Below are 57,671 nucleotides of genomic sequence, written 5' to 3' on the forward strand. Positions count from 1 at the left end.
TACTTTTAGATAGTAAGTATTAGAATAATAATGACTTAATTTAAATAAATTGTTTGCCATAATTGAATTTGAAGAAGATATAACATTGTCTTCTATTTCTAATTTTCGAGTAATTAATTCAGCATCTCTATCTGAAGTAAAATAAAACATATGGTTTTTTTGATCGAAAAAATGATCAAATGTATAATCGGTTAATTGTTTGGCGGTAGTTAACCATTTTTCATTTAAAGTAGCTTCATATAAACTTATAAAAGCATCAATAACGGTTGCATAATCTTCTAAATATCCATTAATAGTACTTTTGCCATTTTTGTAATTGTGATTTAATCCACCATCTGAAGTAATTTGTTTAGAAACAATAAATTGAGCATTTTTTAATGCAATATCTAAATAATGAGAATTATTAAAAACCGAGTAAGCATCTATATAACCTTTAAGCATTAAAGCATTCCAGGAGGTTAAGGATTTATCATCTAATCTTGGTTGCGATCTTTTTTCTCTGACCACTAATAATTTTTTATTCCATTCAGATACTTTTTCTTCTAAGGTTTTTAAAGTGATATGATTTTTTTTAGCAAAAACTTCGTCCGATTCATTTCTAATTAAAACATAATTTTGATTTTCCCACAAACCATAATTATTAATATTGTAATAATTAGAAAATAACTCAAAATCATTTCCTAAAATTTCTTGTAATTCTTCTTTTTTCCATACATAATAAGCTCCTTCTTCTAAATTACCTTCTTTGTCTAAACTATCTGCATCTAATGAAGAATAAAAAGCTCCTTCTTTACTGGTCAGTTCATTGTCTATAAACTGAAGCGTTTTGTAAACAACATTCTTATAGGTTTTATTTTTAGTAGCTTGATAGGCTTTTGAATACAAACTAACCAATTGCCCATTATCATAAAGCATTTTTTCAAAGTGAGGAATATGCCATTTTTGATCGGTGGAATATCTTGAAAATCCACCTTCAATTTGGTCAAAAATTCCACCAAAAGCCATATTATCTAATGTTGTATTTACATAATCATTAATTTCAGGATCATTAGCTTGATTACCATATCTAAGCAAAAAACTAAGATTATTTGGCATTGGAAATTTTGGAGATCCTTTGGAGCCTCCTAACTTTGTATCTAAATTATTTTTCCAGTTGTCAACTGTTTTTTTTAATTTATCAATTGAAATGATAATGTCTTTATCATTAAACTGAACTAAACTTGAATTTTTAACTCCTTCAGTAAGTTTTTCTGCGTATTCTATTGCTTTTCCAGGATCTTCTTTATATAAATTCGCTAATTGAGTAAGTGCATTTATCCAATTTTTTTTAGGAAAATAAGTTCCTCCCCAAATAGGACGACCATCTGGCAAAGCAATACAATTTAAAGGCCAACCACCTCTTCCAGTCATTAATTGTACAGCATTCATGTAAACTTGATCAATATCGGGTCTTTCTTCTCGGTCTACTTTAATACTGATGAAGTTTGCGTTCATAACTTTAGCAACTTCTTTATTTTCAAAACTTTCATGTTCCATTACGTGACACCAATGACAAGATGAATATCCAATAGAAATAATTAATAATTTATTTTCCTTTTTTGCTAGTTCTAAAGTTTCATTATTCCAAGCCATCCAATTAACTGGATTGTGGGCATGTTGCAATAGGTAAGGACTGGTTTCAGTTATTAATTTGTTTGTGTATTTATTTTTAGACTCTTGCATTTTTATTTCGTTTTGTTTTTTACAACTTATTATGTTTATAAATAAAATGATTATTAGTAAATATTTCATAATAATTTGCAAAATATTTTAAAAGAAAAAAGCGCTTTATTAATAAAGCGCTTTTTTAACTTTTTACGTTGTTATTTAACTTCAAAGGTAATTTTAACGTTTACTCTAAATTCTTCCACGTTATTGTTATTAACAACAACACTTTGTGACTGTACAAATGCAGATTTAATATGCTTAACACTTTTTGAAGCATGTGCAATTGCATTTTTAGTGGCTTCTTCCCAATTTTTTGGAGAGCTAGCCATTATTTCGATAACTTTCATTACTGCCATAATCTTGATTTTTTTAAATTGTATACTTACAATATACAAAATAATTTACAGATTACTAGTAATTTACAAAGTGTCTATAGCTTAAATATGAATTAATTTAATGCTTTTTTAATTCTGTTAACGGCTTCGCGAAGCTGTGTTTCTGATGCGGCAAAAGAAATTCTAATACAATTTGGATCTCCAAATGCTTCACCTGATACGGTAGCTACATTTGCTTTTTCCAATAAAAACATAGAAAAATCAGAAGCAGAATTTATAAAAATGCCTTTAATTGTTTTTCCAAAAAAATAGGTAACATCAGGGAAAAGATAAAAAGCACCATCTGGAACAGTTAATTTAAATCCATCAATTTCTTTAAATAATTCAAGCAACATATCTCTTCGTTGCTTAAATTCGTCTACCATATATTGAATTTTGGAAACAGGAGCTTCAATGGCTGTAATAGTAGCTCTTTGAGCAATACAGTTTGCTCCAGACGTAATTTGTCCTTGCATTTTTGTACAAGCTTTTGCTATCCATTCAGGAGCTCCCATATAACCAATTCTCCATCCAGTCATTGCAAAAGCCTTTGCAACACCGTTAATAGTTATGGTTCTATCGTACATGCTTTCTATAGAAGCAAAACTAAAAATAGGAACATTGTAATTTATATGTTCATAAATTTCATCTGAAATTATATAAATTGATGGATGTTTTTCTAAAACTTTTGCCAAGGCTCTGTATTCAGCTTCAGAATATACGGCACCACTTGGATTGCTAGGTGAATTAAAGAAAATTAATTTAGTTTTTGGAGTAATAGCTTCCTCTAATTGTTTTGGTGTAATTTTAAAATCTGTTTCAACGGAAGAAGGAATAACTTTGTAGGTTGCTTCTGCTAAGGTTGAAATTGCACTATAACTAACCCAATAAGGGGCAGGAAGTAATACTTCATCTCCTGGATTTAATAATACCATAGCAACATTTGCAAGAGATTGTTTTGCGCCTGTTGATACTACGATTTGAGAAGGGTTATAATTTAAATTATTATCTCGTTTAAATTTTTTGCAAACAGCTTCTTTTAACTCCATATATCCATCTACAGGAGTATAAGAGTTATAATTTTGATTTATAGCTTCAATTGCAGCATCTTTTATAAAATCAGGAGTATTAAAATCAGGTTCTCCTAAACTTAAACTGATTATATCAATTCCCTGATTTTTTAACTCTCTTGCTTTGGCAGCCATAGCAAGAGTTGCAGATATTGGTAAATTATTAATTCTGTTGGATAATTGATTTTTCATATCAAAAATAATTATAAGTAAGCAGGTTTAGATCCTAAAGTTTTTAGTTGTTTAAAATGTTCAATAATTGCTTTTCTGGTAGTTTTGTACTCATTATAAGGCAAGTTAAACTCTAAAGCAGTTTCTTTTACAATTTTAGCGATTTTTTGATAATGGATGTGTGATATATTAGGAAATATATGGTGTTCAACTTGATGATTTAATCCACCAGTATACCAAGAAATAAATTTATTTTTTGGTGCAAAATTAGAAGTGGTATATAATTGATGAACAGCCCAAGTATGTTCTAAGTTTCCATCTTTATTTGGTTCAGGCATTTCGGTTTTAGGTACTACATGTGCTAACTGAAAAATTACACTTAAAATAATTCCTGCTGTATAATGCATTACAAAAAAACCAAGTAAAACTTTCCACCAAGCTATATCTAAAACAGCTAATGGAAGTACAATCCATAATAAATAATATACTATTTTAGAAATTATTAAAATAGTCCATTCTTTAGTAGGGTTTGGAAATTTCCCATAAGAAAGTTTACGTTTTAAATAATTGTGCATTTGTTTAAAATCGGTTGTAATAGCCCAGTTTATAGTTAATAAACCATAAAGAAAAAATGAATAATATTTTTGAAATTTATGAATCCATAACCATTTTGCTTGTTTTGAAAAACGAATAATTCTACCAGCATCAATATCTTCATCATGGCCATGTATATTTGTAAAAGTATGGTGTAAAACATTGTGTTGAACTTTCCAATTATAAACGTTACCAGCTAAAATATAAATGCTGCTACCCATAATTTTGTTTACCCATTTTTTACTAGAAAAAGATTCGTGATTACTATCATGCATTACGTTCATACCAACACCAGCCATTCCAATGCCAATTACAACAGTTAATAAAAGAAGTGCCCATTGAGGCATATGCACTGTTAAAATTAAAATTAATGGAATCAAGAAAACACTAAACATAATTATTGCTTTAGTATATAATTTCCAATTACCAGTTTTTTTTACATTATTTTCTTTAAAATAGCTATTTACACGTTTATTTAAAGTTCTAAAAAATTTAGCTTTATCAATTCTTGAGAAGCTGATGGTTTTAATAGACATAATAATTATTTTGATTCAATAGTTTATTTGTGTTTGTAAGGCAACGAAAATAAATCATTTTTATGAGTTACAGGTTTTTTTTGAAGAAAATAACATTTTTTTGGGAAGTGTTAATTACGTTATATAATTGTATTTTTGCGTTTATTCAAAGTAAAATATGGATATAATAAGAAAATATTTTCCCGATTTAACCGAAAGCCAATATGTTAAATTTGAGGCTTTAAAAGATGTTTATACCAATTGGAATGCGCAAATTAATGTGATTTCAAGAAAAGATATTGATGAACTATATGTAAAACATGTATTACATTCTTTAGGTATAGCAAAAGTTCAGTCCTTTAACTCTGGAGCAAAAATTTTAGATATTGGAACAGGAGGAGGGTTTCCAGGAATTCCTCTGGCTATTTTATTTCCTGAAGTTGAATTTTATTTGGTAGACTCAATAGGTAAAAAAATAAAAGTTGTAAATGAAGTTACAAATGCTTTACAATTAACAAATGTAAAAGCAGCTCATATGAGAGCCGAAAAAGTTAATGATAAGTTTGATTTTATTGTAAGTAGAGCTGTAACTAATATGGATGATTTTGTTAAATGGACCTATAAAAAAATAGCAAAAAAACAAAATCATTTTTTGAAAAACGGTATTTTATATTTAAAAGGCGGCGATTTAAAACAAGAACTTCAAAATTTTCCAAAAGCTACTATCTATAATCTTTCAGAATATTTTAAAGAAGACTTTTTTGAAACTAAAAAAGTGGTTCATATTCCGTTAAAATGTTACTAATGTGACATTTGTTATGTTTTGTTTATGAAATAGTTACTAGTTTTGTGCCGAAATTTTATTATAAATTAATGTAAATAGCAGATAGTTACAAAATATTTAACCTGTTTTTATCCCCCTCAAATTAAAAACAGGCTTTGTATCATATACTTAAATACAGAAAATAATAATAAATATTTTAACATTAGTAAAAAAAGCTCACCATTGGTGGGCTTTTTGTTTTATGACAATCGTCATTGCCAAATAAAACCTATTAAGATATTTTTGTCTTTTAAATAATAAACTATGACTGAAACTAAAGAATGTTTGGTTTGTAAAAAAAGCTCAAACGAAACACCAGTAACAAAATTTTATTACCAAGAAAGTGAATTTTATATTTGTCCGCAACATATACCAGTTTTAATTCATAACCCTCAAGAATTAATTGGCTTACTGCCAGATGCTGATAAATTGCAAAAAGGATAATTAAACATTAGTATAAAAATAAAAAAACTCGCCAATTGGCGAGTTTTTTTATTTGAATTTAGGGTTAACCTAAAAACGGATATCTATAATCTGTTGGAGGTACAAAAGTTTCTTTTATCGTTCTGTTATTAACCCAACGTAATAAGTTCCATACGGAACCTGCTTTATCATTAGTTCCAGATCCACGAGCTCCACCAAAAGGTTGTTGCCCAACAACTGCTCCTGTTGGTTTATCATTAATGTAAAAATTACCAGCAGCGTTTTCTAATTTGTTAGTTGCAAAGTCAATAGCGTATCTATCTCCACTAAAAATAGCACCTGTTAAAGCGTATTCACTAGTATTATCTATTACGTCTAAAATATTTTCCCATTCATTATCATCATAAATATAAATAGTGATAATAGGTCCAAACAATTCAGTATACATAGTTACATACTGAGGGTTTGTTGTAACAATTACTGTAGGTTCAATAAAATATCCTTTTGAGTCATCATAACCTCCACCAACAATAATTTCAGCATCGCTATCTTTTTTAGCTTGATCAATATAACCAGAAAGTTTTTTAAAAGCTCTATCATCAATTACAGCATTTATAAAATTACCTGTATCAGCTGGAGAACCCATTTTAAAAGAATTTACATCTTTAATTACGGATTCTTTTATGTCTTTCCATAAACTTTTTGGTAAGTATGCTCTTGAAGCTGCTGAACATTTTTGACCTTGAAATTCAAATGCTCCTCTTGAAATAGCAGTTGCTACTTCTTGAGCATTAGCAGTTGGATGTGCCCAAATGAAATCTTTTCCACCTGTTTCTCCAACTATTCTAGGATAAGATTTGTAAGTATCCATGTTATTTCCAATAGTTGCCCAGAAACTTTTAAATACAGGTGTTGAACCTGTAAAATGAACTCCAGCAAAATCTTTACTATCTAATAAAACATCTGTTATCATTCCAGAATTACCTGTAACCATATTTATAACACCATCAGGTAAACCTGCTGCTTTGAATAATTCCATAATTACTTGAGCAGAATAAACTTGAGATCTTGCAGGTTTCCAAATAACAACATTTCCCATTAATGCAGGTGCTCCAGGTAAATTTCCAGCAATAGAAGTAAAGTTAAATGGTGTAATAGCATATACAAAACCTTCTAAAGGTCTGTATTCCATTCTGTTCCAAATTCCTGCAGCAGATTCTGGTTGATTACTGTAAATTTCAGTCATAAATTGAACATTAAATCTAAAGAAATCAATTAATTCACAAGCAGAATCTATTTCTGCCTGAAATACGTTTTTTGATTGTGCAATCATAGTTGCAGCATTCATTTTGTCTCTAAAAGGACCAGCTAATAAATCAGCAGCTTTTAAAAATATAGCAGCTCTATCTTGCCAGCTTGTTTTAGCCCATTTCACTCTTGCTTCGGCAGCTTTTTCAATAGCTAATTCAAGGTGTTCACGTTCTGCAGTATGATATTTTCCTACACAGTGTTTGTGGTCATGTGGCGGATGAATATCTACTGTTTTTCCAGTTCTAAATTCTTTGCCTCCAATATAAAAAGGAATATCAATTTCTTCTTGATACATTTTGTTATAAGTAGCTAACAAAGTTTTTAACTCTGGGCTACCTGGAGCGTATGATTTAATAGGCTCGTTAACAGCTTTTGGTACTTGGTAAAATCCTGAAGCCATAATATTTATTTTTTAAAGGTTTTTTATTTTAAATTTGTTGCAAAGTTACGTAATTGAAACGACTTTTTTTACTTTATTAAACTTCAAATTTGTAATAATAAATCTATGTGTACGGTTACATTTTTACCTTTAAAAAACAATAATTTTATATTAACATCAAACCGTGATGAACAGAGAACTAGAGAAACAATTCTTCCTGAAATTTACACTGAAAATGAAATAGATTTGTTGTTTCCAAAAGATAAAATTGCTGGTGGAACTTGGATTGGTGTTAGCTCAAAAAAAAGATTGGTTTGTGTGTTAAATGGTGGATTTAAAAAACATATTAGAAAACCCAATTATGTTAAAAGTAGAGGTGTAATTGCGAAAGAAATTTTAAAAGAAATAGATTTAAAAAAGTATGTAGATAATTTGAATTTAGAAAATGTAGAACCTTTTACTATGATAATTGTAGAATGGAATAATGCCGAGTTACATTTATTTGAATTAATTTGGGATGAACAGCAAAAACATTATACAAAATTAGATAAAAAGCCAAAAATTTGGTCTTCTTCAACTTTGTACGATGAAAATAGTAAAAAAACTAGGCAAACATGGTTTAAAAAATGGTTGGTAAATAATGATTTTACTTCAAATAATATTTTAAAATTTCATCATTCTGAAATTGGAGATAAAACGCAATCTATTTTAATGAAACGTTCAACTATACAAACAGTTAGTATAACTTCAGTTAAAAAGGATAATGAGCAAATAGAAATGTTTTACGAAGATGTAATATCATTTAAAAAGAAAAAAATTCTATTTACTTAATCATAAAAGATAGCACAGATACAATTGCCAATCCTATTACAGCTAAGGTTAAATAAAATACATTTAAAATGGTAAATTTTATAAAGGTTTTCCATCTGCCTTGATGATAAAAATTACGCATTGCTTTGTATAAATATATGCTAAAAAGTAAAATAAAAATTGGCGTAAATAAATCGGTTTTAGCAAAATAATTTATTAGATAGAAAATAATATACAACAGAAAAAATACGGTTTGTGTATGAAATACAAACACTAAATGTTCCATATAAGTGTAATTTCTTCGGATAAAAATAAGTTTTAAAAACAAAGTGAATAAAGGTAAAAACACAAATAAAGCAATAGATATATATGAAGTTATTTTATTGAAAAAATAGCTGCTACCTTGTGTTTTTATTTGTTGAAAATTATAGTTAGAGTTAATAACTTGTTGGTAACAAAATGTATTCCAAAACGATTTTTCATAACCTAAACTATTTAAAGCAGTTTCAGCTTTTAATTTAGGGTGTTTATTATGATAATTATTAAAGGTTTGTATTTTGTAAATAAAGCTATTTTTTGATTTTGTGGTGTCAGATCCAAAATTCAAAAAAGATGTGTTTTTTGTGTCTGTTTTTTTAGTGTCTAAAACTTTTAAAGCATCTTCAAATTTTTTAACTGCTTTTGTTGAAGTAGAATCGTTAGGATTCTTTTTTTTAAGTTCAGATTTTACACTGGTTAAAACAGAATCTAATTGTTGTTTGTTAAAATCGGTTTTGTCTAAATTTATATTTGAATCAGAATTACTGGTAAATCCAAATATCAGAAAGAAAATAATGGAAACGTTTAAATATAATTGAAAAGGGTTTACAAAGCGAGCTCTTTTCCCTTCAATATATTGTTTTGAAACTTTTCCTGGTTTAGTTAATAACGGAATAAAGGTTTTCCAAAAACGCGAATCGTATGAAAATAATCCTGAAAATAAATTACTTAAAAAGTAAGAAAAATTTAATGGTTTTGTATTGTTTTTTTGGCCACAATAGGAACAAAAATTTTCATTGTTTAATAAAGGTTGACCACAATTTAAACATTCTAAACCTTTATCTTTTTTAGGATGATAATTTATTAGTTTTAATTTCACCTTTAATTACTAGTGTTAGGAACCATTAATTGAAATGTAGGAATTAATACTTTAAAAGATTTGGAGTTGTTTAAATTAACCATAGTATAATAACCTTCCATTGCTCCAATTGGAGAATTTAAAAAACAATTTGATTTATAAGTATGTTTTTGTAAGGGTTTTAAAATAGGTTTTTTACCAATCACACCATCGCCTTCAACTATTTCAATAGTATTTAATGAATCAAAAATTTTCCAATGTCTGTTAATTAGTTGGACTGTTTCATTACTTTGGTTTTCAATAGTAACTTGGTAGCTAAACGCATAATACAATCTATAATTTCGGTAACTAGTACCTTCAAAAATAGAAGTAACAGAAATTTTAATGCCATTTGTTACTTGTTGTACCATAATTAATTAAGTCTTTGACTTTTTTGTCAAATATACGAATTTAATTAGTTAATTTTTTAGAATTTCCATATCCAACACCAATTATTTGCGTATATCTACTACCAAATTTTTTATAATATACTAATACGGTATAATTATTTTCTGTTTGATAATGAGAACCTGAAATTTCATGGTTTGAAATGTTTTTGTTTTTATTTACGGTTACAAAATCATAATTGTAAAAACCTTGTTTCAATAAAATAGACGCTTCATATTGTCCTAATTTTTCATTGTAGAAAAGTCTGTTTGTATCGTTCAATTTCCAATTATTAAAACTTCCATTAACATAAACACTTTCATTTAATAGTTTTGGCATTTTTAAAGTAAAATGTACCCAACTATAATCAGCATCTGTATTTGGGTTTTCACCATCTAAAGTTCTAATTATAAAATTGCCATTTATATCTGGATACAAAGTGTAAGGTTCATTAGATCTAGGTTCATTAGGATATAAATAAGTGTGGTATAATTGTTTTCCTAACTCAGATTTTACTATATGCAAACTAGAATTTCTTATGGATTTATTATCAAAATATAAAAATTCATTGCCTGCCCAAAAACTGGTTTTCGCATTGTATTTATAAAGTAATTGAGTTCCTCTATAAAATTGAGGTTTTAAGTTGTTAATGGTAAATTGCCAGTTGTCGTTTTGTAAAATAATAGGTTTTATTTCTTCACTAGCATTATTAATAACAAGGTTTGGATGGTTTATAATAAACTCAACCGACTGTTTGGTTTCAATAGTAGCAACATCTCTGCTTTTATGTATAGAAACTCCTACTGTTACTTTAGGTTGATACACTAAGAATTTTCGTTGAAAAATAACTTCATCATCTTCATTTAAAACAGATATTAAATAATTTCCAGATATTTTAATTTGAGTATTCTCATTTGGAAAACTAACTTGATAATGCGTATAAGGTTGTAAAGTGTTAAAAGAATTTTGATAATCTCGTATTCTATCTTCGTTAAACCCATCAATATATTCCGAAGAATTTAAATTGGATATATCCCAATTAAATGTACAATGTTCAATTTTGTAATAATATTCTGTTTCATCTGCATTTGAATCATCAAAACTAAGTTCAAATTTATCTCCTAATTTAATTATTGGGGCATAATTATTTGTGTTGTTTGACCTCAAAATTACAGTTTTTATGTAATTAGGCTCAAGTGTCTGATTTTGGGAATAACCAAAAAAAGCGATTAAAAAAGTAACAAAAAAGCAAATAGTTTTTAAAATTTTCGACATAATTTAAGGATGTTACAAAATCTGTTCCAAAGATAAAAGGCAATATAATAAATAGAACTTATTATTACATTATTTTTAGTAATCATTATTACATAATAATTTGTTAAAATGAGCTAAAACTATAGTTTTAATTCTTATTTTTGCACAGTTTTTAACGACTATTAATAAAATCTAACATATGTCACAGGACATTCAAATTAAAAAAGGGCTAGATATAAAACTAAAAGGAGCCGCAGAAAAGGTGACCGAAAAAGCAAAATCTAGTAATGTTTACACATTAATCCCAGAAGATTTCCACAATATTATTCCTAAATTATCAGTAAAGGTTGGTGCAAAGTTAAAAGCAGGTGATACCGTGTTTTTTAGCAAAGCCAATGAAGCTGTTAAATTTCCATCACCAGTAAGTGGTGAATTAGTGGATATTATTCGCGGAGAAAAACGAAAGATATTAGCAATTAAAATCCAAGCAGACAACCAACAAGAATTTGTTGATTTTGGAAGCAAAGACCCAAAAGCTATGAAAGCAGATGAGGTTAAGGATTATTTATTAAATGCAGGTTGTTGGCCTTTTGTTAAACAAAGACCATATGATGTTATTGCAAACCCAAAAATGGAGCCAAAAGCAATTTTTATTTCAGCCTATGCAAGTGCACCTTTAGCTGCCGATTATGATTATGTATTAGCAGGTAAAGAAAAAGAATTACAAGTAGCTGTAACCGCTTTAAGTAAACTTACTCCGGGCGAAGTACATGTTAGTGTTGGTAAAAATAGTAATTCGCCATTTTCAGGTTTAGATAATATTTCACTTCATAAAGTGTCAGGACCACATCCAATTGGGAATGTTAGTACGCAAATTGCAAAAATTGATCCTATAAATAAAGGAGAAGTTGTTTGGACAATTAAACCTCAAGATTTAGTAATTATAGGAGAATTACTATTAACAGGTAAGTTTAATGCAGAACGCATTATTGCTTTGTCAGGATCATCAGTTAAAGAACCAAAATATTATACTACTAAAATAGGAGCAGATATTTCATCTATAGTAGAAGGAAAATTAAATGAAGTAGAAAGTAGAATAATTAGTGGTAATGTACTTACAGGAAGTAACGAAGGTAAAAAAGGTATTTTACGTTATTATGATAATGAAATTACAGTAATTCCTGAAGGAAATGATTATGAATTTTTTGGATGGACAAAATTTGTTTTTAATAAAGTGTCTCTTACAAGAGCTTTAACTTTTTCATGGTTGTTTCCAAACAAAAAGTATAATTTAAACACAAATACAAACGGAGAGCATAGAGCATTCGTACTTACTGGTAATTATGAAGAGGTTTTTCCTTTAGATATTTATCCAATGCAAATACTAAAATCATGTATGTATAGTGATTTAGAAGAAATGGAAAATTTAGGAATGTATGAAGTTGCACCTGAAGATTTTGCATTAACAGAATTTGTTTGTGTATCTAAACAGCCACATCAAGAAATTATTAGAAAAGGTTTAGACTTAATGTTAAAAGAAATAGGATAAAATTATGGGATTAAAAGAAAAATTACATAATATAAAAGAAAAAGGAAAGGGTAAAAAGTGGTTGTCTGCTTTTTCCGCTTTTCATACATTCTTATATACGCCAAATGAAACTACACATTCTGGAGGGCATATAAAAGGTGCGGATGATTTAAAACGTACCATGACATCGGTAATAATACCACTTATTCCGATTTTAATTTTTGCAATGTTCAATATAGGTTATCAACAGCACATTGCCATTCATGGTTATCAAGAAAATATGTCATTTTTTAGTGGCGAATTTTGGAATTTTGATAACTTTTTACTTGGAGCTTTTAAGTTAGTACCACTTTTATTGGTTTCTTATATTGTCGGTTTAGGAATTGAAGTGATTTTTGCAACCATAAACAACCACGAAGTAGAAGAAGGTTATTTTGTAACAGGTATGCTTGTTCCTTTAATTGTACCAGTTGATACTCCTTTATGGATGCTTGCAATAGCCGTAATATTTGGAGTTATTATTGGTAAAGAAATTTTTGGAGGTACAGGAATGAATATCTTAAATCCTGCACTTACCATTAGAGCATTCTTATTCTTTTCTTATCCAACTTGGATGAGTGGAGATAAAGTTTGGGTAACTGGAGCTGTTGAAAGATCAAAAGAAATTATGGCTGGCGCCAATTTAGATGCTTTTTCTGGAGAAACGCTTTTAGGAAGTTTGGCTCAAGGTAAGCATTTAGCTTATTCCGTTGCCGATATGTTTTATGGGTTTATTCCAGGTTCAATAGGCGAAACATCTACTTTATTAATCTTATTGGGAGGTTTGTATTTAATTTATACAAAAATTGGAAGTTGGAGAATTATGCTATCAGCCGTTATAGGAGCTTTAGCTATGGGACTTATTTTCAATGGAGTTGTAAATGCAGGTTGGATTGTTGAAGGAAGCAAATTTTATACCTTAATGAATACGCCATATTGGGAACACTTAATTATTGGTGGTTTTGCTTTTGGAGTAGTGTTTATGGCTACCGATCCTGTTACAGCATCTCAAACAAACAAAGGAAAATGGATTTACGGATTTTTAATAGGTTTTCTATCAATAATGATTAGAGTATTTAATCCTGCTTATCCTGAAGGTGTAATGTTAGCAATATTGTTAATGAATGTATTTTCACCAACCATTGACCATTATGTTATAGCAGGTAATATTAAAAAAAGACTTAAACGATTAAAACCAAAAACAGTTTACAATGTCAAGGAATACAGAAAGTAATACATATACCGTGCTTTTTGCAGCAGCAATGGTGCTTGTTGTGGGCTCATTATTAGCTTTTGTTGCAGAATCTTTAAAAGGTAAAATTGCTGAAAATAAACGTATAGAAAAGCAACAAAATATATTATACGCAATGGGAGTTAACGATAACGAAGAAGGTTCCGTTAATTTCATCCCAAAGAACGAAGTAGATAAAGATTTTTCTAAATATATTGTTAAACAATATGTAATTGATGGCACAACAGCTAAAGAAAATGATAAGGCGTATTTAATAGATATTAAAAAAGAAGCAGAAAAAGCTAAAAACCCATCTTATACCAGAAGATTACCTTTGTTTGTAGGAGAAAAAAATAATAAGTTTTATTACATAGTTCCAGTTAGAGGAAAAGGATTATGGGATGCAATTTGGGGTTATGTAGCTTTAGATAAAGATTTAGTTATACAAGGTGTTTATTTTGACCATGCTGGAGAAACACCTGGTTTAGGGGCTAATATTAAAGAGCGCTTTTTTATGGATGAATTTACAGGAGAGCATATATTAAAAGATGGCGTTTTTGAAGGCGTAACTGTCTTTAAAGGAAATGCCGATCCAAAAAGTTTAGACAAAACAGATTGCCAAGTTGATGCTATCGCAGGAGCCACTATTACAGGTAATGGTGTAACTGCAATGCTTAAAAAAGACTTAGATATGTATATGCCTTATTTAAAAACATTAAAGCAATAAATTATGGGATTTTTAACAAAAAAAGATTTAAAATTAATAACAGACCCATTAGCAGATAATAACCCAATTACAGTTCAAGTTTTAGGTATTTGTTCTGCCTTAGCTATTACAGCTCAATTAAAAGCAGCTATTGTTATGGCGTTTTCTGTAATGTTTGTTTTGGCTATGGGTAACGTGGTGATTTCTTTAATGAGAAATATTATTCCACCAAAAATTAGAATTATTGCACAATTAGTAATTGCAGCAGCATTAGTAATTATTGTGGATCAGGTTTTAAAAGCATATTCTTATCAACTTTCAAAACAATTATCTGTATTTGTAGGATTAATTATTACTAACTGTATTATTATGGGAAGGTTTGAGGCTTTTGCCTTAGCAAATACACCTTGGAAATCCTTTTTAGACGGTATTGGAAATGCAGCTGGATACGGAATAATTTTAGTTATAGTTGCTTTTTTTAGAGAATTATTAGGATCAGGATCTTTGTTTGGTATTAAAGTATTAGGAGATTCCATTAAAAAAACAGGAATTTATGCATATGGATACGAAAACAATGGATTTATGTTGCTAGCTCCAATGGCCTTAATAACCTTAGGAATTATTATTTGGATACAACGATCTAAAAATACATCATTAATTGAAGAAAACTAAACACTATGGAACACTTAGAATTATTTTTTAAATCGATATTTATAGATAACATGGTGTTTGCTACATTCTTAGGAATGTGTTCATACCTTGCGGTATCTAAAAAAGTTACCACTGCAGTAGGTTTAGGAGCTGCTGTTATTTTTGTAATGGCAATTACAGTACCATTAAACTGGCTGTTAGATCATTATATTTTACAAGAAGGTGCACTAGCCTGGTTAGGTCCTGAATATGCTGAATATGATTTAAGCTTTTTATCTTTTATTATGTTTATAGCAACCATTGCAACTATGGTTCAATTAGTAGAAATTATTGTGGAGAAATTTTCTCCATCTTTATATAATTCCTTAGGAATATTTTTACCACTTATTGCCGTTAACTGTGCTATTTTAGGAGGTTCGTTATTTATGCAATCTCGTGAAATTCCAAGTTTAGGATTAGCATTTAATTATGGAGTAAGTTCTGGAATAGGTTGGTTTTTAGCAATTTTGGCTATAGCAGCTATTAGGGAAAAAATTCGTTATTCAAATGTGCCACCAGCTTTAAGAGGATTAGGAATTACTTTTATTATTACAGGTTTAATGGCAATTGGATTTATGAGTTTTGGCGGAATGTTAACAGGAGGAAACGAAAAGAAAGCTAAAAAAGTAGAAACTGTAAAAGTTGAAAAAAACAAAAAAGCTAATGATTTAGCTAATAACACAACAGAAATTAAAAAATAACAATGATATTATTAGCAGTAAATACCTTAGGTACAGTTGTTGTAACAGTAGTAGCTTTTTTAATTTTAACACTTTTATTGGTGGCATTACTATTAGTTGTTAAACAAAAACTAGCGCCATCAGGACCAGTAAAAATTAAAATAAATAACGAAAAAGAAATAGAAGTTCCTTCAGGAGGTTCTTTGTTAACTACACTAGGAAATAGTAAAATATTTTTACCATCTGCTTGTGGAGGTGGAGGAACATGCTTACAATGTAAATGTATTGTAAACTCTGGAGGAGGCGAAGCCTTACCGACAGAAACCCCAAACTTTACAAGAAAAGAATTACAAGATGGATATCGTTTAGGCTGTCAAGTTAAGGTTCGTCAGGATATGGATATTAAAATTCCTGAAGAAGTATTCGGAATTAAAAAATGGGAAGCAACGGTTGTTAGTAACTATAACTTAGCATCTTTTATCAAAGAATTTGTAGTTGAAATCCCTGAAGATATGGATTACAAAGCAGGAGGATATATTCAAATAGAAATACCTCCTTGTGAAGTAGATTTTAAAGATATTGATATTACAGCACATCCAGAGGAACATGATACTCCAGATAAATTTAAAATGGAGTGGGATAAATTTGATTTATGGCCTTTAAAAATGGTTAATACAGAATCCGTTGAACGCGCTTATTCTATGGCTTCATATCCAGCTGAAGGAAGAAGAGTTATGTTAAATGTTCGTATCGCTACACCTCCTTTTGATAGAACAACTAATGGTTGGATGAAAGTTAATCCTGGTATTGCTTCTTCTTATATCTTTTCAAGAAAAGCAGGGGATAAAGTTACTATTTCAGGACCTTATGGAGAATTTTTTATTAATGATTCAGATGCTGAAATGTTATATGTTGGGGGTGGTGCAGGTATGGCTCCAATGCGTTCTCATTTATACCACTTGTTCAAAACATTAAAAACAAATAGAAAAGTTAGTTATTGGTATGGAGGTAGATCTAAACGAGAATTATTTTATATTGATCATTTTAAACACTTAGAAAAAGAATTTCCTAATTTTAAATTCTATTTAGTTTTATCAGAACCATTACCTGAAGATAATTGGGTTAATAAAAAAGATATAACTGATCCTGAGGGAGATGGTTTTACTGGATTTGTACATCAAGCAGTAATTGATGAGTATTTATCAAAACATGAAACGCCAGAAGATATTGAACTTTATTTTTGTGGACCTCCTTTAATGAACAAAGCAGTTCAAAAAATGGGTCAAGATTTTGGTATGCCAGATGAAAATATTCGATTTGATGACTTTGGAGGATAATCCAAAATAAAATAAAATATAAATCCGGTACTTTTGTATCGGATTTTTTTTGATTTACATTTTAAAATGAAACGAAAACTAACACAACAAGAACTGCATAATTTAGCAATGAATATTGTAGGAAAAGATTTAGAAAAGCGAGGTTTTGAATTTATAGCAATTAATAGTCAGTTAAAAAAGCATCCGCAATTTGTTTGTATTGATGATAAAAATCAACGATATTTTGTAATTGTTAGGTTTAATACTATTGATAATTTTCCAGTAGATTATGATGTTATTTGGATGGAAACTTTTAAAAATCACGCTAAAAAGAATAATGCTAAAGTATTATTTGCAGGTTTGGGTTTAGGAAGTATTGATAATGAAACTAAATACCCAAATTTAGATGAGGATTATCTTTTAAAATATGAGGGATTGCAAGATTTAGCAATTGAATTAAATTAAAAAACCACGCTAAGCAAGCGTGGTTTTTTAAAAGAATATTAGTAAACTAACTAGTCTTCTACTTTATTTTCTAATATTTTAAAGAACTGATCTAATTTAGGCATTAATACAATTCTTGTTCTTCTATTTCTAGCTCTACCTTCAACGGTGTCATTACTATCAATAGGTTTATATTCACTTCTACCAGCTGCAATTAATCTACTTGGATCAATTTTAAAATCATCTTGTAGAACTCTAACAACTGCTGTTGAACGTTTAACACTTAAGTCCCAGTTATCTTTTATGTTTGCAGTGCTAATAGGTTTGTTATCGGTATAACCTTCTACCATTACTTCAACATTTGGCTGAGCTCCAACAACTTCAGCAACTTTTCCTAACACACTTTTAGCTTTAGCTGAAATGGTTGCGCTTCCACTTTTAAATAATAATTTATCAGCAATAGAAATATAAACTACAGTTTTTTCAACATTTACTTGAATGTCTTCATCATTAAATCCATCTTTAAGTACACTTTTTAATTTAAAACCTAAGGCCAAATTAATAGAGTCTTTACGGTTCATAGCTTGTTGGATAACATGTATGTATTCATCTTTTTTACCCATTTGCGAAAGAGTTTCTTTAATGTTATCAGAAGCTGATTTTGATAAAACAGTTAAATTATCTACATATTCTAATGTTTTCTCTTTATCTTTTTTCAAGTCTTCTACTTGTTGATTTAAAGTTTTAAGTTTCCCTTCCGATTCAATTCTACATTTCATTAAATCTGCTTTAGTATCAACTAACTCTTTACTTTTATTGTTAAAATTGTCTTCAAGCTCGCTGTACTTTTTTTGTGATACACAAGAACTTAAGGCTATGGAAATAGTAAGTCCTACTAAAAATAATTTTTTCATAATTTAAAATGGTTTTAAGTAATAACAAATTTATAAAAAAGAAACGTAGGATTTAAACTTTAATTATGATTAATCTTGATTTTAAGAAAAATTTAAATTATATCTTTGAAAATCAAAAAAAATAAGAAAATTAATTTTAGTTAAAATGAAAAAAATAATACTGTTTTTAAGTGCTGTAGCATTGTTTTCGTGCAATCAAAAAAAAGAAAATTTAGTTATTTTAAGAGGAGATGCAATAGGTACTACGTTTACAATTAGATATTTAAATCCTGAAAATAAAAATTTAGATATTAAAATTGAAGCTATTATTAAAGAAGTAAACAAATCTATTTCAACCTATATTCCAACATCAGATATATCTAAAATTAATAAAGGAGATACTACAGTTGTTATTGATTCAATTTTTAAAGAAGTCTTTCTAAAATCCGATAAAATTTATAAAGAAACTAAAGGAGAATTTGATCCAACAGTTGGAATTTTAGTTAATGCTTGGGGATTTGGTCCTGGAAAGCGAATAAAAAATATAGATTCAACTAAAGTAAAAGAATTATTAAAGTATGTTGGATTTAATAAAGTTACTTTAAAAGATAATAAAATTATAAAAGAATACCCACAAACGTATTTTGATTTTAATGCTATTGCAAAAGGTTATTTGGTAGATTTGGTTGGTAGGATGTTTGAAAAAAATGGTATTCCAAATTATATGGTTGAAATTGGAGGAGAAATTAGAGCTAGAGGAATAAACCAACTAGGAACACCTTGGAGAATAGCTATAGAAAACCCAAATTCTGATGGAACCAGATCTATTAATACTAAAATTAAACTATTAAATGAATCTATTGCAACTTCTGGAAATTATAGAAAATATAGAATTGCAAAAGATGGCAAAAAATATGTTCATACCATAAATCCGATATCTGGTTTTGCTACTCCAAGTAACTTGTTGAGTGCTTCCGTTATTTCGAAATCGGATTGCGCTGATGTGGATGGATATGCAACTGCATTTATGGCAATGGGGTTTGAAAAAGCAAAGGCATTTTTAAAAAATCATCCAGAATTAAAAGCTTTTTTAATTTATTCAGATGAAAATAACAAAATGAAAACGTATAGATCAGCTAATTTTACGGAGTAAATTATTTGTAGCAAACTGGTAAAATTTCATTTTTTACCAAGCAATATTTTTTAACTAGGTCATCATTTATTTCTGCGGAATAGTTTATTTCATCTACTTTAAATCCTGCAGAACGTAATTTGTTGAAGTAATCTTTTCCATAAATTCTAACATGGTCATATTGTCCAAAATGTTTGGCTCTTTCTTTTGGTGAAGTTATGGTAAAATCTTCGTAAGTTTTTTCCCTAGTTAAATCTTGTGGTATTTGAAAAATTCCGAATCCATTAGGTTTTAAAACTCTATATAATTCACTCATTGCTTTTTTATCGTCTTCAATATGTTCTAAAACATGATTGCAAAAAATAACATCAAATTCGTTATTTTTAAAAGGTAAATTACAAATGTCAGCTTTTACATCTGCTATAGGAGAATATAAATCGGCAGTTATATAATCTAAATTTTTTAATTTTTTAAAACGTTTTAAAAAGCATTGTTCAGGAGCAATGTGCAACATTTTTTTTTGTGAAGTAAATAAATCAGTTTTATCTTTTAAATATAACCATAATAATCGGTGACGTTCTAAAGAAAGTGTACTAGGCGATAAAACATTATTACGTTGTTTTCCATAACCATATGGTAAAAACGTTCTAAAACTTTTATTATCAATAGGATCGGTAAATTTATTTCCTTTTAAAATAAACGCAATTAAAGGGCGAACCCAATAACTAACTTTTATTAAGATAGGTCGAGGAATACTATTTAGAAAAAATTTAAATAACTTTTTCAAAATCAATTAATTATCAAATTTGTAGTCTTCTCTAACTGGACAAAAAGTATCGGTAACTTTGCAATTAGTTAATGCTTTACCACTATGTGTTACATTTGGAGGAATAACTGCTATTTCTCCAGCCTTTAAAATTTTAGTTTCTGTTCCAATAGTTAATTCTAAATTTCCTTCAATAACTTGTGTGGTTTGTTCATGAATATGCGCGTGTTCGGGTAAAATAGAATCTTTATTAATTTCCCAAAAAGCTATGGTAAATTTTTGGGCATGTACAAATTTTCCATGAAAGCCTTTTATCAATTCTGCTGTTTTTAATTCTGAAATATTTAGGAATTTAGGCATAGTTTATAGTATTAATTTTTTTGCTCTAAACTCATCTTCTTCATCACTTTCAATACCTAAAGCGTCATAAATATATTTAAAAGTAGATAATAACTCGGGCTTTCCATTTACTAAAGCAACATCGTGCTCAAAATGAGCACTAGGTTTTCCATCTTTGGTTAAAATAGTCCAACCATCACTTAACTGATTAATTCTATGTGTTCCTAAATTAACCATTGGCTCAATTGCCACTACCATACCTTCAATAAATTTTTTACCTCTTCCTCTTCTTCCATAATTTGGCATTTCTGGATCTTCGTGCATAACCCTTCCTAATCCATGACCAACTAATTCACGTACAATTCCATAACCATGCTTTTCACAATAATTTTGAATGGCAAAGCCAACATCGCCAACTCTGTTTCCAGCTTTAAACTCGCGTATGCCAACATATAAGCTTTCTTTGGTTACTTGTAATAATTTTTTAGTTTCTTCTGCAACTTCACCAACTTCAAAGGTATATGCATGATCGCCATAAAAACCATTTTTTAATGCACCACAATCAATTGAAATTATATCGCCATTTTCTAATGGTTTATCGTTTGGAATTCCATGTACAATTTGAGCGTTAGGGCTCATACATAATGTATTTGGAAAATCATATAAACCTAAAAATCCAGGTATAGCTCCGTTATCTCTAATAAATTCTTCTGCAAGTTTGTCTAAATATAAAGTAGTAACCCCTGGTTTTACTTCTTTAGCTAGTATTCCTAGAGTTTTAGAAACAATAAGAGCACTTTCACGCATTAATTCAATTTCTTCTAAAGATTTAATTTTAATCATTGTAGTAAATAATTTAAGTGCAAAGATAATTCAAATAATAGTTTTTTATTCTATTCATTATAACTTCATTTTGAATTATTTTTAATAAAATGAGGTAAAAGTGATTTTTAACAGTTTTTCTAAGAGGATTCATCCTTAAATTTGCATAATTACTAATAAATAAACAAAATAATGTATAAAGCAGTAACAGCTGAAGAAGCAGTTAAAATTATAAAATCAAATGATAGGGTTTATATTCAAGCTGCAGCATCAGCACCACAGTCTTTAATAAATGCACTAACAGAAAGGCACGAAGAACTTAGAAATGTTGAAATTTGTCACTTGCATGTTGAAGGAAAAACACCTTATGCAGATCCAAAATATAGTAAAAGCTTTCATGTAAATTCTTTATTTATTGGTCCAAATGTTCGACATACTTTAAGAGCAGGAAATGGTTCATACACGCCAGTTTTTTTAAGTGAAGTACCAATGTTATTTAAACGAGGAATTTTACCTGTAGATGTAGCTTTAATTCAGGTTTCTACACCAGATAAGCACGGATATTGCTCTTTAGGGGTTTCCATAGAAGCTGTTTTATCTGTTATTGAAAATGCTAAGCACGTTATTGCTTTAATAAATAAACAAATGCCACGAGTACTTGGGGAAGGAATTATCCATATTTCTGAATTAGATACTTTTGTGGAAGAAGATACACCAATTCACCAGTTTATTTTACCTGAACCTAATAAAATTGAAAGCAGAATAGGAGATCATATCGCAAACTTAATTGAAGATAGGAGTACGCTGCAAATGGGTATTGGTAATATTCCTAATGCCGTTTTATCAAGGTTAGGAAACCATAAAGATTTAGGTTTGCACACAGAAATGTTTTCTGATGGCGTTATTGATTTAATATTAGATGATGTTATAAATTGTAATTATAAAGGAATTGGAAAAGGAAGAGCTTTGACTACTTTTTTAATGGGATCAAAAAGATTGTACGATTATGTAGATGATAACCCTTTTATTGAAATGCGCTCATGCGATTATGTTAATGATGTTGCTAATATTAGGCAAAATCCAAAAATGATAGCAATTAATTCCGCTATTCAAGTGGATATGACTGGACAAGTTTGTGCGGATTCAATAGGCACAAGATTATATTCAGGAGTTGGTGGACAAATGGATTTTATTAGAGGTGCATCTTTAAGTGAAGGAGGTAAAGCTATTATTGCAATGCCTTCAACCACTAAAAATGGAATAAGCAGAATTGTTCCATTTTTAAATCGTGGGGCAGGAGTTGTTACAACTAGAGCTCATGTACAATATATTGTTACAGAATATGGTGTAGCTAATTTATATGGAAAAACCATAAAACAACGAGCTAATGAATTAGTGAAAATTGCACATCCTGATCATAGAGAGCAAATTGATAAAGAATTTTTTGAAGAAATGTGCTAATTAATAATAAATATAAGTAAAAAAAGCTTTTAGAATTTTCTAAAAGCTTTTTTTATGTTTGTGATTAGAGCTTTAATCTTCATCTTTATATGGATGCTCGTAATGTTTTCCACTTAATATTTTTAGCATATCTTTCTCAATAGTTTCTTGAGGATATTCAACAAAACGACCTATTTCTTTTCCTTTTTTATAAAAAATAAAGGTTGGCACATGGTGAATATTATATCCTTTTTGTAAATTATCAGGTGTTTTTTTATCTCTGTCTACAGCAACTAATTTTAAATGTTTATAATTAAAATTTGCTGCATCTAAAATTTTGTAAAGGGCAGGAGTTTGTTCTTTACTATCTCCGCACCAAGTTCCCATAAATGCTTTAATAGTAACATTTTTTAGTAATGGTTTTATTTTAGCAACCAATTTATCATCTACTTTATAATTTTTATAATTTGGACTAAACCAGTAATTATAAGATTCTTTTAAAAAGTCAGATTTATGTGCATAACCAATTAAATTTCCTTCGGAATCTTTGGTTGGTGCAGGCTCTTTTTTTTGAGCATTACAACTCATGGTTGTTAATATAAGAATACCTAAAATTAGTTTTTTCATGAAATACGAATTAAATTTCAATAAAAATACAAAATTAAACTAAAGAATGTTGGGTCATTATTTTAGGTTGTGCTATTCCCATTAATTTTAAAATTGTTGGAGCAACATCTCCTAAAATACCATCTTTAATTTGTTTGATATTTTTATCTACTAAAATTAGTGGAACTGGATTAGTTGTATGTGCTGTATTTGGTGTTCCGTCAGGGTTTATCATGGTTTCACAATTTCCGTGATCGGCTATAATTATAGTAGTATAATCGTTATTTAAAGCGGTAGTTACTACATCTTTTACACATTCATCAACTGCTTCGCAGGCTTTTATAGCTGCTGACATTACTCCTGTATGGCCAACCATATCTCCATTTGCAAAATTTAAACAAACAAAATCTACTTCTTTTTGATTTAATTCAGGAATAATAGCATCACGGATTTCGTAAGCACTCATTTCAGGTTGTAAATCGTAAGTGGCAACTTTTGGAGAATTTAGTAAAATTCTTTTTTCGCCTTTAAATTCTTTTTCTCTTCCCCCAGAAAAGAAAAATGTAACGTGTGGATATTTTTCGGTTTCTGCAATTCTAATTTGTTTTTTTCCTTCTTTTTCTAAGACTTCACCTAAAGTGTCTTCTAGATTTTCTGTATTATAAATAACATGAATATTTTTGAAGTTTTCGTCGTAATTAGTCATAGTAACATAATACAATGGAATGGTTTTCATGTTAAAATCTGGATAATCTTTTTGAGTAAGTACTTCTGTTAATTCGCGTCCTCTATCAGTTCTATAATTAAAGAAAATAACTACATCATCTTTTTGAATTTTTCCAATTGGCTGATGATTTTCATCAGTCATAATAATAGGTTTTATAAATTCATCGGTAACATCATTAGTATAACTTTCCTTAATACTTTCATTAGCATTTTTCGATGTTATTCCAGTTCCATTTACTAAAGCATCATAAGCTATTTTAACTCGCTCCCATCGTTTATCTCTATCCATAGCATAATATCTTCCAGTAATTGTAGCCAATTTACCAGTTGATTTTTCCATATGATTTTGAATATCATTTATAAAATGTTCTCCAGATTTTGGATCGCAATCTCTTCCATCGGTAAAGGCATGTAAAAATACGTTAGAAACTTTATTTTCTGCCGCAACATTAAGCAATGCTTTTAAATGATTTATGTGAGAATGGATTCCTCCATCAGAAACTAACCCTAAAAAGTGAACGTTTTTATTGTTTTCTTTTGCATAAGTTAATGCGTTTAACAATTCTTTTTCTGTTCCTAATGTATTTTCTTTAACCGCTTTATTTAGTTTTACTAAGTTTTGATATACAATTCTGCCAGCTCCTAAATTCATATGTCCAACTTCACTATTCCCCATTTGACCTTCTGGTAAGCCAACATGTAAGCCATCGGTGCGTAAACTAGCATTTGGAAATTTAGAATACAAACTATCTATAAATGATGTTTTAGCATTAAAAACAGCAGAAACTTCTGGATTTTGTGTAATTCCCCATCCATCTAAAATCATTAAAATTACTTTCTTATTCATCAGAATTAATTATTTAATTTTCCATACAAATATACAAAGTAATTAAGCGAAGGTGTTTATAATTAATTGTTAAATGCTTTAAAAATTACTAAAACGGTTGCGTAAAATGCATTAATATTTATCGATTTAATTTATTAAAGCACTTACTAATTTGGTTGAATATTTAAAATTTATTAAGTTTTTTTAAAGTTTGTATGTAAAAAAGACGTTTAAAAAATTGTAAATTCACGCAAAATTTTACGCAAATGACTAACGAATTAATTTTTAATAGTGTTACTAAAAATTTGCCAAAACACTTACATAAATATATTGTTAAACAACCTTACGAAAGCTATACTTACCAAAATCAGGCTGTTTGGAGATATGTGATGCGAATGAATATTGATTTTTTAAGTAAAGTTGCACATAAATCTTATTTAAAGGGATTAAAAAAAACAGGTATTTCAGTAGAATCTATTCCTAAAATGGAAGGAATGAATAGAATTTTAAAAGATATTGGATGGGCTGCTGTTGCTGTTGATGGATTTATACCACCAAATGCTTTTATGGAGTTTCAAGCTTATAAAGTTCTAGTAATAGCTTCTGATATTAGAACTTTAGAGCATATTGAGTATACACCAGCACCTGATATTATTCATGAAGCTGCTGGTCATGCGCCTATAATTGCCAATCCTGAATATGCAGAATACTTAAGACGATTTGGAGAAATTGGAAGTAAAGCAATTTCTTCGGCTAAAGATTTTGAAATTTATGAAGCAGTACGTAAGCTTTCTATTTTAAAAGAAGATCCTAATTCCACAGAAAATGAAATTAAAGCGGCGCAGCAAAAAGTAGAAGATTTACAAAATAATATAGGTGAACTTTCTGAAATGGCTCAAATTAGAAATTTACATTGGTGGACGGTTGAATATGGTTTAATAGGAGATATTCAATCTCCAAAAATTTATGGAGCAGGGTTATTATCCTCTATTGGAGAAAGTAAATGGTGTTTAACGGATAAAGTAAAAAAAATACCATATAATATTAGTGCAGCTAATCAAAATTTCGATATAACAAAAGCACAACCACAATTGTTTGTAACTCCAAATTTTGCACATTTAAGCTATGTTTTAGAAGAATTTGCTAATAAAATGGCACTAAGAACTGGAGGTTTAAACGGAGTTCAAAAGTTAATTCAATCTAAAAATTTAGGTACTATTGAGTTAAGTACAGGAATACAAATTTCAGGCGTTTTTACTAATGTAATAGCAGAGGAAAACCAAAAGCCAGTTTATTTTCAAACTACAGGACCAACAGCTTTAGCAGCTAGAAACAAGGAGCTTATAGGCCATGGAACAAATTATCATGCCGAAGGATTTGGAAGCCCAATTGGAAAATTAAAAGGCATGAATTTGGCTATTGAAAATATGTATCCAAAAGATTTGGAAGCGTACGGAATTTATGAAGGTAAAAAAACAACCTTACTTTTTGAAGGAGATATTCAAATTTCAGGAGAAGTAATTACAGGAATCCGAGATTTACAAGGAAAAATTGTACTCATTTCTTTTAAAAATTGCACGGTAACTCATGGTGAAACTATTTTGTTTAAACCTGAATGGGGAACTTATGATATGGCAGTTGGTAAAGAAATTATTTCGGCATACGCAGGTCCAGCATGTGTAAATTCATTTGAGGATGTAGGAAAAATATCTAATGAAAAAACACATAAAATTAAGTATACTAAAAAGGAAAAAGAACTTCACCAACTGTATGGTAAAGTGCGTGAATTAAGAGAAAGCAAAAAGGTTAACATTCAATTATTAACTGAAATATTTCATAAAATAAAAGCTGAGTTTACTAATGATTGGTTATTAGTTTTAGAAATTTACGAACTGATATATAACACAAATGAAATTTTAAAAGCAGAGGTTTTCAGTTATTTAAATCAATTAAAAAAAGAATCTAAATACTCTAATTTAATAACTAACGGAATTCAGTTACTAAAAAAATAAAGTGATTTTTGTTACAATTGAATACAAGTATTGAATTATATTTGCGCCTTAATTAAAAAAATTAAAAAATGAGTTTTTTCGGATTATTTGGAGGGGGAAATAACAATGAAGCTATAGAAAAATACCTTAAAGAAGGAGCTGTGGTTATTGATGTTAGAACACCTTTAGAGTATAGTGAAGGGCATGTTAAAGGATCTAAAAATATTGTTTTAAACAATATCCCTGCAGCAGTAGAGGAGATTAAAGCCTTAAATAAAAAGGTAATTGCCGTATGTAGAAGTGGTGCAAGAAGTGGACAAGCTACCTCTTTTTTAGAAAGACAAGGTATTGATGTAATTAATGGAGGTCCTTGGCAAAATGTTGCTAAGTTTGTTAATTAAAAACAACTAAAAAAATAATAAAAAGAGAAGTTTTACTTCTCTTTTTTTATACAAAAAATTTAAATATTTTATACTTTTTAACTTCTATTAAAGCTTTCCATTTATAAAAACATCTCTGACTTTTTAAAATTAACAAAAATTTAACTAATGTTTGGTTCTGAAGTAAACGAACTAAATTATTTTTGTACAAATTTTAGAGAAAATGATAACAGAGGAAGAATTAATTAAAGAGAAACTAGCTTTAGTTGAAGAATTAGGCGTTCATTTTGAGTGTTCTGATAATTTAACACCATTAGCTTCTAGAATAGTAGTTTACTTAATATTAACAGGTATTAAAGGAGCTACTTTTGAAGAACTTGTTGAAAAATTAGAAGCAAGTAAAAGTTCTATTTCTACAAATTTACAACTGCTTCAGTCAAATGGTAGAATTACATATTATACAAAGAGTGGAGATAGAAAGCGTTATTTTAAAATAACACCAGATCATATTATTTCAAGATTAGATGAGAAAATTGATTTATGGAAAAAAGAGATGAAAAACCATCAAAAAATACTTGCTTACAACCAAAAAGTATTACAATCAAAACATGCAAATGAAGGAAATCATCTAAACGTTCAATTTAGTGAACAATACATAGAGTTTATTAATAAAATGATTATAAACTTAACACAATTAAAGCAAAATATATTAACCATAACAAATCAAAATCAATAATGAAATCTCATAAATTTATTATAAAATATACAATCACAGCCTTATTGGTAGTTGTTTTTATTAGCTGTAAAAACAATCAGTCATCACCAAAAAAAGAAATGGCACCAGTTACATTTAATGTAAAAAAAGTAATAAAGCAAGATGCGGTTATTTATAAAGAATATGCAGCAAACTTTGAAGGGCAAAAAAATGTAGAAATTAGACCAAAAGTAAGTGGTTTAATTCAAAAAATTTATGTTGATGAAGGGCAAGTTGTAAAAAAAGGCGAGTTACTTTTTAAGTTAGAAACACAAACATTAAACCAAGATGCTTTGGCAGCAAAAGCAAAAATTAATGTAGCCCAAGTAGAAGTTAATCGTTTAATACCATTGGTAAAAAGAAATATAATAAGTGTAGTTCAATTAGAAACTGCAAAAGCTAATTTAGCGCAGGCTAAAAGTAATTATAATAGCATTTTAGCTAACATAAATTACGCTAACATAACAAGTCCAGTAAATGGAGTAATTGGTAGTATTCCTTATAGAGAAGGGAGTCTTGTTAGTTCAACTAGCACTAATCCTTTAACAACTGTATCAGATATTAAAAATATAAGAGCGTATTTCTCATTGAACGAAAAAGAAGTACTAGAGTTTAGTAAATCCATAAAAGGGAAAACAATAGACGAAAAAATTAAAAACTTACCTGAAGTTTCACTTCTTTTGGTTGATAACACAGTATATCCATATAAAGGTAAAATAGAAGCCATTAACGGTTTAATAAATAAAAGAACAGGAAGTACAGAATTTAGAGCTGCTTTTCCAAATCCAGAACGAATTTTAAGAAGTGGAGGTAGTGGAACTGTTAAGTTTCCATTTGTTGAAAGTAATGTAATATTAGTTCCTCAAGTTGCCATTTTTGAAATGCAAGGGAAAAAAATAGTATATGTTTTGGGGAAAGATAACAAAGTAGATACTAGAGTAGTTGAAATAAATGGAACTCAGGGATTAAATTATATAGTAACTAATAATTTAAAAGAAGGAGAAACAATTGTAGTGGATAACGTTTTAAAACTCACCGAAGGTCAAAAAATCACACCTAATTATATCGATAATAATTCAAAAAACTAAAATCATATTAAACTAACCAACAAATAATTTTTTAATTATGATAAAAAAATTTATTGAGAGACCAGTTCTCTCAACAGTAATTTCAATTTTAATAACTATTTTAGGTGTTTTAGGATTACTTTCCTTACCTGTTGAGCAATATCCAGAAATTGCTCCGCCTACAGTTCAAGTTAGCGCATCTTACACAGGAGCTAATGCAGAAACCGTTTTAAATAGTGTTATTATTCCTTTAGAAGAAGAAATAAATGGAGTGGAAGGAATGACTTATATGTCATCAACAGCTAGTAATAATGGTTCTGCAACAATTAGTGTGTATTTTGAGCAAGGGATAAATCCAGATATTGCAGCTGTAAATGTTCAAAATCGTGTTTCGAGAGCTACAAGTAAGCTGCCTTCAGTTGTGGTACAAACAGGAGTTTCTACCATTAAAAGGCAAACAAGTGCTTTAATGTTTTTCTCATTGTATTCAAACAATAAAGATTACGATGAAACTTTTGTTCAAAATTATGCCAAAATAAACTTAGTACCTAAGTTACAAAGAGTAAAAGGAGTTGGTCAGGTAAATGTTTTTGGAGCAAAAGATTATTCCATGCGTATATGGATTAATCCTGAAAAAATGGCAATGTATAATATTATACCTTCAGATATTCAGGCTGCATTAAGAGAACAAAATATTGAAGTTGCTCCAGGTAAATTTGGCGAAAATGCTAATGGGATTTATGAATATACAATTAAATACAAAGGGCGTTTGTCAAAAGTTTCAGAGTATGAAAATATCATTATAAAATCAACGGGTAAAGGATCTTTTTTAAGATTAAAAGATGTTGCAACAGTAGAACTTGGTGCTTTTAATTATGGTGCAAAAAACATGGGGATGGGAAAACCAGGTGTTGCTGTGGGGATTTTTCAAACTTCAGGATCAAATGCACGAGATATAATTACTGAAATAGAAAAAATTATGGAACAGTCAAAAGTTGACTTTCCAAAAGGAATAGATTATATAATTCCATATAACGCAAAATCATTTTTAGATGCATCAATAGCTAAAGTAATTTCAACTATTATAGAAGCATTTATTTTAGTGTTTATTGTTGTATTTATTTTTCTTCAAGATTTACGATCAACATTAATTCCACTTATAGCAGTACCTGTAGCTATTATCGGTACATTTTTCTTTATGCAATTGTTTGGGTATTCCATTAATATGTTAACCCTTTTTGCTATAATTTTGGCGATTGGTATTGTGGTTGATGATGCAATTGTAGTTGTTGAAGCTGTACATGCAAAGCTAGATCAAGGAGCAAAATCTTCAATGGAAGCTACAGTTTCAGCCATGAGTGAGATTACTGGGGCTATTATTTCTATTACATTGGTAATGTCGGCAGTATTTATACCTGTAACATTTATTAAAGGTTCTTCGGGAATATTTTACCAACAGTTTGCAATTACTTTAGCGATAGCTATTGTTATTTCAGCAGTAAATGCTTTAACTCTAAGTCCAGCTTTATGTGCATTATTTTTAAAACCTCAAAATGATTCTAAACATGAAAAAGAAGGACTTCAAAAACGGTTTTTCACTGCTTTTAATACCGGATTTGAAATCATGCACCAAAAGTATACCAATATTTTAAAAATATTTTTGAACAGAAAATGGTTAGCAATATTATTAATAGTATTAGTTTCAAGTATTGGATTATACTTTTTTAAGAACACTCCAACTGGATTTATACCAGCAGAAGATAGAGGAATTATATTTAGTGATATTTCTTTAACGCCAGGATCAACTATAGAGCAAACTCAAAAAGTGGTAAATAAATATGATTCTATTTTAGCTTCTATGGATATTGTTGAAGCTAGAATGAATATTGTTGGATTTAGTTTGTTAAATGGAGTTAATGGTGGCTCATATGCTTTTTCGGTTATTAAACTAAAAGATTGGGATCAAAGAAAAGAAGATAATCAGTCTGTGCAAGCAGTAATTGGTCAGCTTTTTGGCAAAACGGCACAAATTAAGGATGCAAAATTGCTGTTTTTTAGCCCTCCAAGTGTGCAAGGGTTTGGTTCATCAGATGGTTTTGAGTTAAAACTGCAGGATAAAGGAGAAGATAGCTGGATTGATATGAGTGCTGTTTCGGGGAATTTCCTTAAGCACTTAAATTCAAGACCAGAAATACAGTATGCAATGACCAGTTTTAATCCTAATTTTCCACAATATCAATTAGATATTAATGTGGAAAAAATTAAAGATGCTGGTATTACAGTAGGCGAAATATTTAATACGCTTCAAGGTTATTATGGAGGTTTATACACTACGGATTTTAATAGGTTTGGTAAACAATATCGTGTAATGATTCAGGCAAAACCAGAAGACAGAGCAACACCAGAATCTTTAAATACAATTTTTGTTAGAAATAATAACAATGAATCGGTTGCTATTAGTGAGTTTGTAAATATTAAAAGAATTTATGGTCCTGAATTTGTATCAAGATACAATCTTTTAAAAGCAATTAATATTACAGGAAAAGCAAATCCTGGATACAGTTCTGGAGATGCTATTAAAGCAGTTAAAGAAGTTGCAGCTCAGTATTTGCCGAAATCATACGGCTATGAGTTTTCAGGAATGACTCGAGAAGAGATTATTGCAGGCGGACAATCAATCGGTGTATTTCTGTTAAGCTTAATATTTGTTTACTTTTTACTTGCCGCTCAATATGAAAGTTATCTAGTTCCGCTTTCCGTTTTATTTTCATTACCTGTTGGTATAGCAGGAGCAATTGGGTTTGTTCATTTTGCAGGTTTAGAAAACAATATATTTTTCCAAGTAACTTTAATTATGCTTATCGGTTTGCTTTCTAAAAACGCAATTTTAATTGTTGAATTTGCCTTACAGCGAAGGAGACATGGTTTATCGTTATACCAATCAGCTATTGACGGAGCGAAAGCGCGTTTGCGTCCTATTTTAATGACTTCTTTTGCGTTTATCTTTGGATTATTACCGTTGGCGTTAGCAGGCGGAGTTGGAGCAGTAGGAAACAGATCTATTGGTACTGGAGCTGTAGGAGGGATGTTAATAGGAACTTTAGTTGGAGTTTTAGTAATACCAATTTTATTTGTGATTTTCCAAAGTTTACAAGAGCTTGTTGGGAAAAAACCTAGTGAAGATGATCCTGAAATTTTATAAAAAAAGGTAAAATGAAAAAACAACATATATCAAAATTAATTATTGTTTTAATTGCAAGTGTTTTATTGCAATCGTGTTTTGTTGCTAAAAATTATAAAACACCTAAGGTTAACACAGATAATTTATTCAGAACAGAAAAACAATTAGATAGTACTTCAATTGCTGCAGTTTCGTGGGATAAATTATTTACAGATACTATTTTACAAGACTATATTAAAGAAGGTTTAGCTAATAATTATGATGTGAAAATTGCCCTTCAAAATTTAATTGCTGCCGAAGAAAATATGAAGCAAGGTAAGTTAGGATATTTACCATCTGTTAATGGAAATACCACATGGTTGTATCGAAAAGTTAAAAACACACCGGATTATAATGAACATGAATTTTCGGCAAATATTTCTTGGGAAGCAGATATTTGGGGAAAAATTAGAAGTACAAAAAGAGCTTCAGTAGCAAAATATTTACAAACGGTTGCAGCACAACAAGCTATTCAAACTGAAATAGTGGCTAATATTGCTTCAACTTACTATCAATTATTAGCACTAGATGCCCAGGTAAAAGTTGCAGAAAAAACTTTAATTAATAGAAATCAAAGTATAGAAACTATTAAAGCATTAAAGACTGCAGGAATTGTTAATGAAGTATCGGTAAAACAAACAGAAGCGCAAAAATATGCTACTGAAATTATATTAAAGGATTTAAAATATAATGTTATTGTATTTGAAAACACTTTAAGTATTTTAATTGGAAAATCTCCTAAAGCTCTTAAAAGAACTTCTTTTGAAAATCAAAAAATTACAGCAAATATTAAAACAGGAATTCCCGCATTATTATTAAGTAGAAGACCTGATGTTATATCGGCAGAATTAAATTTTAGAAATTCATTTGAATTAACCAACGTTGCTCGAAGTAATTTTTATCCGTCATTAAGCGTAAATGCTTCAGGTGGATTTAATAGTTTAGAATTAAAAAATTGGTTTAATTCAAGCTCACTTTTTTCATCAATTTTAACGGGTTTAACTCAACCTATTTTTAACCAAAGGAAGATTAAAACTAATTTTGAAATTGCAAAAGCAAATCAACAAAAAGCGTATTTGCAATTTGAAAAAACATTGTTAGTTGCAGGTAAAGAAGTTTCTGATGCATTAGCCGATTATAAAAATGAAACAGAAAAATTAGTTATTAGAAGACATAAATTAGATGCTTTAAAAATTGCAGCCGCTGATTCGGATGAACTGTTAAAATATGGCATGGTAAATTATTTAGAAGTTTTAACTGCAAAAGACAATGCTTTAAATACAGAGTTAGAATTAATAAATAATAAATACAAACAACTAAACGCCGTTATTAATTTATACAAGGCTTTAGGTGGAGGCTATTAAAATAAATTAAAATGTGAAATTTGATTGGTTATTCACCATTTTATTTTGGAAAAAGGGATTACATGTTTAATCCCTTTTTTATTTGAAATCTATATTAAATTGCTCTTTTAAAGTAGAAATTTTTAGATGCAAATCTTCTAAAAATTGTTGATGTTGTTTAGATCCCGGATTAAAGGCTTTATGTGCTAATCCTTTTTGAATAGTTTTAATTTCTTTCATTACAGAAGTAGTATTTTCTGAAATCCAAACTTGTTTAAATAATTCCCAAATATAATTTACAGCGGTTTCATTTGGATGAACCATATCAATATTATAAAAACGATAATCACGTAAATCATCTAACATAATTTCATAAGAAGGAAAGTAAAACACCTGATTTTTAGGATTTACAATTTGATGAATTGCTGCTAATAAATGCGCTTTACTCTGTGAGTTTTCTACAAAACCATCTTTTAAATGACGAACAGGACTTACTGTAAAAATAATATTTACGGTTGCATTTACTGATTTAATTAAAGTAACTATATTATCTAAGGAAGCAAAAATTTCTTCAACGGAAAGTAATTCTTTTAAAAACTTTTTTTGCGGTACTTTATGACAATTTCCTACAATGGCATCATTTTCAATAAATCGATATACCCAAGAAGTACCAAGAGTAATAATAATATGTGATGCTTCTGTTAACTCTTTATTTGTATGTTTAACAGCAGTGTTTAAATTTTCTAGTAATTCATTTTTATCAGAAGAACTTAAATCAGAATGGGCATCAAAACAATGCCAACGTTCATTTAGTTTAAAAATATCATTTTCAGAATATTGCTTTTCATTTATAGCATTGGTTATTAATTTTTCAATAGCTACAGGATTAAATAATATACCAAAAGGATTGCTAAAATTTTTAAACTTATAGTAGTTTAGTTTTTTGCTAATATTTTCTGAAAAGCAAGAACCCACCAAGCTTATGTTAGAATTATAATCTATTTGATTACGTTCTTTTTGTAATGGTATTTGGGTTCTAAAATTCAAATTTATGAGATGTATTTTTTAGCATTTTCTAGTGCTTGTTCAATTCCTTCAGGATTTCTACCTCCAGCAGTTGCAAAAAATGGTTGTCCGCCGCCGCCGCCATGAATTAATTTACCTAATTCACGAACTACCTTTCCGGCATCTAATTTCTTTTCTTCCACTAATTTTTTTGAAATAAAACAAGTTAAAAATGCTCTACCATCTTTTTCTGAGCCTACTAGTAGAAATAAATTATCTACTTGATTTCCAATTTCAAAAGCTAAATCTTTAATACTATTTTGATTTAAATCTAATTTTTTTGAAAGAAAATTAACACCATTTATTTCTTCAATATCTTTTAAAAGAGCGCCTTTTAAATCCTTAGTTTTTTCTTTTAAAAGCAACTCAACTTGTTTTTTTAATTCGGTATTTTCATCTTGAAGTTGAAGAATTGCTTTTTGTGGGTTTTTAGGGTTTTTTAACAGATTTTTAATTTCATGAAATGTCTTATTGTTTTCAACATAAAAATCTTTAGCAGCATCGCCGGTAATAGCTTCTATTCTTCTCACTCCAGCTGCAATAGCACTTTCAGACACTATTTTAAAATGCCAAATGTCACTTGTGTTTTGCACATGAGTTCCTCCACAAAGTTCTACCGATTTTCCAAATTGAATAGCTCTTACGGTATCGCCATATTTTTCACCAAATAAAGCCATTGCACCTTTGTTTAAGGCTTCATCCATTGGTATATTTCTGTATTCTTGTAAAGGTAATTTATTATCAATACGAGCGTTTACAAAATTTTCAACTTCAAGCAATTCATCTGTTGTAAGTTTAGCAAAATGTGAAAAATCAAAACGCAAACTTTTAGAGTGAACTGCGGAACCTTTTTGCTCTACGTGTTCTCCTAAAACTTCACGTAATGCTTGTTGCAATAAATGAGTTGCAGAGTGATTTTTAGCAGTACTTAATCGTTGTTTTTCATCTACAACTACTTTAAAAGTTTCTTGTACATTTTTAGGTAAACTTTTTGCGTAGTGTACAATTAAGTTGTTTTCTTTTTTAGTATCAATAATATAAATTACGTTTCCGTTACTTACTTCTATATATCCTTTATCCCCAACTTGTCCACCACCTTCAGCATAAAACGGAGTTAAATTAAACACTAATTGATATAAATCGCCATCCTTTTTTGTGCTAATTTTTCTATATCTAGTTATTTTAACATTTGCTTCTAAAAGGTCATAACCAATAAATTCTTCCTCATTATCTTCGTTAATAATTACCCAATCTTCAGTTTCAACTGTTGATGCAGCTCTCGATCGTTTTTTTTGTTTTGCTAATTCTTCATTAAATTCTTTTTCATTTAAGGATAATCCTTTTTCAGAAAGAATTAAAGAGGTTAAATCGATAGGAAATCCATAAGTATCAAATAATTGAAAAGCTTTTTTACCTGAAACTTCTTTTCCAGAAGTGTTTTTGATAATGCCGTCTAACAAAACCAAACCTTGTTCTAAAGTATGTAAAAAGGAAATTTCTTCTTCTTTTATAACATTAGTAATTAATTGTTTTTGAGCTTTTAGTTCAGGAAAATAATCTCCCATTTGTTTACTTAGCGTATTCACCAATTTATAAATGAAAGCTTCTTTTTTATTTAGAAAAGTAAATCCATAACGAATTGCTCTTCGTAAAATTCGTCTAATTACATAACCAGCTCCTGTATTTGAAGGCAATTGTCCATCTGCAATTGCAAAAGCAACTGCTCTAACATGATCTGCAATTACACGAATAGCGATATCCGTTTCTTCTTTTACATTATATTCATTATTGGTTATGGTTTCAATTTCTCTAATTAATGGAGTAAAAACATCCGTGTCATAATTAGATTGTTTGTTTTGTAAAACCATACACAAACGCTCAAATCCCATTCCGGTATCTACATGTTTTGCAGGTAATTTTTCTAGAGAACCATCCGCTTTTCTATTGAACTCCATAAAAACCAAATTCCATATTTCTACCACCTGTGGATGATCTTGGTTTACCAAGCTTTTACCTGAAATAGCTTCTTTTTCTTCTTTAGAACGTAAATCTACATGTATTTCAGAGCAAGGTCCACAAGGCCCTTGAGCTCCCATTTCCCAAAAATTATCTTTTTTATTTCCATTAATGATTCGATTTTCAGGAACATGATTTTTCCAAAAATCAAAAGCTTCTTTATCAAAAGCTAAATTGTCATTTTCATCTCCTTCAAAAACGGTAACATATAAGCTGTTTTTATCAATTTTTACAACATCGGTCAAAAATTCCCAAGCCCAGTTAATAGCATCTTTTTTAAAGTAATCACCAAAACTCCAGTTGCCAAGCATTTCAAACATGGTATGATGATAAGTATCTTTTCCAACTTCTTCTAAATCGTTATGTTTTCCTGAAACACGTAAGCATTTTTGTGTATCAGCAACACGTTTGTTTTTAGCATTTTTTTGACCTAAAAAATATTCTTTAAAAGGCACCATTCCTGCGTTGGTAAACATTAACGTTGGATCGTTTTTTAATACCATTGGAGATGAAGGTACAATTTGATGATTTTTAGAAGCAAAAAAATCTAAAAATTGCTGACGTATATCTTGTGATTTCATATGTTAATACAATGCTAAAATTGTTGTGTTTTACATCTATTGCAAAACATTTTGTAATTTTGTTATTTGTGCATTACAATATTATAAAATTGTAATACGTTAATGTTGCAAAAATAAGATAATTTCTATTTATGGCGAAAGTAAAATATTATTACAATCCGGATACCTTATCCTATCAAAAAATTCACTTAAGGAAAAGGGAAAAATTTAGAAATTTTTTACTGATGTTATTAGCATCTCTAATCCTAATGTTTTTAGGGTATGTTATTTTCACATCTATATTTGAATCTCCTAAAGAAAAAGAACTTAAACGTCAGTTAGAATTTGTTAAATTAAACGAGCAACTACACAGCAAACGTATAAAACAAATGGAAGGTGTTTTAAGTGAAATTCAGGATAGAGATAATAATATTTATAGGCTATATTTTGAAGTTAATCCTATTCCTGAAGAACAAAGAAAAGCAGGTTTTGGAGGTGTAAATCGTTATAAATCGTTAGAAGGATTTGATAATTCTGAAATGGTAATTGACGTTACTAAAAATATGGATATCTTAGCAAAACAACTCTATATTCAATCAAAATCATTAGATGAAATTGTAAAATTAGCGGATGATAAAGAAAAACTGCTAGCAGCAATACCAGCAATACAACCTGTTAAAAAAGGAGATTTAAAACGAATGGCTTCTGGTTACGGTTGGAGAACAGATCCATTTACTAAAGCTAGAAAAAAACATTATGGAATGGATTTTTCAGCACCAATAGGAACTCCTGTTTATGCTTCTGGAGATGGAATTGTAAAAAGAGCAGATCAACGTGCATCAGGGTTTGGTAAGCATATCGAAATAAACCATGGATTTGGTTATATTACTTTGTACGCGCATTTAAGCAAGTATAATGTTAGAAAAGGACAACGAGTAAAACGTGGAGATTTAATTGGTTTTGTTGGAACTACAGGCCGATCTCAAGGACCACATTTACATTACGAAGTTCATAAAAATGGAGTTAAAGTAAATCCAATTAATTATTATTACGGAAACTTATCTCCTGAAGAATTTTTAGCAATGCAAAAAGCAGCGCAAATAGAAGGGCAATCTTTAGACTAATGTACATAGACTTACCTGAAAAACGATATTATAAAATTGGTGAAGTAGCCAAAGCATTTAATGTAAATACTTCGCATATACGCTTTTGGGAAAAGGAATTTGATATTTTAAAACCTAAAAAGAATAAAAAAGGGAATCGATTATTTACACAGGTAGATATTAAAAATTTGCAAATAATTTATCACTTGGTAAAAGAAAAAGGGTTTACTTTGGAGGGAGCAAAAGCTAAAATGAAGGAAAAACCTAAAGTGATAAAAGATAATTTTGAAATTATTACACGTTTAGAAAACATTAAATCTGAATTGATTAATATAAAAAACAATTTAGAATAGATTAGTTTTACTTGTAACAAAACCAATTTTTTGGTTACCTATAGAAAGAATTATTAACGATTAAATTTTATAAAAATGAAAAAGTGGCTTATACCAGTAATAATTATAGTAGTTATTGTATTTGGATTTTATCGATGGGGTGTAAACTTCAACAATACAGCAGTTAGATTAAATGAGAATATCTCAGAAAGCTGGGGGAATGTACAAACAGCTTATCAACGTAGAAATGATTTAATTGGTAATTTGGTAAATACAGTTAAAGGAGCTGCAGACTTTGAAAAATCTACTTTAACAGCAGTAATTGATGCTCGAGCAAAAGCAACTTCTATAAATATAGACCCAACTAAAGTAACGCCACAACAATTAGCTAATTTTAATAAAGTACAAGGTGGTTTAAGTGGAGCTTTAAAAAGTTTATTGGTGACTGTTGAAAGATATCCGGATTTAAAAGCAAATCAAAATTTTTTAAAATTACAGGATGAGTTAACTAGTACTGAAAATCAAATACTAACTGCTCGTACACGTTTTAATGAAGCAACTAAACCATATAATAATCATATTAAAACATTTCCAAATTCTATTTTAGCAGGATTATTTCATTTTGAAAGCAAACCTTATTTTGATGCTGAAGTTGGAGCAGATAAAGCTCCTGATGTAAAATTTGATTTCAACAAAAAAGAAAACTAATGTCAAAAATTGAAGCTTTTTTATCTGCTGAACAAGAGCAATTTATTGTTGACGCAATAAAACTTGCCGAAAAAAATACTTCAGGTGAAATACGAGTTCATATAGAAAATAAAACAGAAAAGCCTCCTATAGAAAGGGCAAAGGAGGTTTTTCAAATTTTAAAAATGGATCAAACACACTTAAAAAATGGTATTTTATTTTATTTAGCAACAGAAAGCAAACAATTTGCCATTATTGGCGATGAAGGAATTCATAAGTTAGTTCCTAATAACTTCTGGGAAATTGTAAAAAATAAAGTACTTACTTTTTTTGCAGAAAAAAAATATGCAAAAGGATTAGAACAAGGAATTATTGAAGTTGGAAATCAGTTAAAAGCTTATTTCCCTTATGAAAAAGATGATGTAAATGAATTACCAGATGAAATCTCAAAAGGATAGTAAAATTACCATGATTAAATTAATTAAATCGAGTTTCCCATTATTTTTAGCCCTTTTTTTAGTACAATTATCCTTTGGGCAATATAATATTCCACCAAAGCCTAAATTGCAAACAAGTGTTTATGATTATGCAAATTTATTATCAGGGTCAGAAAAGCAATTACTTGAACAAAAATTAATTCAGTATTCCGATAGTACTTCTACCCAAATTGTAGTAATAACAATTGAAACTCTAAAAGGGGAAGATATTGGTATTTTAACACCAAAATGGGCTCAAAAATGGGGAATAGGTCAAGCTAAAGAAGATAATGGAGTAATTGTTTTAGTTGCAAAAAAAGAACATAAAATATGGATTTCACCAGGTTATGGCGTTGAATATAAGTTAACTGCAGGAACAACAGGAACCATTGTTAGAAACATAATTACTCCTGAATTTAGAAAAGGAGATTTTTATAGCGGATTAGATAAAGGAGCTGATGCTATTTTCCAGGTTTTAAAAGGTACTTTTAAAAATAAAGCACCCAAACAAAATAAAAAATCTAAGTCGCCTCCAATATTTTTCATTGTAATTTTAATCTTTTTTATAATAATAATTTTTTCTAACAATAAACGCGGTGGAGGCGGAGGAGGAAGAAGAAATGCGGCTTCAGATATATTAACTGCAATTTTATTAAGCGGAGCAGGAAGAGGTAATTTTGGAAGTGGTGGTTTTGGAGGCGGAAGCTCTGGCGGAGGTTTTGGAAGTGGCGGTTTTGGTGGAGGCTTTGGCGGCGGAGGTTTTTCTGGAGGAGGAGCTGGCGGTAGTTGGTAACAATTAGAAATATTTCCAAAATAACATCGTAATAATAAAACCTTTAATAATAAGGTGATTTACAATTTCAAAGTTTGTATTAATAAATTTGTACTAGCTTTTTAAGATTAATTAACTATGGCTAATCAAGAAATAGAGCGTAAATTCTTTGTTAAAGGAAATTATAAAAAACATGCTTCTGAAAAGATAAAAATTAAACAAGCATTTCTATCAACTGTGCCAGAGCGAACGGTTAGAATTCGTATAAAAGGAGATAAAGGCTACTTAACAATTAAAGGTATTGGTAATGAAAGTGGAGCATCAAGATATGAGTTTGAAAAAGAAATAGCCGTTAATGATGCAATAGATTTAATAAAAATCTGCGAGCCAGGTGTTATAGATAAAACACGATATATTGTTCCAATATCAAATAACTTATTTTTTGAAGTAGACGAGTTTTATGGTGAAAATGATGGCTTAGTAGTAGCTGAAATAGAGCTGCCATCAGAAGATACTGTTTTTGAAAAACCAGCTTGGTTAGGAAAAGAAGTTACGGGAGATGTTCGCTTCTTTAATTCAATGCTTATGAAAAACCCTTACAAAAACTGGAAATAGTATTTTAAAATGTTAATTTCGGTTTCTTCCAATATTCAAATATTTCTTTTGAACTTTTAGGTAAAATATAGTGTACTATATTGTTAGGTTCAACACTTCTTAAAACCAATAAAAAAGTAAAATAAATCAAAATATTAGTTCAATTTTTCTATCAAAAAAAGTAACTTAGTAGTTTAAATTTATAGAAGATACAATCCATTTAATTAGGTTAAAAAATAGAGTAACCTTTGTTATAGAAATTAATACTTTTTAAGCATAATTTTGTTATAAAATTAAAAATACTACCATGAATGATATGCTTTTTTACGATAGATTGCAATTCGCATTTACTATCACATTTCACTACATATTTCCACAGTTAACCATGGGCTTATCTTTATTGATAGTTTATTTTAAATGGAAATTTTTAAAAACAGATATTCAGAAGTATAACAATGCAGCTAAGTTTTTTATGAAAATTTTTGCTGTGAACTTTACAATGGGAGTTGTAACGGGTATTCCGATGGAATTTCAGTTTGGCACAAATTGGGCAAAATTCTCTGAACTTACCGGACAAATTATTGGACAACCTTTAGCTATGGAAGGTATGTTTTCATTCTTTTTAGAATCTTCTTTTTTGGCTCTTTTTATTTTTGGGGAGAAATTAATGGGACAGAAATTACATTTTTTAACTGGTTTTTTAGTGTTTTTAGGTTCATGGATTAGTGGATGGTTTATAATAGCAACAAATTCTTGGATGCAACATCCTGTAGGTTATGAAATTTTAGAAAACGGAAAATTTGCACTACATAATTTTTCTACATTATTTAGTAATCCTTGGTTAATACCAGCCTTTTTACATAATCAGGCAGCCTCTTTAGTAACTTCATCTTTTGTAGTTGCCAGTATTGGAGCTTTTTACATTTTAAGAAATAAAAATGTTGAGTACGGAAAATTATTCGTAAAAACAGGAGTAATTTTTGGAGTAATTTCTTCGCTATTGGTTGCTTTTCCAACAGGAGACTGGAACGCTAAAAATGTTGCTAAATACCAACCAGCTGCTTTTGCCGGAATGGAAGGTATTTTTAAAACAGAAGATGGTGGAGCTGAAATTGTTCTTATTGGACAACCAAATATGTTAGATAAAAAATTAGATAATAAAATTGCAGTGCCTAATATTTTAAGTTTTTTAACGTATAAAGACTGGAATAGACAAATTAAAGGTATGGACCAATTTAAAAAGGAAGATTTACCGGATAACATTCCAGCACTTTATTATGCTTATCATATAATGGTTGGTTTAGGAACTATTTTTATTGCAATAATGATACTATCAGCTTTCTTTTTATGGAAGAATAAAATATTTACTATTAAACCATTATTATGGATAATAATGTTTTTAGTTCCGTTTCCATATATAGCAAATCTTACAGGTTGGTATGTTGCAGAATTAGGAAGACAACCTTATTTAGTTTACGGATTACTAAGAACTAGTGTTGGAATGTCTCCAACAGTTTCTTCAGGAAATACATTATTCACTTTACTAGGGTTTGTAGGTTTATATATGTTATTAGGATTACTATTTTTAGTTCTAGTAGGAAAAACTATTCACCAAGGTCCAACCTCTAAAAAACATTAAATTATGGAAATCTATTGGTATTTAATTATTGCGGTTGTTATAGCTATATTTTTTATTTTAGATGGTTACGACTTTGGAGTTGGTATTATACATTTGTTTTTTGCTGAAAAAGAAAAAGACAAAGAAATAATAGCTAAAGCAGCAGGATTATTTTGGGATTCAAATGAAGTTTGGCTTGTTGCTGGAGGAGGAATGCTGTTTATGGCATTTCCTACACTTTATTCTTCTGCTTTTAGTGGATTTTATCTGCCTTTAATAATTGTATTATGGTTAATTGTTTTTAGAGCTATTGGATTAGAGTTTAGAGGTCAGTTTAGCTATAATATTTGGACAGCTTTTTGGGATAAGGCTTTTGGAGTATCTAGCCTATTATTAGCTTTGTTTTTTGGAATTGCATTAGGTAACGTAGTTAGAGGTGTAAATTTAGGAGGCGTTGAAAATGGAGTTTCGCTTTTTGAGAGCCATTATTTTTTCTTGCCACTATGGAATAGTAGTTTTAGTCCTTTAAGTGAATCTCCAGGGGTTATAGATTGGTTTACTATTATTATTGGTTTTATTTCAGTAGTAACTTTAGCAATTCACGGAGCTACTTGGATTATTTTAAAAACAAATGCATCTATAAATAATCGGCTAAAATCGGTAATTTTTAAGTTAAATATAGTGCTATTAATATTAACTATATTTTCCTTAATTGTTTGGGAAATAGTAAAACCGAATTCTTTAAATAATTTTATGGATAAACCTTACTTAGTAATTTTTCCAATTATCTATTTTGTAGGTTTATTTGGGCTCTTTTTTATTAAAAAATTAAAAAAAGATATTTACGCTTTTGTATTTTCAACTTTAGTAATATTAGGTGGAATAACTTCCTCATTAGCATCTTTATTTCCAGTTGTTTTACCATCAACAAATAATATAAATGAGTCTTTAACTATTTACAATACTGCAACTTCAAATTACGGTTTATCTGTTGCTATAGGATGGTCAATTATTGGTCTTATTTTGTTGTTTATATATTTTATTGTTCAAAAAAGAATTTTGGCAGGTAAAATAGATGATATGGATTATGGAAATCACTAATTTTAAATACCATGTTAGCTTCATTAATAGCTGTAATAAGTGTTGTAATAGGAATTTTTGGGGCTAATTTATTTGGATTTGTTTTAAAAAAATATTCTTTTGGCTTTACTGGAAATTCTATTATAGGTGTATTTGGAAGTGTGTTTTTTATAAAATTGATTGGAAGATTTGGTTTTGATCCTATAGCTATTTCAGGAAATGGAAACATTAATTATACTTTGTTAACGTTCAATTTAATAATATCTTTTTTTGGAGCGATAGTTGGCTTAATTTTATTAAAAGCAATTTCTACTAAGCTAAATAAGTTTAAAAATCAAAAAGGGAATAACTAAAAACAATCTTTTTTGTTTAAAATTACATTCCTGGAATTCTAAACATGCGTTTCATTTTACTTTGTTTGTAATACCAACCCCAACCTTTTTTAAGCCAATGGCCAACTATTGGCAACGGAATCATTATTTCTTTTTTTGAAGTTCTCATTACTAAAGCAGCTCCGTCACCGCTATCCATAACACAAATTATATGTAGTTTTTCCCAATAGCTTTTTCGCTTACCGCTTGCAATTATCATATTATGAAAATTGTAAGTGCTAACATCTGCCATTACTTCTGCAATATGACCTTGTTTAGCTGCCCAAGGATGATTAATAATTGCGGCAGCATCTCCTACAACATAAATATTATCTTCATTTTCTACTCTACATAATTCATTAATTTTCACAAAACCTGTTTCGTTCTGAGGTAAGCTAGTTTCTTTTATTATTGGCAATCCATCTCCTCCTGAAATGTAAAGTGTTAAGTCTGATTTTAGCTGTGAATCATCTGCAAAAATGATAGCATCTTTAGTAAACTCTTTAATTTTTTTACCAAAATGAGTTTGTACATGATACCGTTCAAAGAAACCTCCCATTTTTTGAAGTGCTTTTGTTCCCATACGTTTGCCAGGCTCAGCCATTGGAGCAAAAAATGTAATATTAAAGTTATTTCGAAGTCCTTTATTTTTTATGAAGTGACTAATATTAAAAAGTAATTCAAAAGCTGGGCCACCACGTAAAGTTGTTGCAGTTGGGTCATTTGGATTACCACCAAAACCTACCGTAATACTTCCTGTTCTTTTTTCTACTAATTGATTTAGTTTATTTTTAATAACAGTTGCTTCATCAGGTTTTCCACAAATGGAATGTGTATTTTCCATTCCCTTAACTTTAACTTTACTCATTCCTAAAGCGATAAATAAATAATCGTATTTGTGAGTTGCTTTATCAGTTATAATTTGTTGATTATTATTATCAATTTTGGTTATCTTTTCAATTAATAAGTTAAAACCGTGCTTTTTTTGAAGTTCAAATAAATTTAGTTTAGTGTCTTCAAAACTTATTTTGCTAACAGGTATCCATATTGAAATAGGATAAATAAACATGTAATCTCGTTCAGAAATTAAGGTTACGTCGTACCCATATTTCCTTAATTTTATTGCAGTTTCAACTCCAGCAAAGCCACCACCTAATACCAATACTTTCATAATAGAAATTTTAATTAATATCAAAAGTAGGTTGTAACTAGTACATTATTTGTAAGGTTAATTACAAAGGAATGTAAAAATAATTACAGAAGGTTAAAAATTAATTTAAACTAGTAAATTTATTTTTTTCTAAAGTAAATGGTAATAGGCACACCTGAGAAGTCAAATATTTCTCGTAATTTATTTTCAACAAAACGTTTGTAAGGTTCTTTTACATATTGAGGTAAATTAGCAAAAAAAGCAAACTGAGGTGTTGGTGTTGGTAATTGTGTACAAAATTTAATTTTAACGTATTTTCCTTTAATTGCAGGAGGTGGATTTTGTTTAATGATATCTAACATTGTATCATTTAATTTGCTAGTTGGAATACGCTTTTTTCTGTTTTCAAAAACGGCCACAGCAGTTTCAATAGCTTTAAAAACACGTTGTTTTGTAAGTGCGCTTATAAAAATGATAGGAACATCTGTAAACGGAGCAATTTCTCTTCTAATTTTAGCTTCGTAATCACGCATTGTATTGGTTTCTTTTTCAATTAAATCCCACTTATTAACTAAAATTACAATGCCTTTTCTGTTTTTTTCTGCCAACCAAAATATATTTTCATCTTGTCCTTCAAAATCTCTGGTTGCATCAATAACTAAAATTGCAACATCACAACTTTCAATAGATCTAACTGCACGCATTACCGAATAAAATTCTAAATCTTCTTTAACTTTAGATTTTTTTCTAATTCCTGCTGTGTCTATTAAATTAAAATCGAAACCAAACCTATTGTATTTTGTATCAATGGAATCTCGTGTTGTTCCAGCAATATCAGTAACTATATTTCTATCTTCGCCAATTAATGCATTTATAAATGAGGATTTACCCGCATTTGGTCTTCCAACTACTGCAAAACTTGGTAATTCACTTTCTTCAACAACATCTTCTTCTAATTTATCAGCTAAAGCATCTAATAACTCTCCAGTTCCACTTCCGTTTATCGATGAAATTGTAAAATAATCGCCTAAACCTAAGTTGTAAAATTCAATAGCGTCTGCATTACGTTTTGAATTATCTACTTTATTAACCGCAATTAGTACTGGTTTTTTAATTTTTCGTAAGATACTAGCAACTTCAGAATCCATAGGTGTTATACCCTCTTCTACATCTACCACAAATATTATAATATCAGCTTCATCAATAGCAAGTTGTACCTGTTTTCTGATTTCTTCTTCAAAAATATCATCGGAGCCAATAGTAAAACCTCCTGTATCAATTACAGAAAATTCTTTACCATTCCAATCACTTTTTCCATAATGACGATCTCTAGTAACTCCACTAACCGAATCAACAATAGCTTGTCGGCGTTTAATTAGCCGATTAAATAGGGTTGATTTTCCAACATTTGGTCTTCCAACAATGGCAACAATATTACTCATAGTAGTCTAAAAATTTTTGCAAAAATACGGTTTTTTATTTTGAGCACTGTATTTAGTTTGCCTTCTATTTTTGATAAGTTAAAAAATAGTATATTACTATGCTAAAAAAATCAATAATTGAATACAGAAAAAAATAAAGATATTTATTTACGGCCAAGGTTTAAAATGGATTATAATTTAAGTCAACAAAAAATTATAACAAAATTTAAAGAAAATCTTAGGCATAAAAACTGTAAATATTGTAGTAAAATTGCAGATGGGCATATTGTAATTGATGTTCCAAAAAATGAAGATCATTTTTGGTCTCCACAGCTTAATATTGAAATTGTAGAAGGAACTAAAGAGAGTTCAATTGTTAAAGGTTTATTTGGTCCAAAGCCTCAAGTTTGGACTTTATTTATGTTTATTCATTTTGTAATGGCATTTGCGTTTATTGCCTTTTCAATTATGGCTTATGTACAATGGACATTGAAAGCAAATAATTCGTTTGCTTTATGGATGGTTTATTTACTACCAATTTTATGGATTATTATGTATTTTTTAGGAAGGTTAGGTAAAAAAAGAGGACATCGCCAAATGGATGAGTTATTTAACTTTATGATGAAAACTTTAGAAGAAAAGTACTAAAAATTATTCATTGTACCCAAAACGACGTAGTTGTCGTTTATCATTTCGCCAGTTTTTATTTACTTTAACATACAATTCTAAATGAATTTTTTTACCAAAAAACTTTTGTAAATCTTTACGAGCCTCAGTTCCTACACGTTTTAAAGCAGCGCCTTTATGACCAATAATTATTCCTTTTTGAGTTTCGCGTTCTACCATAATTACTGAACGGATTTTGATGATTTTATCTGTTTCAATAAATTCTTCAGTTTCTACTTCAACGGAATAAGGAATTTCCTTTTTATAGTGCAATAATATTTTTTCGCGAATAGCTTCGTTTATAAAAAATCGCTCAGGTTTATCGGTTAACTGATCTTTTGGGTAAAACGCTGGAGATTCTGGAAGCAATTCTACAATTCTATTAAAAACACTTTCAATATTAAATTTTTCAAGTGCAGAAACTACAAATATTTCTGCATTTGGTACTTTTTCTTTCCAATATTGTATTTTTTCTTCAACCTGTTCTTGGTTTGAAGTATCAATTTTATTAATTACTAATAAAACAGGAATTTTAGCATTGGTAATTTTATTGAAAAAGGCTTCATCTTTCAACTCTTTTTCACCAATTTCAACCATATAAATAAGTACATCAGCATCTTCAAAAGCTGATTTTACAAAGCCCATCATAGAGTTTTGTAATTCATAAGCGGGCTTTATAATTCCAGGAGTATCCGAAAATAAAATTTGGAAATCATCTCCGTTTACAATTCCTAAAATTCGATGTCTAGTAGTTTGAGCTTTTGAGGTAATAATAGATAGTCTTTCACCTACAAAAGCATTCATTAGAGTCGATTTTCCAACATTTGGATTTCCTATAATATTTACAAAACCTGCTTTGTGCTTCATTTTCAGTATTTAAGATCGCAAAGGTAAAACTAAATATATTTTAAAGCTAATTAGGGTTTGATTTTTTAAAAAAAATTGTATCTTTGCAGTCCAAATCGCGGGGTAGAGCAGTAGGTAGCTCGTCGGGCTCATAACCCGAAGGTCGCTGGTTCGAGTCCAGTCCCCGCTACTAAGACAAAATCCTTGTAAAACTAACGGTTTAGCTTTCCTAAACCGTTTTTTTTATATCTAATTTAAATGAATTTCTTTTTTTACCGAAAAAGAAATAGCATTTCTCAATTTAACAGATGTGCTTGCTAAATTGAGCAGAGATCCTTTACCAGAAATAGTTTTTGATGAATTGATTCCTCATCTTAACAAAGAGGAAATTTGTTATCTAACCATAGCTAGATCTTAAACCAATAAATGACCTAGATTAATGAAGACATTCAAATTTACACCTAGAAATTATCAGGTCAAAGAATTGGCATAGTTAGAAACTGTAGATAGTAATAGCGGCCTGAGGTTTATTAAATCGCTATTGCTTATAAAAAACTATTTCTTTTATGAAGTCAGAAATTACTGCCAACGGGATTATATAAGATTTGTGCGACTGGAAAATCGGAGATTTTTCGGTTGTAGAAAATCGTTTGTTGAATGTTTGTCGTTTGTACTAGTTCAAATTTAAGCATAAATTTTATGAGTTGTTGTAAGTAGTTAATTTGCTCTATCATACTGTCTAATCATATTCCAATAGGTCTTATAAAATTTTTTGTCATTGGTTAGATTTTTTATCCCATTCGAAAAATAGTTTATAATTGAATCTTTTATTTTTGAATCAACAGATAAGCAATCTTTATTGTCTGAATCAAAAACAATTACCGAAGCATATATAATTCCTCCTTTTTCAATTCCACTAGTTGCAATATCAAATAATTCATTTTTATTTTCGAATAATTTTCTATCTTTCCATATAAGAATTGGATGTCTTTCATTATTTGGTCTGATTTTTTTATCCCACATTCCAAACTTTTCAAACATTACTTTTTTTGTGTAAAAAGAAGAATATACGGCATTAAATCTGAGTTCATTGATATAAATTGAATCATTATTATTAATTAATAAAACTGGAAATATGTCTACTTTATTAAATCCATTTATATAAATATATGGAGTCGTAGGGTTTTTAGTTTTTATTTTTTCTGTTTTAGGTATCTCTATAGTAGAAGAACACTTAATTAGAATTATTCCTAAAAGTAAAACTATTATCTTTTTCATCTTATTATTGCCAACGGTCTTGGCTATGGTTTCGTTGCGTGAAAATCCGCGAGGATTTTCCGCCGTAAACCAAAGATAGCAAATTTGCGAGGACTTTCCGAGAGGAAAGTCAGAAGCAATGAACTATAGCCAGTGTTGTAAACAGTTATTTTTAACATCCGCAATACATATCAATTTCAGTATTGTTTTCAGTTTCCTTAATTTCAAAGTAGCATCCTGCGCCATCGTCAGTCGGTCCAAATTTGGTTTTCTCTGAATTCCATCCGTGTTCTATGTCCATTGGTGAACTTTTAAAAATTAGCTCAACCCATTGGACAATACTTTTTTTGTCCGTTTTAGGTAAAGTCAGTTTAGTTGTTATTCCGCCCGCTTCTCTGCATTGTTCTTCCGAGTAAACAATTCCGTGTTCAAATTTTTGTTTAAATGCACAAATATTGTAATCAGGATAATCATATTTTTTAATATCCAATTTTTCAGATTCCACTTTGTAATTCCGATTTAGATACAAGTATGTCACGTCTTGCGAATAATTCGTTTTTTTTAATTCCGCATTCAGTTCTGCAACATTTGGTTTTTTCAGCTCAAAATTCTGTCCGATACCAAAAAGTGGAATAATTAGAAATAATATTAATACGAATCTCGAATTCATAATTGTGTACAACGGATTTTTATAAGATTTGCGCGACTGGAAAATCGGAGATTTTTCGGACGTAGCAAATCGTTAGTTGAATGTTTGTCGGTTTGTAATTTAGTTTAAAAGTAAGCACAAATTTTATGAGTTGTTGTATGCTGGCGTTATTCTAATATAAATCATTTATTTAATCAGTTTCCGCAGCATTTTGAGTAATTATTACTCTGTCAAAATAATCGCCTGCCTCAAGTTGAACAATTATTTTCCTTTCAATATTCAATGGGTTTTCATCGGCTTGAATAAACAGTGTGTTTTTATCACGTTTTTCAATTAATATTCCATTTTGTTCAATTGTGTAGTTATCAGATGTAACATCAATTCCTCCAAAATCTTCAAAATTTTCATTGTTTATTGAAATTCCTATTACCCACCACCAATCTCCTTCCGTTGTTATGATTATAGAATCCGAAGTAGATTTAAAGGTAACATCTTTTATGGATAATTTTATATTGTCATCCCATTGTCCAATTGGTCTGTCATTATTTGAATTAGAGCAAGAATAAATGAATAATGAAAGAGTGATTAAGTAAAATATATTCAATTTATTTTTCATAGTGATAATATTTAAAATTTCAATTTTTATAATTCTTAAATTTATTCAATATCTTTTATAAACTCAAGTATTTTTCTATAATAATTTTATCATCCGTTTGCATACAAGGGTAAATTGTATGAGTAGTGGTAGATTGTGTGGCAATTTCCTATAAAACCGCGGTACAATTTGAACGGACTACAAACCTCAATATTTAGTACTTTCCCTACCATTACTTATACAAAATTTTATGTGCCGAATTTATTCTGGTTTCATTTCAATTTTTTCGTATCCATCAATTGATCTATTTGTTGTATTAAACCACACATTTTCATTTAAATCTATATTGAACTCTAAATTATAATAAGTTTGGTCAATAAATACCTTTTGTTCAAGATTGTCAGTAGAATAAAATTCTCCTTTCATTTTTATCGGATAGTTTGTTTCCTTATCAATAAAGTATGTTGTTTTCGAAATGCTTCCTTTATCGTCTTCAAGTTTGGTTGCAAATCCGGGCATTGTCATTTTGTCCTTCAATATCACTAAAACTTGATAGCAGTTCACGTTTCTAACAATTGTATCATTTAATCTTTTTATTGAGTAGGAGCTAGAGTGGTTCAGCATGTACTTAAATTCAAATTGCATTCCGTATAATGTATTATGACTCCAAAAATGCTTTCTTTTAAAGTCAGGATATTTATCTAAATCATATATCCTAACAATACTATCTTGATTATTTTTTCGAATCAGTCTATGGCCATCGTAGATATCTTCGTAAACGACATTTTCTTTATCGTTTACATACATGTACCAGTGTCCTTTTACTCCAACTATTGAATCAGAAATCAGTCTTTTAAAATACATTTCACGATATCGAAGTATTGTGTCATTAATATTTTGAGGATTTGTTCTCGCCATATCTTGCTTGTAATAAATTGTCTCAATAGTATCAATTGTATTTATTGTCTTTTGTATTATTTCTGATGCCGTCTCTTTCTCATTGCAAGATGTCAGTATCATTAAGATAATAGTGAAAAATGTAATTTTATTTATTTTCATTTGGAATTTGTTTCTTGGGCAGTATGTTATTTGGCAGATAACGGGTTTGCAACAAAGATAGTAAAATTGCGATGATTTCCTTTAGTAAATCAGCCTAGCAATAAACTATACCAGCTGTTGTTAAAGTTTTCATCATTCTAGGTTTTATCAACTTTTTTTTAGTAGTTTAATTACCGAAAAAATATTCCAAATACTATTTTTCTCTTTTTGACTCTCAATTTTATCTTGACTGTGGAGGCAAATCAAACAAGTTTTATAATTTTCCGAATATCTTATTGTTTCAAATTGTATCGTAATATTTTCAATTTCGGTTGAATTATAGAATTTATCGGAATAACATTTCGGACAAACTTTTCCTTCCTCAATTTCTAGCTCTATTTTCTCGTTTAATTTTAGTAAATATTTATCAATTTGATATTCTTTAATATTCCTGCTTTTTAACTCATTCAAGATTTTCTCCTTAGAATTTTTCATAAATGAATTAAATCTAAAATGATAAAAGGAAGCTAATTCAAAATCCTCTAAATCGTGTAGGAATTTTTTAAGTTCACTCATAACATTTTTTTGTCATCGTAATTTTAACGGTTTAGGCTAGGGTTTCGGCGTGGAAAATGTCGGAGACTTTTCCGCTGATGAAACATAGCAGATTAAAAGAATACTAAACATTTGAATTAGCAAAAAAGCCACGCAGAACTTTAGCCATTATTGTGCTTTCGTTATTTCTTTCTATTTGGTTCAGTTAATCGAATAATTTGATTAATATGATTTTCTATTGGTTCTTCTTCTATTGCCTTGGTGATAGCTATAAAATAGTTTCTTCGGTTTATGACCATATTTTGAAATTTTACAGTTGACATCCCTTTTCGCCCCATTTCTGTATCTTTTCCAGTATAATCGGAAACTTCAATAAAATAAGGCCAAAAATGGTCGTTCATCATTTTGTAGTATATCGTTTCTTCTTCTTGAAAATCCAGTAAAACTTCTTTCCAAGATACCAGGTATTGCAGTAGCTCTTCATCTTGTATAAATTGAAGCGAATTTGAATTGACTACTGATTCTACAGTGCTGGAATATGCATTGTAGGTGATGTCTTTTATCTGATTATCGTACTTAATATACGCATTAATCTTTAGAGAATCCTTATTTAAAGGAAACAAAGCAATCATACTGTCAAGAGCAGCTAGATTTCTATAGTTTATGACTTTCATAGAATCAAAATTCACTTTATTTTTTATAAAGTCTTTATGAATATTATCTAATATCTTACGCTCGCTAATGCGGTCTTTTCTATTGTTATTCCAATTGCTTACTTGTAACGCGAGTAATATACCAATCATTACCAGCACAATTTCTCCAAAAGCATATCTCAAATAGTTTGTAGTTTTACCTTCAGCTACAAGATTTTGGCGAATTTTTCTAAATAATTTTATCATTGTTTATTGGTTGGTCATAATGAAGCACAACGGATCTTTATAAGATTTGTGAGTTTGGAAAATCGGATATTTTTCGGACGTTGCAAATCAGTTTGTTAGAATTATTGTTTGTCAATTTTTTATTAATCTAAGCATAAATTTCTTCCACAATTTTCCGGTTTTAGTATCTGCACAAACCCTAATCATTATTTTAAAAGAATATTGTCATTAGTTACTCCTTATCCGTTGTATTAAATACCGGTGGTTTTCTGTGTTTTGTACCCTGCTCGTATGAATAAGCCAATTTAATTAAAGTTGGCTCGGCATACATGCGTCCCAAAAATTGAAGTCCCGCCGGTAAATTCCCAGGGCTGAAACCCATTGGAACTGTAAAGGCCGGTTGTCCTGTATGAGGTGCAATAATTTGGTTATTATCGCCTTTGTAATCCCTTTCAAAATAAGCAATCTTTGCCGGTTTGTTATTCCAAGTAGGGTATACAATGGCATCTAATTTTAAAGAATCCATAACGGCTTCTATAGCTGTTCTAAAAGCAATTCGTTTTGCATCGTGGTAGGCATCTGAACATTCAATATTAGGTTCTCCCCAACGACCAGAAAACTTGGCTTCTTCTGCTAAATTTTTCCTAGCATAATCAGATTTGGTACCAATTCTAATAATATCTTGTATTGTTTTTAACGTATCTCTTTTAACGTAGGTAGCTAAAAAAGATTCAACATCAGTTTTAAAAGTGGCACACCATTGGTTTTTTCTTAAGTTGGCGAAATTAGGAATAACAACCGGATCAACAACTGTAGCACCAAGCGAATCTAAATCTGAAATGGCTTTTTCAAATAATCTTTTTACATCTGGATCTGTTTTGTAATCACTCAGTTCTCTCAACACGCCAATTCTGGCACCTTTTAAGCCATCTTTAATCAGAAACTGTGTGTAATTTTTAGGAGTTTTGTTTATTGCATGTTTGGTGATAGAATCCTTTGGATCGTATCCAACCATCACTTGCATCATTTTAGTGGCATCTTCAACCGTTCGGCACATCGGACCAACCACATCATTTCTTAAATATAATGGCACAATGCCTTCTCTACTAATCAATCCCAATGTCGTTCGGAATCCTACTAAATCACAATGTGAAGATGGACCGCGAATGGAATTGCCCGTATCGGTACCCAAACCACCGAGTGCAAGATTGGAAGCCACAGCAGCAGCTGTTCCGCCACTAGACCCCGCAGGAACATAATCTAAATTATATGGATTATGGGTGGTTCCTGCTGTAGAGCTTTTGGTGTGCATAGCAGAAAAGGCCCATTCTGCCATATTAGATTTGGCAATAATAATAGCGCCTGCTGCCACTAATTTATTTATAACAAAGGCGTTTTCTTTGGGAATAAAATCGTGAAGCGCCAATGATCCGGCAGTTGTTGGAAGTCCAACGGTATTGATATTATCTTTTATGATGATTGGTATGCCCTGAAGTGGCAATAGTTTTTTTGTTTTTTGATAGTCTGCGTCAAGTTCTTTGGCAATTGATAAAGCTTTCGGATTTATGATGGTAATGGCATTGATAGCCTTATTTTTTTCTTTAATGGCGCTGATATAGGCCGCAACTAAATCTTGACTGTTATAAGTTCCATCTTTGTAAGCCTTGTGAATCTTAGTAATGGTTAGCTCTTCTAAGTTTATTTTTTTTGGTTGATCTGTTTTTTCACAACCGGTGATGCTAAAAAATAATAACATCAAAATAGAAAGGATTTTTAGTTTGGTCATTTTAATATTTTGAGTAAGTTTTTCAAATTTAGTAGAACGGATTTTTATAAGATTTGTGCGACAGGAAAATTGGAGATTTTCGGACGTAGCAAATCGTTTGTACTAGTTCAAATATAAGCATAAATTTTATGAGTTGTTGGCAGATGTAATTTTTAAGTAATCATTTTATCAGCTTCAGTATTCAAATTAGTTCATTCAGTAATTTTTCTTTCTGTAATTAAAGGATTCACGGTTCATTTGTTTCAAATTTAAATATATACAATCGTGAAAAAAATAGTATTCGGATTCTCCATTTTTGCAGTATTACTTTCTTGTAATAGCAATTCAAATTATCAAATTATTTCAAAAGTTCCAGATTTAACAATGCCAAACAATGGTCTTAAATTTAAGGAAATTGAAGATTATAAAAATTATAAAATAGTAGGAACTCATTTTCGAAACGATAAAAATGAATTACGTTATATACTTGCTAATGAAAAAGCTTTTAAAGCGTTTAATGAAGGTAGTTCTTTTCCAGATGGAAGCAAAATTGTTAAAATAGGTTGGAGTGTTGAAAAAATGCCCAATTTTGGGCTAGCTCTGGAAGCAAAAGAAGTACAAAGAGTTGAGTATATGATTAAGAATAGTAAAAAATTCTCTCAAAACCCAGGAAACTGGGGATATGCAAGATTTGTAAAAAAGGATGGAACTTATAAAAGTTGGGAGGAAGGAACAGCAAGTTGTGTTGCTTGTCATAATTTAGCAAAAGAGAATGGTTTTGTATTTACTAACTATCAAAATTTGCAGTAATTAGTTCTTGCCAATCCATTTTTTGAAGTTTGTAAGTTTGTTTTTACTTATAATAATGTCAATAGGTGAGATAGGATTAGTTAATATTTTAAGTTGTGTAGTGCCATATTTTTCTATCTTATCTATTGCTTTAGCGGAAACGATTACTTGCCTAGAAGCTCTATAAAATATACTTTTATCAAATGTTTTGAATAGCTCATCTAATGTTAAATTTATCGACGATTTTTCATTGTTGTGTTCTACAATATAAGAAATCTTATTTTGTGTATAAATAAATGCAATATTGTCAATATAGACGGGTACTAACTGAGTTCCTTTATCCGCTAAAAGTCTTTTGTTTTCAGTCTCATTACTGATTAAAGAATTAGAAATAGTTTCATTAAGAGTTTTTAATTCATTGAAATATTGAGCACCAGTTTTTCGATTTATTTCACGTATATTCTTTAAACTGTTTAAGTTTATATATTGTAGAAAAAAGTATATTAACAAAGAACTACTTAACCAAACAAGTATGAATATTAATGATAGTTTCTCTTTAAGATTACCTAGAATTTCTTTAAATTTTATAGTGTTTGAATGAGAGGCTACAATCCATTCAGTATTTTTTACAGGACTCAAATAAACTATTTCTGTATAGTTTTTCATTTCTCGTAAACCTCCAATTGGTTTTTTTTCTGTTATAGCTTTTTTGAAATTTTTTTCGACAGTTTGGTTAGATATTGATTTAATAGTTGAGTTTTTTTCTGAAATAGTTTTTCCTATTCGTTGTGCATTTGGGTGGCAAATTTCTTTTCCAGTATCGTCAAACATACAAATGAAATTATTTTCAATAGAACTATTTTCAATGCTTTTTTGTAATTCATTTATGATTTCGCTCTTTGTGTAACGAGTTTTAAGTTTTTCTGACAGTAAATTAGAAACTAATTCAGCTTGATTTTTAGAATTTTCAATCTGTTGATTTAATAGATTATTTGTTGCTGAAGAATAAACATAATCAAAACTGAAATAATAAATTAAACCTAAAAAAAGCAATATTGTTGGGAGAATTATTTTTTTTATTTTCATTGTTGTTTTTTAGTCAGTTTTTATATTTCCCAATGAGTTTGTATAAGATTCTTGTGTTAGGAAAATCGAAGATTTTTCGAACATAGCAAATCGGTTTATTAGAATCTTTGTCGTTTTATATTAAATCAAAAGTAAGCATAAATTTTATGAGTTGTTGGCAGATGGTTTTTTCTGTAATACCAGTTTCATTAGTAAGTCGGTTTGAATTTCATTTCCCATTTTAAATGCGTGAGAATTAAATTTTGTAAACCCTTGACTTTTATAAAAATTAATAGCTTTTTCATTTTTCTCCCAAACTCCCAGCCATAAATATTTCTTTCCTTTTTTTTTGGCTATTTCTATTACGAAATTAAGCAACTTTTTTCCAATTTTTTTATCTTGAAATTTTT

At 29.4% G+C, this 57,671-nt stretch carries 57 protein-coding genes and 1 tRNA gene (2 of these 58 cut by a window edge); 30 read left to right on the plus strand and 28 right to left on the minus strand.

Going from position 1 to position 57,671, the window contains the following annotated elements; translation table 11 throughout:
* The 4 genes from R3342_RS03390 to R3342_RS03405 all read right to left on the minus strand — a co-directional run.
* A protein-coding gene (locus R3342_RS03390) for a thioredoxin domain-containing protein (RefSeq protein WP_318938265.1) crosses the window boundary here: on the minus strand, nucleotides 1-1,722 show its 5' portion. Its footprint begins 330 nt before the window's first position; the window shows 1,722 of its 2,052 coding nt (coding positions 1-1,722); it begins with the start codon at nucleotides 1,720-1,722; its stop codon lies beyond the left edge, outside the window.
* Between the two features lie 140 nt (nucleotides 1,723-1,862).
* Entirely contained in the window at nucleotides 1,863-2,063 is a 201-nt protein-coding gene (locus R3342_RS03395; RefSeq protein WP_318938266.1) for a dodecin family protein, read from the minus strand.
* A 92-nt stretch (nucleotides 2,064-2,155) separates the two neighbouring features.
* Nucleotides 2,156-3,343, minus strand: a complete 1,188-nt coding sequence (locus tag R3342_RS03400) for a pyridoxal phosphate-dependent aminotransferase (RefSeq protein ID WP_318938267.1) — start codon at nucleotides 3,341-3,343, stop codon at nucleotides 2,156-2,158.
* An 11-nt stretch (nucleotides 3,344-3,354) separates the two neighbouring features.
* A complete protein-coding gene (locus tag R3342_RS03405) occupies nucleotides 3,355-4,452 on the minus strand; it encodes an acyl-CoA desaturase (protein ID WP_318938268.1) in 1,098 nt (365 codons plus the stop codon).
* 157 nt (nucleotides 4,453-4,609) lie between these two features.
* On the opposite strand from R3342_RS03405, the gene rsmG reads away from it, so the two are divergent.
* Both rsmG and R3342_RS03415 read left to right on the plus strand, forming a co-directional pair.
* Nucleotides 4,610-5,236, plus strand: coding sequence for a 16S rRNA (guanine(527)-N(7))-methyltransferase RsmG (rsmG, locus tag R3342_RS03410; RefSeq protein ID WP_318938269.1), 627 nt, complete (start codon nucleotides 4,610-4,612; stop codon nucleotides 5,234-5,236).
* Between the two features lie 282 nt (nucleotides 5,237-5,518).
* Nucleotides 5,519-5,698 carry a hypothetical protein gene (locus R3342_RS03415; RefSeq protein ID WP_318938270.1) on the plus strand — a complete coding sequence of 60 codons (180 nt, stop codon included), beginning with the start codon at nucleotides 5,519-5,521 and terminating at the stop codon, nucleotides 5,696-5,698.
* 64 nt (nucleotides 5,699-5,762) lie between these two features.
* Here R3342_RS03415 and pruA read toward each other — a convergent pair whose 3' ends face one another.
* Entirely contained in the window at nucleotides 5,763-7,388 is a 1,626-nt protein-coding gene (gene pruA, locus R3342_RS03420) for an L-glutamate gamma-semialdehyde dehydrogenase (protein ID WP_318938271.1), read from the minus strand.
* A 105-nt stretch (nucleotides 7,389-7,493) separates the two neighbouring features.
* On the opposite strand from pruA, the gene R3342_RS03425 reads away from it, so the two are divergent.
* Nucleotides 7,494-8,198: an NRDE family protein gene (locus R3342_RS03425; protein WP_318938272.1), complete on the plus strand. Its 705-nt coding sequence runs from the start codon at nucleotides 7,494-7,496 to the stop codon at nucleotides 8,196-8,198.
* On the opposite strand, the gene R3342_RS03430 is transcribed toward R3342_RS03425, so the two are convergent.
* The 3 genes from R3342_RS03430 to R3342_RS03440 are packed head-to-tail and all read right to left on the minus strand — an operon-like array spanning nucleotide 8,191 to nucleotide 10,995.
* Nucleotides 8,191-9,315 carry a DUF3667 domain-containing protein gene (locus R3342_RS03430; RefSeq protein WP_318938273.1) on the minus strand — a complete coding sequence of 375 codons (1,125 nt, stop codon included), beginning with the start codon at nucleotides 9,313-9,315 and terminating at the stop codon, nucleotides 8,191-8,193. The two genes, R3342_RS03425 and R3342_RS03430, sit on opposite strands and share 8 nt — an antisense overlap.
* Before the next feature lie 2 nt (nucleotides 9,316-9,317).
* Nucleotides 9,318-9,704: a Co2+/Mg2+ efflux protein ApaG gene (gene apaG / locus R3342_RS03435; RefSeq protein ID WP_318938274.1), complete on the minus strand. Its 387-nt coding sequence runs from the start codon at nucleotides 9,702-9,704 to the stop codon at nucleotides 9,318-9,320.
* Nucleotides 9,705-9,744: 40 nt separating this feature from the next.
* Nucleotides 9,745-10,995, minus strand: a complete 1,251-nt coding sequence (locus tag R3342_RS03440) for a DUF5103 domain-containing protein (protein WP_318938275.1) — start codon at nucleotides 10,993-10,995, stop codon at nucleotides 9,745-9,747.
* A gap of 178 nt (nucleotides 10,996-11,173) precedes the next feature.
* On the opposite strand from R3342_RS03440, the gene R3342_RS03445 reads away from it, so the two are divergent.
* From R3342_RS03445 to R3342_RS03475, 7 genes are all read left to right on the plus strand, one after another.
* On the plus strand, nucleotides 11,174-12,523 hold the full coding sequence (locus tag R3342_RS03445) for a Na(+)-translocating NADH-quinone reductase subunit A (RefSeq protein ID WP_318938276.1): 1,350 nt from the start codon (nucleotides 11,174-11,176) through the stop codon (nucleotides 12,521-12,523).
* A gap of 4 nt (nucleotides 12,524-12,527) precedes the next feature.
* Entirely contained in the window at nucleotides 12,528-13,775 is a 1,248-nt protein-coding gene (locus R3342_RS03450; protein WP_318938277.1) for an NADH:ubiquinone reductase (Na(+)-transporting) subunit B, read from the plus strand.
* Complete coding sequence (locus tag R3342_RS03455) at nucleotides 13,753-14,499, plus strand: Na(+)-translocating NADH-quinone reductase subunit C (RefSeq protein WP_318938278.1); 747 nt, start codon at nucleotides 13,753-13,755, stop codon at nucleotides 14,497-14,499. Before R3342_RS03450 ends, R3342_RS03455 begins: the two co-directional genes overlap by 23 nt.
* A 3-nt stretch (nucleotides 14,500-14,502) precedes the next feature.
* Nucleotides 14,503-15,150 carry an NADH:ubiquinone reductase (Na(+)-transporting) subunit D gene (locus tag R3342_RS03460; RefSeq protein ID WP_318938279.1) on the plus strand — a complete coding sequence of 216 codons (648 nt, stop codon included), beginning with the start codon at nucleotides 14,503-14,505 and terminating at the stop codon, nucleotides 15,148-15,150.
* Nucleotides 15,151-15,155: 5 nt separating this feature from the next.
* Entirely contained in the window at nucleotides 15,156-15,869 is a 714-nt protein-coding gene (gene nqrE, locus R3342_RS03465; protein WP_318938280.1) for an NADH:ubiquinone reductase (Na(+)-transporting) subunit E, read from the plus strand.
* 2 nt (nucleotides 15,870-15,871) lie between these two features.
* Nucleotides 15,872-17,185: an NADH:ubiquinone reductase (Na(+)-transporting) subunit F gene (gene nqrF, locus R3342_RS03470; protein WP_318938281.1), complete on the plus strand. Its 1,314-nt coding sequence runs from the start codon at nucleotides 15,872-15,874 to the stop codon at nucleotides 17,183-17,185.
* 66 nt (nucleotides 17,186-17,251) lie between these two features.
* Nucleotides 17,252-17,629, plus strand: a complete 378-nt coding sequence (locus R3342_RS03475; protein WP_318938282.1) for a Na(+)-translocating NADH-quinone reductase subunit F — start codon at nucleotides 17,252-17,254, stop codon at nucleotides 17,627-17,629.
* Between the two features lie 50 nt (nucleotides 17,630-17,679).
* Here the strand turns inward: R3342_RS03475 and R3342_RS03480 are convergent, their stop codons facing one another.
* Nucleotides 17,680-18,522 (minus strand): flagellar motor protein MotB, encoded by an 843-nt coding sequence (locus tag R3342_RS03480; protein WP_318938283.1) that lies wholly within the window; start codon nucleotides 18,520-18,522, stop codon nucleotides 17,680-17,682.
* A 145-nt stretch (nucleotides 18,523-18,667) separates the two neighbouring features.
* Here R3342_RS03480 and R3342_RS03485 point away from each other — a divergent pair, with 145 nt between their 5' ends.
* Entirely contained in the window at nucleotides 18,668-19,654 is a 987-nt protein-coding gene (locus tag R3342_RS03485) for an FAD:protein FMN transferase (RefSeq protein ID WP_318938284.1), read from the plus strand.
* A 1-nt stretch (nucleotide 19,655) separates the two neighbouring features.
* Here R3342_RS03485 and R3342_RS03490 read toward each other — a convergent pair whose 3' ends face one another.
* From R3342_RS03490 to map, 3 genes are read right to left on the minus strand one after another with little or no spacing between them, the layout of a single operon-like run.
* Nucleotides 19,656-20,420, minus strand: coding sequence for a class I SAM-dependent methyltransferase (locus tag R3342_RS03490; RefSeq protein ID WP_318938285.1), 765 nt, complete (start codon nucleotides 20,418-20,420; stop codon nucleotides 19,656-19,658).
* A gap of 6 nt (nucleotides 20,421-20,426) precedes the next feature.
* Nucleotides 20,427-20,759: a cupin domain-containing protein gene (locus R3342_RS03495; RefSeq protein WP_318938286.1), complete on the minus strand. Its 333-nt coding sequence runs from the start codon at nucleotides 20,757-20,759 to the stop codon at nucleotides 20,427-20,429.
* 3 nt (nucleotides 20,760-20,762) lie between these two features.
* A complete protein-coding gene (map, locus tag R3342_RS03500) occupies nucleotides 20,763-21,581 on the minus strand; it encodes a type I methionyl aminopeptidase (protein WP_318938287.1) in 819 nt (272 codons plus the stop codon).
* Between the two features lie 171 nt (nucleotides 21,582-21,752).
* On the opposite strand from map, the gene R3342_RS03505 reads away from it, so the two are divergent.
* On the plus strand, nucleotides 21,753-23,021 hold the full coding sequence (locus R3342_RS03505; RefSeq protein WP_318938288.1) for an acetyl-CoA hydrolase/transferase family protein: 1,269 nt from the start codon (nucleotides 21,753-21,755) through the stop codon (nucleotides 23,019-23,021).
* Between the two features lie 72 nt (nucleotides 23,022-23,093).
* Here R3342_RS03505 and R3342_RS03510 read toward each other — a convergent pair whose 3' ends face one another.
* Nucleotides 23,094-23,627, minus strand: a complete 534-nt coding sequence (locus R3342_RS03510) for a thioredoxin family protein (protein WP_318938289.1) — start codon at nucleotides 23,625-23,627, stop codon at nucleotides 23,094-23,096.
* Nucleotides 23,628-23,661: 34 nt separating this feature from the next.
* Nucleotides 23,662-25,179: a 2,3-bisphosphoglycerate-independent phosphoglycerate mutase gene (gpmI, locus tag R3342_RS03515; RefSeq protein ID WP_318938290.1), complete on the minus strand. Its 1,518-nt coding sequence runs from the start codon at nucleotides 25,177-25,179 to the stop codon at nucleotides 23,662-23,664.
* A gap of 245 nt (nucleotides 25,180-25,424) precedes the next feature.
* On the opposite strand from gpmI, the gene R3342_RS03520 reads away from it, so the two are divergent.
* From R3342_RS03520 to R3342_RS03545, 6 genes are all read left to right on the plus strand, one after another.
* Nucleotides 25,425-27,170, plus strand: a complete 1,746-nt coding sequence (locus R3342_RS03520; RefSeq protein ID WP_318938291.1) for an aromatic amino acid hydroxylase — start codon at nucleotides 25,425-25,427, stop codon at nucleotides 27,168-27,170.
* Nucleotides 27,171-27,238: 68 nt separating this feature from the next.
* The gene (locus R3342_RS03525) at nucleotides 27,239-27,550 is read left to right on the plus strand and encodes a rhodanese-like domain-containing protein (protein WP_318938292.1); all 312 of its coding nucleotides are present in this window, start codon (nucleotides 27,239-27,241) and stop codon (nucleotides 27,548-27,550) included.
* A gap of 202 nt (nucleotides 27,551-27,752) precedes the next feature.
* A complete protein-coding gene (locus R3342_RS03530) occupies nucleotides 27,753-28,265 on the plus strand; it encodes a MarR family transcriptional regulator (RefSeq protein ID WP_318938293.1) in 513 nt (170 codons plus the stop codon).
* Complete coding sequence (locus tag R3342_RS03535; protein WP_318938294.1) at nucleotides 28,265-29,371, plus strand: efflux RND transporter periplasmic adaptor subunit; 1,107 nt, start codon at nucleotides 28,265-28,267, stop codon at nucleotides 29,369-29,371. Before R3342_RS03530 ends, R3342_RS03535 begins: the two co-directional genes overlap by 1 nt.
* 37 nt (nucleotides 29,372-29,408) lie before the next feature.
* Complete coding sequence (locus R3342_RS03540) at nucleotides 29,409-32,552, plus strand: efflux RND transporter permease subunit (protein ID WP_318938295.1); 3,144 nt, start codon at nucleotides 29,409-29,411, stop codon at nucleotides 32,550-32,552.
* 11 nt (nucleotides 32,553-32,563) lie between these two features.
* Nucleotides 32,564-33,934, plus strand: coding sequence for an efflux transporter outer membrane subunit (locus R3342_RS03545; protein WP_318938296.1), 1,371 nt, complete (start codon nucleotides 32,564-32,566; stop codon nucleotides 33,932-33,934).
* A 78-nt stretch (nucleotides 33,935-34,012) separates the two neighbouring features.
* Here R3342_RS03545 and R3342_RS03550 read toward each other — a convergent pair whose 3' ends face one another.
* Both R3342_RS03550 and alaS read right to left on the minus strand, forming a co-directional pair.
* A complete protein-coding gene (locus R3342_RS03550) occupies nucleotides 34,013-34,960 on the minus strand; it encodes a GSCFA domain-containing protein (RefSeq protein ID WP_318938297.1) in 948 nt (315 codons plus the stop codon).
* A 2-nt stretch (nucleotides 34,961-34,962) separates the two neighbouring features.
* Nucleotides 34,963-37,575, minus strand: a complete 2,613-nt coding sequence (gene alaS, locus R3342_RS03555) for an alanine--tRNA ligase (RefSeq protein WP_318938298.1) — start codon at nucleotides 37,573-37,575, stop codon at nucleotides 34,963-34,965.
* Between the two features lie 131 nt (nucleotides 37,576-37,706).
* Between alaS and R3342_RS03560 the strand changes: the two genes are divergently transcribed.
* The 9 genes from R3342_RS03560 to R3342_RS03600 all read left to right on the plus strand — a co-directional run bounded on the left by R3342_RS03560 (nucleotide 37,707) and on the right by R3342_RS03600 (nucleotide 44,569).
* Nucleotides 37,707-38,678: a M23 family metallopeptidase gene (locus R3342_RS03560; RefSeq protein WP_318938299.1), complete on the plus strand. Its 972-nt coding sequence runs from the start codon at nucleotides 37,707-37,709 to the stop codon at nucleotides 38,676-38,678.
* A complete protein-coding gene (locus tag R3342_RS03565) occupies nucleotides 38,678-39,010 on the plus strand; it encodes a MerR family transcriptional regulator (RefSeq protein ID WP_318938300.1) in 333 nt (110 codons plus the stop codon). Before R3342_RS03560 ends, R3342_RS03565 begins: the two co-directional genes overlap by 1 nt.
* A gap of 75 nt (nucleotides 39,011-39,085) precedes the next feature.
* Nucleotides 39,086-39,697, plus strand: coding sequence for a LemA family protein (locus R3342_RS03570; RefSeq protein WP_318938301.1), 612 nt, complete (start codon nucleotides 39,086-39,088; stop codon nucleotides 39,695-39,697).
* On the plus strand, nucleotides 39,697-40,134 hold the full coding sequence (locus tag R3342_RS03575; RefSeq protein ID WP_318938302.1) for a TPM domain-containing protein: 438 nt from the start codon (nucleotides 39,697-39,699) through the stop codon (nucleotides 40,132-40,134). Before R3342_RS03570 ends, R3342_RS03575 begins: the two co-directional genes overlap by 1 nt.
* Entirely contained in the window at nucleotides 40,115-40,945 is an 831-nt protein-coding gene (locus R3342_RS03580; RefSeq protein ID WP_318938303.1) for a TPM domain-containing protein, read from the plus strand. Before R3342_RS03575 ends, R3342_RS03580 begins: the two co-directional genes overlap by 20 nt.
* A 117-nt stretch (nucleotides 40,946-41,062) precedes the next feature.
* Nucleotides 41,063-41,539, plus strand: a complete 477-nt coding sequence (locus R3342_RS03585; protein WP_318938304.1) for a CYTH domain-containing protein — start codon at nucleotides 41,063-41,065, stop codon at nucleotides 41,537-41,539.
* A 286-nt stretch (nucleotides 41,540-41,825) separates the two neighbouring features.
* Nucleotides 41,826-43,157 (plus strand): cytochrome ubiquinol oxidase subunit I, encoded by a 1,332-nt coding sequence (locus R3342_RS03590; protein ID WP_318938305.1) that lies wholly within the window; start codon nucleotides 41,826-41,828, stop codon nucleotides 43,155-43,157.
* Nucleotides 43,158-43,160: 3 nt separating this feature from the next.
* Nucleotides 43,161-44,237, plus strand: coding sequence for a cytochrome d ubiquinol oxidase subunit II (gene cydB / locus R3342_RS03595; RefSeq protein ID WP_318938306.1), 1,077 nt, complete (start codon nucleotides 43,161-43,163; stop codon nucleotides 44,235-44,237).
* An 11-nt stretch (nucleotides 44,238-44,248) separates the two neighbouring features.
* Entirely contained in the window at nucleotides 44,249-44,569 is a 321-nt protein-coding gene (locus tag R3342_RS03600) for a hypothetical protein (RefSeq protein ID WP_318938307.1), read from the plus strand.
* Nucleotides 44,570-44,591: 22 nt separating this feature from the next.
* Here the strand turns inward: R3342_RS03600 and R3342_RS03605 are convergent, their stop codons facing one another.
* Together R3342_RS03605 and der are read right to left on the minus strand one after the other, a co-directional pair.
* A complete protein-coding gene (locus tag R3342_RS03605) occupies nucleotides 44,592-45,758 on the minus strand; it encodes an NAD(P)/FAD-dependent oxidoreductase (RefSeq protein ID WP_318938308.1) in 1,167 nt (388 codons plus the stop codon).
* Between the two features lie 119 nt (nucleotides 45,759-45,877).
* Nucleotides 45,878-47,179, minus strand: coding sequence for a ribosome biogenesis GTPase Der (gene der, locus R3342_RS03610; RefSeq protein ID WP_318938309.1), 1,302 nt, complete (start codon nucleotides 47,177-47,179; stop codon nucleotides 45,878-45,880).
* Between the two features lie 117 nt (nucleotides 47,180-47,296).
* On the opposite strand from der, the gene R3342_RS03615 reads away from it, so the two are divergent.
* Nucleotides 47,297-47,806: a GTP-binding protein gene (locus R3342_RS03615; RefSeq protein ID WP_318938310.1), complete on the plus strand. Its 510-nt coding sequence runs from the start codon at nucleotides 47,297-47,299 to the stop codon at nucleotides 47,804-47,806.
* 3 nt (nucleotides 47,807-47,809) lie between these two features.
* Here R3342_RS03615 and era read toward each other — a convergent pair whose 3' ends face one another.
* Nucleotides 47,810-48,691: a GTPase Era gene (gene era, locus R3342_RS03620; protein ID WP_318938311.1), complete on the minus strand. Its 882-nt coding sequence runs from the start codon at nucleotides 48,689-48,691 to the stop codon at nucleotides 47,810-47,812.
* A 96-nt stretch (nucleotides 48,692-48,787) separates the two neighbouring features.
* On the opposite strand from era, the gene R3342_RS03625 reads away from it, so the two are divergent.
* A tRNA-Met gene (locus tag R3342_RS03625) sits at nucleotides 48,788-48,860 on the plus strand.
* A gap of 527 nt (nucleotides 48,861-49,387) precedes the next feature.
* Here R3342_RS03625 and R3342_RS03630 read toward each other — a convergent pair.
* From R3342_RS03630 to R3342_RS03660, 7 genes are all read right to left on the minus strand, one after another.
* On the minus strand, nucleotides 49,388-49,948 hold the full coding sequence (locus R3342_RS03630; RefSeq protein WP_318938312.1) for a hypothetical protein: 561 nt from the start codon (nucleotides 49,946-49,948) through the stop codon (nucleotides 49,388-49,390).
* Between the two features lie 151 nt (nucleotides 49,949-50,099).
* Nucleotides 50,100-50,597 carry a hypothetical protein gene (locus tag R3342_RS03635; protein ID WP_318938313.1) on the minus strand — a complete coding sequence of 166 codons (498 nt, stop codon included), beginning with the start codon at nucleotides 50,595-50,597 and terminating at the stop codon, nucleotides 50,100-50,102.
* Between the two features lie 169 nt (nucleotides 50,598-50,766).
* Entirely contained in the window at nucleotides 50,767-51,192 is a 426-nt protein-coding gene (locus R3342_RS03640) for a hypothetical protein (RefSeq protein ID WP_318938314.1), read from the minus strand.
* A gap of 240 nt (nucleotides 51,193-51,432) precedes the next feature.
* A complete protein-coding gene (locus tag R3342_RS03645; RefSeq protein WP_318938315.1) occupies nucleotides 51,433-52,230 on the minus strand; it encodes a hypothetical protein in 798 nt (265 codons plus the stop codon).
* Between the two features lie 147 nt (nucleotides 52,231-52,377).
* Nucleotides 52,378-52,785: a hypothetical protein gene (locus R3342_RS03650; protein WP_318938316.1), complete on the minus strand. Its 408-nt coding sequence runs from the start codon at nucleotides 52,783-52,785 to the stop codon at nucleotides 52,378-52,380.
* 161 nt (nucleotides 52,786-52,946) lie between these two features.
* Nucleotides 52,947-53,438 (minus strand): hypothetical protein, encoded by a 492-nt coding sequence (locus tag R3342_RS03655; RefSeq protein WP_318938317.1) that lies wholly within the window; start codon nucleotides 53,436-53,438, stop codon nucleotides 52,947-52,949.
* Between the two features lie 436 nt (nucleotides 53,439-53,874).
* Nucleotides 53,875-55,428, minus strand: a complete 1,554-nt coding sequence (locus tag R3342_RS03660) for an amidase (protein WP_318938318.1) — start codon at nucleotides 55,426-55,428, stop codon at nucleotides 53,875-53,877.
* A 264-nt stretch (nucleotides 55,429-55,692) separates the two neighbouring features.
* On the opposite strand from R3342_RS03660, the gene R3342_RS03665 reads away from it, so the two are divergent.
* Nucleotides 55,693-56,217, plus strand: a complete 525-nt coding sequence (locus R3342_RS03665; RefSeq protein WP_318938319.1) for a cytochrome P460 family protein — start codon at nucleotides 55,693-55,695, stop codon at nucleotides 56,215-56,217.
* Here R3342_RS03665 and R3342_RS03670 read toward each other — a convergent pair whose 3' ends face one another.
* Together R3342_RS03670 and R3342_RS03675 are read right to left on the minus strand one after the other, a co-directional pair.
* Nucleotides 56,218-57,282 carry a LytTR family transcriptional regulator DNA-binding domain-containing protein gene (locus tag R3342_RS03670; protein WP_318938320.1) on the minus strand — a complete coding sequence of 355 codons (1,065 nt, stop codon included), beginning with the start codon at nucleotides 57,280-57,282 and terminating at the stop codon, nucleotides 56,218-56,220.
* Nucleotides 57,283-57,426: 144 nt separating this feature from the next.
* On the minus strand, nucleotides 57,427-57,671 hold the 3' end of the coding sequence (locus tag R3342_RS03675; RefSeq protein ID WP_318938321.1) for a GNAT family N-acetyltransferase. The gene runs 307 nt beyond the window's last position; 245 of the gene's 552 nt are visible here — the last part of the coding sequence; its start codon lies beyond the right edge, outside the window; its stop codon occupies nucleotides 57,427-57,429.

It is taken from the genome of Lutibacter sp. (genome assembly GCF_033723435.1).
In the GTDB taxonomy this organism is placed as follows: Bacteria; Bacteroidota; Bacteroidia; order Flavobacteriales; family Flavobacteriaceae; genus Lutibacter.

What these genes read in the sequence shown, in the direction of transcription:
- R3342_RS03565 (WP_318938300.1), top strand. Translation starts at nt 38,678, where the DNA reads ATGTACATAGACTTACCTGAAAAACGATATTATAAAATTGGTGAAGTA.
- R3342_RS03475 (WP_318938282.1), top strand. Translation starts at nt 17,252, where the DNA reads ATGAAACGAAAACTAACACAACAAGAACTGCATAATTTAGCAATGAAT.
- R3342_RS03570 (WP_318938301.1), top strand. Translation starts at nt 39,086, where the DNA reads ATGAAAAAGTGGCTTATACCAGTAATAATTATAGTAGTTATTGTATTT.
- R3342_RS03495 (WP_318938286.1), bottom strand. Translation starts at nt 20,759, where the DNA reads ATGCCTAAATTCCTAAATATTTCAGAATTAAAAACAGCAGAATTGATA.
- R3342_RS03540 (WP_318938295.1), top strand. Translation starts at nt 29,409, where the DNA reads ATGATAAAAAAATTTATTGAGAGACCAGTTCTCTCAACAGTAATTTCA.
- nqrE (WP_318938280.1), top strand. Translation starts at nt 15,156, where the DNA reads ATGGAACACTTAGAATTATTTTTTAAATCGATATTTATAGATAACATG.
- R3342_RS03590 (WP_318938305.1), top strand. Translation starts at nt 41,826, where the DNA reads ATGAATGATATGCTTTTTTACGATAGATTGCAATTCGCATTTACTATC.
- R3342_RS03605 (WP_318938308.1), bottom strand. Translation starts at nt 45,758, where the DNA reads ATGAAAGTATTGGTATTAGGTGGTGGCTTTGCTGGAGTTGAAACTGCA.
- R3342_RS03560 (WP_318938299.1), top strand. Translation starts at nt 37,707, where the DNA reads ATGGCGAAAGTAAAATATTATTACAATCCGGATACCTTATCCTATCAA.
- R3342_RS03585 (WP_318938304.1), top strand. Translation starts at nt 41,063, where the DNA reads ATGGCTAATCAAGAAATAGAGCGTAAATTCTTTGTTAAAGGAAATTAT.
- R3342_RS03415 (WP_318938270.1), top strand. Translation starts at nt 5,519, where the DNA reads ATGACTGAAACTAAAGAATGTTTGGTTTGTAAAAAAAGCTCAAACGAA.
- R3342_RS03660 (WP_318938318.1), bottom strand. Translation starts at nt 55,428, where the DNA reads ATGACCAAACTAAAAATCCTTTCTATTTTGATGTTATTATTTTTTAGC.
- R3342_RS03645 (WP_318938315.1), bottom strand. Translation starts at nt 52,230, where the DNA reads ATGAAAATAAATAAAATTACATTTTTCACTATTATCTTAATGATACTG.
- R3342_RS03510 (WP_318938289.1), bottom strand. Translation starts at nt 23,627, where the DNA reads ATGAAAAAACTAATTTTAGGTATTCTTATATTAACAACCATGAGTTGT.
- R3342_RS03545 (WP_318938296.1), top strand. Translation starts at nt 32,564, where the DNA reads ATGAAAAAACAACATATATCAAAATTAATTATTGTTTTAATTGCAAGT.
- R3342_RS03485 (WP_318938284.1), top strand. Translation starts at nt 18,668, where the DNA reads ATGAAAAAAATAATACTGTTTTTAAGTGCTGTAGCATTGTTTTCGTGC.
- nqrF (WP_318938281.1), top strand. Translation starts at nt 15,872, where the DNA reads ATGATATTATTAGCAGTAAATACCTTAGGTACAGTTGTTGTAACAGTA.
- R3342_RS03425 (WP_318938272.1), top strand. Translation starts at nt 7,494, where the DNA reads ATGTGTACGGTTACATTTTTACCTTTAAAAAACAATAATTTTATATTA.
- R3342_RS03600 (WP_318938307.1), top strand. Translation starts at nt 44,249, where the DNA reads ATGTTAGCTTCATTAATAGCTGTAATAAGTGTTGTAATAGGAATTTTT.
- alaS (WP_318938298.1), bottom strand. Translation starts at nt 37,575, where the DNA reads ATGAAATCACAAGATATACGTCAGCAATTTTTAGATTTTTTTGCTTCT.
- R3342_RS03520 (WP_318938291.1), top strand. Translation starts at nt 25,425, where the DNA reads ATGACTAACGAATTAATTTTTAATAGTGTTACTAAAAATTTGCCAAAA.
- R3342_RS03655 (WP_318938317.1), bottom strand. Translation starts at nt 53,438, where the DNA reads ATGAAAGTCATAAACTATAGAAATCTAGCTGCTCTTGACAGTATGATT.
- R3342_RS03480 (WP_318938283.1), bottom strand. Translation starts at nt 18,522, where the DNA reads ATGAAAAAATTATTTTTAGTAGGACTTACTATTTCCATAGCCTTAAGT.
- R3342_RS03395 (WP_318938266.1), bottom strand. Translation starts at nt 2,063, where the DNA reads ATGGCAGTAATGAAAGTTATCGAAATAATGGCTAGCTCTCCAAAAAAT.
- R3342_RS03405 (WP_318938268.1), bottom strand. Translation starts at nt 4,452, where the DNA reads ATGTCTATTAAAACCATCAGCTTCTCAAGAATTGATAAAGCTAAATTT.
- apaG (WP_318938274.1), bottom strand. Translation starts at nt 9,704, where the DNA reads ATGGTACAACAAGTAACAAATGGCATTAAAATTTCTGTTACTTCTATT.
- pruA (WP_318938271.1), bottom strand. Translation starts at nt 7,388, where the DNA reads ATGGCTTCAGGATTTTACCAAGTACCAAAAGCTGTTAACGAGCCTATT.
- R3342_RS03455 (WP_318938278.1), top strand. Translation starts at nt 13,753, where the DNA reads ATGTCAAGGAATACAGAAAGTAATACATATACCGTGCTTTTTGCAGCA.
- R3342_RS03575 (WP_318938302.1), top strand. Translation starts at nt 39,697, where the DNA reads ATGTCAAAAATTGAAGCTTTTTTATCTGCTGAACAAGAGCAATTTATT.
- R3342_RS03535 (WP_318938294.1), top strand. Translation starts at nt 28,265, where the DNA reads ATGAAATCTCATAAATTTATTATAAAATATACAATCACAGCCTTATTG.
- R3342_RS03630 (WP_318938312.1), bottom strand. Translation starts at nt 49,948, where the DNA reads ATGAAAAAGATAATAGTTTTACTTTTAGGAATAATTCTAATTAAGTGT.
- R3342_RS03670 (WP_318938320.1), bottom strand. Translation starts at nt 57,282, where the DNA reads ATGAAAATAAAAAAAATAATTCTCCCAACAATATTGCTTTTTTTAGGT.
- R3342_RS03525 (WP_318938292.1), top strand. Translation starts at nt 27,239, where the DNA reads ATGAGTTTTTTCGGATTATTTGGAGGGGGAAATAACAATGAAGCTATA.
- R3342_RS03440 (WP_318938275.1), bottom strand. Translation starts at nt 10,995, where the DNA reads ATGTCGAAAATTTTAAAAACTATTTGCTTTTTTGTTACTTTTTTAATC.
- R3342_RS03505 (WP_318938288.1), top strand. Translation starts at nt 21,753, where the DNA reads ATGTATAAAGCAGTAACAGCTGAAGAAGCAGTTAAAATTATAAAATCA.
- R3342_RS03400 (WP_318938267.1), bottom strand. Translation starts at nt 3,343, where the DNA reads ATGAAAAATCAATTATCCAACAGAATTAATAATTTACCAATATCTGCA.
- cydB (WP_318938306.1), top strand. Translation starts at nt 43,161, where the DNA reads ATGGAAATCTATTGGTATTTAATTATTGCGGTTGTTATAGCTATATTT.
- R3342_RS03640 (WP_318938314.1), bottom strand. Translation starts at nt 51,192, where the DNA reads ATGAAAAATAAATTGAATATATTTTACTTAATCACTCTTTCATTATTC.
- map (WP_318938287.1), bottom strand. Translation starts at nt 21,581, where the DNA reads ATGATTAAAATTAAATCTTTAGAAGAAATTGAATTAATGCGTGAAAGT.
- R3342_RS03650 (WP_318938316.1), bottom strand. Translation starts at nt 52,785, where the DNA reads ATGAGTGAACTTAAAAAATTCCTACACGATTTAGAGGATTTTGAATTA.
- R3342_RS03635 (WP_318938313.1), bottom strand. Translation starts at nt 50,597, where the DNA reads ATGAATTCGAGATTCGTATTAATATTATTTCTAATTATTCCACTTTTT.
- der (WP_318938309.1), bottom strand. Translation starts at nt 47,179, where the DNA reads ATGAGTAATATTGTTGCCATTGTTGGAAGACCAAATGTTGGAAAATCA.
- gpmI (WP_318938290.1), bottom strand. Translation starts at nt 25,179, where the DNA reads ATGAATAAGAAAGTAATTTTAATGATTTTAGATGGATGGGGAATTACA.
- R3342_RS03530 (WP_318938293.1), top strand. Translation starts at nt 27,753, where the DNA reads ATGATAACAGAGGAAGAATTAATTAAAGAGAAACTAGCTTTAGTTGAA.
- R3342_RS03450 (WP_318938277.1), top strand. Translation starts at nt 12,528, where the DNA reads ATGGGATTAAAAGAAAAATTACATAATATAAAAGAAAAAGGAAAGGGT.
- R3342_RS03460 (WP_318938279.1), top strand. Translation starts at nt 14,503, where the DNA reads ATGGGATTTTTAACAAAAAAAGATTTAAAATTAATAACAGACCCATTA.
- rsmG (WP_318938269.1), top strand. Translation starts at nt 4,610, where the DNA reads ATGGATATAATAAGAAAATATTTTCCCGATTTAACCGAAAGCCAATAT.
- era (WP_318938311.1), bottom strand. Translation starts at nt 48,691, where the DNA reads ATGAAGCACAAAGCAGGTTTTGTAAATATTATAGGAAATCCAAATGTT.
- R3342_RS03580 (WP_318938303.1), top strand. Translation starts at nt 40,115, where the DNA reads ATGAAATCTCAAAAGGATAGTAAAATTACCATGATTAAATTAATTAAA.
- R3342_RS03445 (WP_318938276.1), top strand. Translation starts at nt 11,174, where the DNA reads ATGTCACAGGACATTCAAATTAAAAAAGGGCTAGATATAAAACTAAAA.